The 56,118-nt window shown below is 72.1% G+C and carries 52 protein-coding genes, 1 tRNA gene, 2 rRNA genes and 1 pseudogene (2 of these 56 running past the window's edge); 49 read left to right on the top strand and 7 right to left on the bottom strand.

Annotation, left to right across the window (positions count from 1 at the left end):
• Both O7615_RS31550 and rrf read left to right on the top strand, forming a co-directional pair.
• A 23S ribosomal RNA gene (locus O7615_RS31550) occupies positions 1-3,092 on the top strand (it extends 24 nt beyond the left edge of the window).
• A gap of 102 nt (positions 3,093-3,194) precedes the next feature.
• Positions 3,195-3,312: ribosomal RNA gene (gene rrf, locus O7615_RS31545) — 5S ribosomal RNA — on the top strand.
• A 466-nt stretch (positions 3,313-3,778) separates the two neighbouring features.
• On the opposite strand, the gene O7615_RS31540 is transcribed toward rrf, so the two are convergent.
• The gene (locus O7615_RS31540; RefSeq protein ID WP_278182343.1) at positions 3,779-5,287 is read right to left on the bottom strand and encodes a hypothetical protein; all 1,509 of its coding nucleotides are present in this window, start codon (positions 5,285-5,287) and stop codon (positions 3,779-3,781) included.
• On the opposite strand from O7615_RS31540, the gene O7615_RS31535 reads away from it, so the two are divergent.
• Together O7615_RS31535 and O7615_RS31530 are read left to right on the top strand one after the other, a co-directional pair.
• Positions 5,198-6,337 carry a Replicase polyprotein 1ab gene (locus O7615_RS31535; protein ID WP_278182302.1) on the top strand — a complete coding sequence of 380 codons (1,140 nt, stop codon included), beginning with the start codon at positions 5,198-5,200 and terminating at the stop codon, positions 6,335-6,337. The two genes, O7615_RS31540 and O7615_RS31535, sit on opposite strands and share 90 nt — an antisense overlap.
• Complete coding sequence (locus O7615_RS31530; protein WP_278181439.1) at positions 6,334-7,347, top strand: HAD-IIA family hydrolase; 1,014 nt, start codon at positions 6,334-6,336, stop codon at positions 7,345-7,347. The genes O7615_RS31535 and O7615_RS31530 overlap by 4 nt, the downstream gene beginning before the upstream one ends.
• A gap of 91 nt (positions 7,348-7,438) precedes the next feature.
• Here the strand turns inward: O7615_RS31530 and O7615_RS31525 are convergent, their stop codons facing one another.
• Positions 7,439-7,777 carry an SCP2 sterol-binding domain-containing protein gene (locus O7615_RS31525; protein WP_278181438.1) on the bottom strand — a complete coding sequence of 113 codons (339 nt, stop codon included), beginning with the start codon at positions 7,775-7,777 and terminating at the stop codon, positions 7,439-7,441.
• A 113-nt stretch (positions 7,778-7,890) separates the two neighbouring features.
• On the opposite strand from O7615_RS31525, the gene O7615_RS31520 reads away from it, so the two are divergent.
• The 13 genes and pseudogenes from O7615_RS31520 to O7615_RS31460 all read left to right on the top strand — a co-directional run bounded on the left by O7615_RS31520 (position 7,891) and on the right by O7615_RS31460 (position 23,279).
• Positions 7,891-8,523, top strand: a complete 633-nt coding sequence (locus O7615_RS31520) for a histone H1-like repetitive region-containing protein (RefSeq protein WP_278181437.1) — start codon at positions 7,891-7,893, stop codon at positions 8,521-8,523.
• 88 nt (positions 8,524-8,611) lie between these two features.
• Positions 8,612-8,827: a hypothetical protein gene (locus tag O7615_RS31515; RefSeq protein ID WP_278181436.1), complete on the top strand. Its 216-nt coding sequence runs from the start codon at positions 8,612-8,614 to the stop codon at positions 8,825-8,827.
• A gap of 16 nt (positions 8,828-8,843) precedes the next feature.
• Positions 8,844-9,701 carry a TlyA family RNA methyltransferase gene (locus tag O7615_RS31510; RefSeq protein ID WP_278181435.1) on the top strand — a complete coding sequence of 286 codons (858 nt, stop codon included), beginning with the start codon at positions 8,844-8,846 and terminating at the stop codon, positions 9,699-9,701.
• Between the two features lie 132 nt (positions 9,702-9,833).
• Entirely contained in the window at positions 9,834-10,718 is an 885-nt protein-coding gene (locus O7615_RS31505) for an NAD kinase (RefSeq protein ID WP_278182301.1), read from the top strand.
• A 79-nt stretch (positions 10,719-10,797) separates the two neighbouring features.
• Positions 10,798-12,555 (top strand): DNA repair protein RecN, encoded by a 1,758-nt coding sequence (gene recN / locus O7615_RS31500; protein WP_278181434.1) that lies wholly within the window; start codon positions 10,798-10,800, stop codon positions 12,553-12,555.
• A 118-nt stretch (positions 12,556-12,673) separates the two neighbouring features.
• Entirely contained in the window at positions 12,674-13,852 is a 1,179-nt protein-coding gene (gene steA / locus O7615_RS31495) for a putative cytokinetic ring protein SteA (RefSeq protein ID WP_278181433.1), read from the top strand.
• 27 nt (positions 13,853-13,879) lie between these two features.
• Positions 13,880-14,821: a copper transporter gene (locus O7615_RS31490; RefSeq protein ID WP_278181432.1), complete on the top strand. Its 942-nt coding sequence runs from the start codon at positions 13,880-13,882 to the stop codon at positions 14,819-14,821.
• A gap of 14 nt (positions 14,822-14,835) precedes the next feature.
• Positions 14,836-15,702 carry a hypothetical protein gene (locus O7615_RS31485; protein ID WP_278182300.1) on the top strand — a complete coding sequence of 289 codons (867 nt, stop codon included), beginning with the start codon at positions 14,836-14,838 and terminating at the stop codon, positions 15,700-15,702.
• Position 15,703: 1 nt separating this feature from the next.
• Positions 15,704-17,332: a lipid II flippase MurJ gene (locus tag O7615_RS31480; protein WP_278182299.1), complete on the top strand. Its 1,629-nt coding sequence runs from the start codon at positions 15,704-15,706 to the stop codon at positions 17,330-17,332.
• 15 nt (positions 17,333-17,347) lie between these two features.
• Positions 17,348-18,523, top strand: a complete 1,176-nt coding sequence (locus O7615_RS31475) for a glycosyltransferase family 4 protein (RefSeq protein ID WP_278181431.1) — start codon at positions 17,348-17,350, stop codon at positions 18,521-18,523.
• Positions 18,523-20,622 (top strand): annotated as a pseudogene (locus O7615_RS31470) (hypothetical protein); the annotation flags it as partial. The gene O7615_RS31475 and the pseudogene O7615_RS31470, both read left to right, overlap by 1 nt.
• A gap of 203 nt (positions 20,623-20,825) precedes the next feature.
• Positions 20,826-22,559, top strand: a complete 1,734-nt coding sequence (locus tag O7615_RS31465) for a CTP synthase (protein WP_278181430.1) — start codon at positions 20,826-20,828, stop codon at positions 22,557-22,559.
• Positions 22,560-22,673: 114 nt separating this feature from the next.
• Positions 22,674-23,279, top strand: a complete 606-nt coding sequence (locus tag O7615_RS31460) for an NUDIX hydrolase (RefSeq protein ID WP_278181429.1) — start codon at positions 22,674-22,676, stop codon at positions 23,277-23,279.
• Between the two features lie 77 nt (positions 23,280-23,356).
• On the opposite strand, the gene O7615_RS31455 is transcribed toward O7615_RS31460, so the two are convergent.
• Positions 23,357-23,614 carry a TM2 domain-containing protein gene (locus O7615_RS31455; RefSeq protein WP_278181428.1) on the bottom strand — a complete coding sequence of 86 codons (258 nt, stop codon included), beginning with the start codon at positions 23,612-23,614 and terminating at the stop codon, positions 23,357-23,359.
• A gap of 292 nt (positions 23,615-23,906) precedes the next feature.
• Between O7615_RS31455 and ald the strand changes: the two genes are divergently transcribed.
• The 8 genes from ald (at position 23,907) to der (ending at position 32,286) form a co-directional block, all read left to right on the top strand.
• Complete coding sequence (ald, locus tag O7615_RS31450) at positions 23,907-25,022, top strand: alanine dehydrogenase (protein WP_278181427.1); 1,116 nt, start codon at positions 23,907-23,909, stop codon at positions 25,020-25,022.
• Positions 25,019-26,026, top strand: a complete 1,008-nt coding sequence (locus O7615_RS31445) for a tyrosine recombinase (protein ID WP_278182298.1) — start codon at positions 25,019-25,021, stop codon at positions 26,024-26,026. The genes ald and O7615_RS31445 overlap by 4 nt, the downstream gene beginning before the upstream one ends.
• 217 nt (positions 26,027-26,243) lie before the next feature.
• Entirely contained in the window at positions 26,244-27,167 is a 924-nt protein-coding gene (locus O7615_RS31440; RefSeq protein WP_204000529.1) for a ParA family protein, read from the top strand.
• Positions 27,168-27,336: 169 nt separating this feature from the next.
• Complete coding sequence (locus tag O7615_RS31435; RefSeq protein WP_278182297.1) at positions 27,337-28,323, top strand: segregation/condensation protein A; 987 nt, start codon at positions 27,337-27,339, stop codon at positions 28,321-28,323.
• On the top strand, positions 28,320-29,291 hold the full coding sequence (gene scpB / locus O7615_RS31430) for an SMC-Scp complex subunit ScpB (RefSeq protein WP_278181426.1): 972 nt from the start codon (positions 28,320-28,322) through the stop codon (positions 29,289-29,291). The genes O7615_RS31435 and scpB overlap by 4 nt, the downstream gene beginning before the upstream one ends.
• Complete coding sequence (locus O7615_RS31425; RefSeq protein ID WP_278181425.1) at positions 29,278-30,048, top strand: pseudouridine synthase; 771 nt, start codon at positions 29,278-29,280, stop codon at positions 30,046-30,048. The genes scpB and O7615_RS31425 overlap by 14 nt, the downstream gene beginning before the upstream one ends.
• Positions 30,049-30,205: 157 nt before the next feature.
• Positions 30,206-30,886: a (d)CMP kinase gene (gene cmk / locus O7615_RS31420; protein ID WP_278181424.1), complete on the top strand. Its 681-nt coding sequence runs from the start codon at positions 30,206-30,208 to the stop codon at positions 30,884-30,886.
• Positions 30,883-32,286: a ribosome biogenesis GTPase Der gene (gene der, locus O7615_RS31415; RefSeq protein ID WP_278181423.1), complete on the top strand. Its 1,404-nt coding sequence runs from the start codon at positions 30,883-30,885 to the stop codon at positions 32,284-32,286. Before cmk ends, der begins: the two co-directional genes overlap by 4 nt.
• A 37-nt stretch (positions 32,287-32,323) precedes the next feature.
• On the opposite strand, the gene O7615_RS31410 is transcribed toward der, so the two are convergent.
• Together O7615_RS31410 and O7615_RS31405 are read right to left on the bottom strand one after the other, a co-directional pair.
• Positions 32,324-32,761 carry a RidA family protein gene (locus O7615_RS31410; protein WP_278181422.1) on the bottom strand — a complete coding sequence of 146 codons (438 nt, stop codon included), beginning with the start codon at positions 32,759-32,761 and terminating at the stop codon, positions 32,324-32,326.
• Entirely contained in the window at positions 32,758-33,573 is an 816-nt protein-coding gene (locus O7615_RS31405) for an NAD(P)-dependent oxidoreductase (RefSeq protein WP_278181421.1), read from the bottom strand. The genes O7615_RS31410 and O7615_RS31405 overlap by 4 nt, the downstream gene beginning before the upstream one ends.
• 79 nt (positions 33,574-33,652) lie before the next feature.
• Here O7615_RS31405 and O7615_RS31400 point away from each other — a divergent pair, with 79 nt between their 5' ends.
• From O7615_RS31400 to O7615_RS31295, 22 genes are all read left to right on the top strand, one after another.
• Positions 33,653-34,558, top strand: coding sequence for a LysR family transcriptional regulator (locus O7615_RS31400; protein WP_278181420.1), 906 nt, complete (start codon positions 33,653-33,655; stop codon positions 34,556-34,558).
• A 113-nt stretch (positions 34,559-34,671) separates the two neighbouring features.
• Positions 34,672-34,745 (top strand) — tRNA-Pro (locus tag O7615_RS31395).
• A 228-nt stretch (positions 34,746-34,973) separates the two neighbouring features.
• Entirely contained in the window at positions 34,974-35,273 is a 300-nt protein-coding gene (locus O7615_RS31390) for a phage integrase N-terminal SAM-like domain-containing protein (RefSeq protein WP_278181419.1), read from the top strand.
• Positions 35,270-35,518 carry a tyrosine-type recombinase/integrase gene (locus tag O7615_RS31385; RefSeq protein WP_278181418.1) on the top strand — a complete coding sequence of 83 codons (249 nt, stop codon included), beginning with the start codon at positions 35,270-35,272 and terminating at the stop codon, positions 35,516-35,518. The genes O7615_RS31390 and O7615_RS31385 overlap by 4 nt, the downstream gene beginning before the upstream one ends.
• 37 nt (positions 35,519-35,555) lie before the next feature.
• A complete protein-coding gene (locus O7615_RS31380) occupies positions 35,556-35,975 on the top strand; it encodes a hypothetical protein (protein ID WP_278181417.1) in 420 nt (139 codons plus the stop codon).
• Between the two features lie 400 nt (positions 35,976-36,375).
• Complete coding sequence (locus tag O7615_RS31375; RefSeq protein ID WP_278181416.1) at positions 36,376-37,179, top strand: IclR family transcriptional regulator; 804 nt, start codon at positions 36,376-36,378, stop codon at positions 37,177-37,179.
• A 249-nt stretch (positions 37,180-37,428) separates the two neighbouring features.
• Positions 37,429-38,466, top strand: coding sequence for an ABC transporter ATP-binding protein (locus tag O7615_RS31370; protein WP_278181415.1), 1,038 nt, complete (start codon positions 37,429-37,431; stop codon positions 38,464-38,466).
• Positions 38,456-39,502 carry an oligopeptide/dipeptide ABC transporter ATP-binding protein gene (locus O7615_RS31365; protein WP_278181414.1) on the top strand — a complete coding sequence of 349 codons (1,047 nt, stop codon included), beginning with the start codon at positions 38,456-38,458 and terminating at the stop codon, positions 39,500-39,502. The genes O7615_RS31370 and O7615_RS31365 overlap by 11 nt, the downstream gene beginning before the upstream one ends.
• A gap of 37 nt (positions 39,503-39,539) precedes the next feature.
• Positions 39,540-41,111 carry an ABC transporter substrate-binding protein gene (locus O7615_RS31360; RefSeq protein ID WP_278181413.1) on the top strand — a complete coding sequence of 524 codons (1,572 nt, stop codon included), beginning with the start codon at positions 39,540-39,542 and terminating at the stop codon, positions 41,109-41,111.
• A 56-nt stretch (positions 41,112-41,167) separates the two neighbouring features.
• A complete protein-coding gene (locus O7615_RS31355; RefSeq protein WP_278181412.1) occupies positions 41,168-42,079 on the top strand; it encodes an ABC transporter permease in 912 nt (303 codons plus the stop codon).
• A 26-nt stretch (positions 42,080-42,105) separates the two neighbouring features.
• Complete coding sequence (locus O7615_RS31350) at positions 42,106-43,143, top strand: hypothetical protein (RefSeq protein WP_278181410.1); 1,038 nt, start codon at positions 42,106-42,108, stop codon at positions 43,141-43,143.
• 42 nt (positions 43,144-43,185) lie between these two features.
• Positions 43,186-43,545, top strand: coding sequence for a DUF4286 family protein (locus O7615_RS31345; RefSeq protein WP_278181409.1), 360 nt, complete (start codon positions 43,186-43,188; stop codon positions 43,543-43,545).
• Positions 43,542-44,738, top strand: coding sequence for a tartrate dehydrogenase (locus tag O7615_RS31340; protein ID WP_278181408.1), 1,197 nt, complete (start codon positions 43,542-43,544; stop codon positions 44,736-44,738). Before O7615_RS31345 ends, O7615_RS31340 begins: the two co-directional genes overlap by 4 nt.
• 1 nt (position 44,739) lies before the next feature.
• Positions 44,740-45,657, top strand: coding sequence for an ABC transporter permease (locus O7615_RS31335; RefSeq protein WP_278181407.1), 918 nt, complete (start codon positions 44,740-44,742; stop codon positions 45,655-45,657).
• A gap of 10 nt (positions 45,658-45,667) precedes the next feature.
• The gene (locus tag O7615_RS31330; protein ID WP_278181406.1) at positions 45,668-46,831 is read left to right on the top strand and encodes a mandelate racemase/muconate lactonizing enzyme family protein; all 1,164 of its coding nucleotides are present in this window, start codon (positions 45,668-45,670) and stop codon (positions 46,829-46,831) included.
• A 71-nt stretch (positions 46,832-46,902) separates the two neighbouring features.
• Positions 46,903-47,955 (top strand): Ldh family oxidoreductase, encoded by a 1,053-nt coding sequence (locus O7615_RS31325; RefSeq protein WP_278181405.1) that lies wholly within the window; start codon positions 46,903-46,905, stop codon positions 47,953-47,955.
• Positions 47,956-47,964: 9 nt separating this feature from the next.
• The gene (locus O7615_RS31320; protein ID WP_278181404.1) at positions 47,965-49,155 is read left to right on the top strand and encodes an MFS transporter; all 1,191 of its coding nucleotides are present in this window, start codon (positions 47,965-47,967) and stop codon (positions 49,153-49,155) included.
• 31 nt (positions 49,156-49,186) lie between these two features.
• Complete coding sequence (locus O7615_RS31315; RefSeq protein WP_278181403.1) at positions 49,187-49,897, top strand: alpha/beta fold hydrolase; 711 nt, start codon at positions 49,187-49,189, stop codon at positions 49,895-49,897.
• Positions 49,897-50,898, top strand: coding sequence for a fumarylacetoacetate hydrolase family protein (locus O7615_RS31310; RefSeq protein WP_278181402.1), 1,002 nt, complete (start codon positions 49,897-49,899; stop codon positions 50,896-50,898). Before O7615_RS31315 ends, O7615_RS31310 begins: the two co-directional genes overlap by 1 nt.
• Positions 50,895-51,815, top strand: coding sequence for a cyclase family protein (locus tag O7615_RS31305; RefSeq protein WP_278181401.1), 921 nt, complete (start codon positions 50,895-50,897; stop codon positions 51,813-51,815). The genes O7615_RS31310 and O7615_RS31305 overlap by 4 nt, the downstream gene beginning before the upstream one ends.
• A 9-nt stretch (positions 51,816-51,824) precedes the next feature.
• A complete protein-coding gene (locus O7615_RS31300; protein WP_278181400.1) occupies positions 51,825-52,532 on the top strand; it encodes an alpha/beta fold hydrolase in 708 nt (235 codons plus the stop codon).
• A gap of 43 nt (positions 52,533-52,575) precedes the next feature.
• On the top strand, positions 52,576-53,568 hold the full coding sequence (locus tag O7615_RS31295; protein ID WP_278181399.1) for a Gfo/Idh/MocA family oxidoreductase: 993 nt from the start codon (positions 52,576-52,578) through the stop codon (positions 53,566-53,568).
• Between the two features lie 109 nt (positions 53,569-53,677).
• On the opposite strand, the gene O7615_RS31290 is transcribed toward O7615_RS31295, so the two are convergent.
• Positions 53,678-53,800, bottom strand: coding sequence for a hypothetical protein (locus tag O7615_RS31290; protein ID WP_278181398.1), 123 nt, complete (start codon positions 53,798-53,800; stop codon positions 53,678-53,680).
• A 179-nt stretch (positions 53,801-53,979) separates the two neighbouring features.
• On the opposite strand from O7615_RS31290, the gene O7615_RS31285 reads away from it, so the two are divergent.
• Positions 53,980-54,675 (top strand): proteasome protein, encoded by a 696-nt coding sequence (locus O7615_RS31285; protein WP_278181397.1) that lies wholly within the window; start codon positions 53,980-53,982, stop codon positions 54,673-54,675.
• An 83-nt stretch (positions 54,676-54,758) separates the two neighbouring features.
• Here the strand turns inward: O7615_RS31285 and O7615_RS31280 are convergent, their stop codons facing one another.
• Complete coding sequence (locus O7615_RS31280; protein WP_278181396.1) at positions 54,759-55,586, bottom strand: helix-turn-helix transcriptional regulator; 828 nt, start codon at positions 55,584-55,586, stop codon at positions 54,759-54,761.
• 127 nt (positions 55,587-55,713) lie between these two features.
• Between O7615_RS31280 and O7615_RS31275 the strand changes: the two genes are divergently transcribed.
• Positions 55,714-56,118: the 5' portion of an Atu4866 domain-containing protein gene (locus O7615_RS31275; RefSeq protein ID WP_278181395.1), read on the top strand. It continues 324 nt past the right edge of the window; the window shows 405 of its 729 coding nt (coding positions 1-405); it begins with the start codon at positions 55,714-55,716; its stop codon lies beyond the right edge, outside the window.

The raw sequence follows: 56,118 nt of genomic DNA, 5'->3' as shown, positions 1-56,118 counted from the left end.
TGGATGCCTTGGCACCAGGAGCCGATGAAGGACGTGGGAGGCCGCGATAGGCCTGGGGGAGCTGTCAACCGAGCTGTGATCCCAGGGTGTCCGAATGGGGTAACCCGGCATCAGTCATGTGATGTCACCTGCACCTGAACTCATAGGGTGTGTGGAGGGAACGCGGGGAAGTGAAACATCTCAGTACCCGTAGGAAGAGAAAACAAATAGTGATTCCGTGAGTAGTGGCGAGCGAAAGCGGATTGAGGCTAAACCGGTTGCGTGTGATACCTGTCAGGGGTTGCGTGGTCGGGGTTGTGGGACCTCATGTGGTGGGCTGACAACCACCGAAGGAGTTATAAAGCCAGTTGTTAGCTGAATGGTCTGGAAAGGCCGACCGTAGACGGTGATAGTCCGGTAGGTGAAAGCAGCTGGTCTTCTGTGGGTGTTCCCGAGTAGCGGCGGACTCCTGAAATCTGCCGTGAATCTGCCAGGACCACCTGGTAAGCCTGAATACTTCCTGGTGACCGATAGCGGACGAGTACCGTGAGGGAATGGTGAAAAGTACCCCGGGAGGGGAGTGAAATAGTACCTGAAACCGTTCGCCTACAATCCGTCGGAGCCTTTTGGGGTGACGGCGTGCCTTTTGAAGAATGAGCCTGCGAGTTAGTGGCATGTGGCGAGGTTAACCCGTGTGGGGGAGCCGTAGCGAAAGCGAGTCTGAAGAGGGCGTTTGAGTCGCATGTTCTAGACCCGAAGCGGAGTGATCTAGCCATGGGCAGGCTGAAGCGCGGGTAAGACCGTGTGGAGGGCCGAACCCACCAACGTTGAAAAGTTGGGGGATGACCTGTGGTTAGGGGTGAAAGGCCAATCAAACTCCGTGATAGCTGGTTCTCCCCGAAATGCATTTAGGTGCAGCGTCGTGTGTTTCTTGCCGGAGGTAGAGCACTGGATGGTCTAGGGGGCCTACAAGCTTACCGAAATCAGCCAAACTCCGAATGCCGGTAAGTGAGAGCGCGGCAGTGAGACTGCGGGGGATAAGCTTCGTAGTCGAGAGGGAAACAGCCCAGATCACCAGCTAAGGCCCCTAAGCGTGTGCTAAGTGGAAAAGGATGTGGGGTCGCATAGACAACCAGGAGGTTGGCTTAGAAGCAGCCACCCTTTAAAGAGTGCGTAATAGCTCACTGGTCAAGTGGTTCCGCGCCGACAATGTAGCGGGGCTCAAGTACACCGCCGAAGCTGTGGCACTCACACGGTGCCCGGTGTCTGCCTTTTGGGGTGGGCATCCAGGTGTGTGGGTGGGTAGGGGAGCGTCGTGCCGGGGGTGAAGCAGCCGAGTGATCGAGTTGTGGACGCGGCACGAGTGAGAATGCAGGCATGAGTAGCGAAAGAAGGGTGAGAAACCCTTCCGCCGGATGACCAAGGGTTCCAGGGCCAGGTTAATCCGCCCTGGGTGAGTCGGGACCTAAGGCGAGGCCGAGAGGCGTAGTCGATGGACAACGGGTTGATATTCCCGTACCCGCGAAGGAGCGCCCGTGATGAACTTCGTTGTGCTAACCATCCGAGCTGTCTGATGCCTTCGGGTTGATGGTGGTGAGCGTGGGAACCTGGCGGGTAGTAGTCAAGCGATGGGGTGACGCAGGAAGGTAGCTGAGCCCGGCCGGTGGTTGTGCCGGGGTAAGCGTGTAGACCGCACCATAGGCAAATCCGTGGTGCATGAAGGTTGAGACGTGATGCCGAGCCGATTCAGGTGAAGTCAGTGATCCTATGCTGCCGAGAAAAGCCTCTAGCGAGTTCCGAGCGGCCCGTACCCCAAACCGACACAGGTGGTCAGGTAGAGAATACCGAGGCGATCGGGCGAACTGTGGTTAAGGAACTCGGCAAATTGCCCCCGTAACTTAGGGAGAAGGGGGGCCGGAGACGTGAAGCCCCGCGCGGGTGGAGCGTTGTATGGCCGCAGAGAGCAGGGGGAAGCGACTGTTTACTAAAAACACAGGTCCATGCGAAGAAGTAATTCGATGTATATGGACTGACGCCTGCCCGGTGCTGGAACGTTAAGGGGACCTGTTAGTCCTTTCGGGGGCGAAGCGGAGAACTTAAGCGCCAGTAAACGGCGGTGGTAACTATAACCATCCTAAGGTAGCGAAATTCCTTGTCGGGTAAGTTCCGACCTGCACGAATGGCGTAACGACTTCCCCACTGTCTCAACCACAGGCCCGGCGAAATTGCAGTACGAGTAAAGATGCTCGTTACGCGCGGCAGGACGGAAAGACCCCGGGACCTTTACTATAGCTTGACATTGGTATTTGAGTCGGCTTGTGTAGGATAGGTGGGAGCCGGTGAAGCGCATACGCCAGTATGTGTGGAGGCAATCTTGAAATACCACTCTGGTTGATTCGGGTATCTAACTTCGGACCGTTATCCGGTTCAGGGACAGTGTCTGGTGGGTAGTTTAACTGGGGCGGTTGCCTCCTAAAAGGTAACGGAGGCGCCCAAAGGTTCCCTCAGCCTGGTTGGCAATCAGGTGTTGAGTGCAAGTACACAAGGGAGCTTGACTGTGAGACTGACGGGTCGAGCAGGGACGAAAGTCGGGACTAGTGATCCGGCACTTGCGTGTGGAAGCGGTGTCGCTCAACGGATAAAAGGTACCCCGGGGATAACAGGCTGATCTTCCCCAAGAGTCCATATCGACGGGATGGTTTGGCACCTCGATGTCGGCTCGTCGCATCCTGGGGCTGTAGCAGGTCCCAAGGGTTGGGCTGTTCGCCCATTAAAGCGGTACGCGAGCTGGGTTTAGAACGTCGTGAGACAGTTCGGTCCCTATCCGCCGTGCGCGTAGGATACTTGAGAAGGGCTGTCCCTAGTACGAGAGGACCGGGACGGACGAACCTCTGGTGTGCCAGTTGTCCCGCCAGGGGCACGGCTGGTTAGCTACGTTCGGAAGGGATAACCGCTGAAAGCATCTAAGCGGGAAGCCTGCTTCAAGATGAGGTATCCCACCCTTGGAGACAAGGGGTAAGGCCCCCAGCTAGACGACTGGGTTGATAGGCCGGAAATGTAAGCCCGGTAACGGGTTCAGTTGACCGGTACTAATAGGCCGAGGACTTGACTACAAAGATCCTGCTCGCGTCCACTGTGCAACTCACAACAAACAAACACACCCCCAACAGGATTGCTGTTGTTGGTGTTGGTGTTGTTTGACATGTTGATAAGGTTACGGCGGTCATGGCGGAGGGGAAACGCCCGGCAAACATTCCGAACCCGGAAGCTAAGCCCTCCAGCGCCGATGGTACTGCACCCGGGAGGGTGTGGGAGAGTAGGACACCGCCGGACACACGTCACAGTCGAGGGCCGCCCGGGATCGGGCCGGCCCTCGACTGCGTTGCGTCGTCGATACGGCGTACTCAGGAAGGATGTACCTGTGAGTTCAGGACCTCAGGGCCCGGACCGTCCCCGGGGCTACGAGGGTCGGCCCGGCGACCGCGACGGCGACTCGCGCCGTGGCGACCGCCCGTCGTACCGCGACCGGGCAGGGGGGCGCGACTCCCGCGACGCCGGCGGATACGGTGCCGACCGGTCACGCTCTGGCGGCTTCCGCCGCGACGGCGACCGTCGTGAGGGCGGCTTCCGGGACGGCGACCGTTCGAGCGGTGGGCCTCGCGGTGAGCGCCGCGACCGGGGCGACGCCGGGCGCGAGGGCTCCCGCGACGCGGACCGTGGCGCGGCTGGCGGCTTCCGTGGCGACCGCCGCTCCGGCGATGACCGGCCGGGCGGGTTCCGGCGCGACGCCGGCGAGCGCTCAGGTGGCTTCCGCGGCGGCGACCGGGGCGCCGGTGGCTTCCGTGGCGACCGCCGTGACGGCGGCTTCCGTGATGGTGAGCGCCGTGACGGCGGCTTCCGGGGCAACGACCGCCGTGACGGCGGGCGGCGCGAGGGTGGCTTCCGCGGTGGTGACCGCGACGGTGGTTTCCGTGGTGAGCGCCGCGAGGGTGGCTTCCGTGACGGTGAGCGCCGTGAAGGCGGTTTCCGCGACCGGGACAGCTCTGCGCGGGGCTCCGGTGAGCGTCGCGACGGTGGTTTCCGGGGCAACGACCGCCGTGAGGGCGGCTTCCGTGGTGAGCGTCGCGACGGCGAGTTCCGTGGTGAGCGTCGCGACGGCGAGTTCCGTGGTGAGCGCCGTGACGGTGGCTTCCGCGGTGGTGACCGCGACGGTGGCTTCCGGGGCGAGCGCCGCGAGGGCGGTTCCCGTGACGGTGAGCGCCGCGACGGTGGCTTCCGGGGCGACCGCCGTGAGGGTGGCTTCCGGGGCGACCGCCGTGAGGGTGGCTTCCGGGGCGACCGCCGCGAGGGTGGCTTCCGTGGCGGCGAGCGCCGCGAGGGCGGTTTCCGCGGTGGTGACCGCGACGGTGGTTTCCGCGGTGAGCGTCGCGAGGGTGGTTTCCGGGGCGAGCGTCGCGAGGGTGGTTTCCGGGGCGAGCGCCGTGATGGCGAGCGTCGCGAGGGTGCCTTCCGCGACGGTGACCGCCGAGAAGGCGGGTTCCGGGATCGTCGCGAGGCGGGCGGCTTCGGTGGCGAGCGCCGAGGGGACGGCTTCCGGTCGGACCGACGTGACGGTGACCGCCGTGAGGGTGGCTTCCGCGACGGTGACCGCCGTGACGGTGGCTTCCGGGGCGAGCGGCGTGACAGCGGGTTTCGGGGTGATCGTCGTGACGGGGGCTTCCGCGGCGGTGAGCGCCGCGACGGAGGTTCGGGCAGCGGTGATCGTCGCGACGGAGGTTCCGGTAGCGGTGATCGTCGTGGCGGCGAGTTCCGGGGCGAGCGTCGCGACGGGGGCTTCGGCAGCGGTGAGCGCCGTGAGGGTGGTTTCCGCGGTGGTGATCGCCGCGACGGTGGGTTCCGGGGTGAGCGTCGCGAGGGCGGCTTCCGTGGTGAGCGTCGCGAGGGTGGCTTCCGCGACGGTGAGCGTCGTGAAGGCGGTTTCCGCGACCGGGACAGCTCTGCGCGGGGCTCCGGCGAGCGTCGCGACGGTGGGTTCCGTGGTGAGCGTCGTGACGGTGAGCGCCGGGACGGTGGCTTCCGGGGCGACCGGGATGAGCGGCGCCGGCGTGACGATCGGGACGGGTTCGGGGCTGAGGAGGGGCGCACGGAGGCTCCGGCGCTGCCCGACGAGATCGTCGCGACCGACCTGGACAAGGATGTCCGCGCCGAGCTGCTGTCGCTGGCGAAGCCGGTCGCGGACACCGTTGCCCGGCACCTCGTGGCGACCGGGCAGCTGATTGACGAGGACCCGGCGGAGGCGCTCGCCCACGCGTTGGCCGCGCGCCGGCTCGCGTCGCGGATCGCCGCGGTCCGGGAAGCGGTCGGGCTCGCCTCCTACCACGCGGGGCAGTGGCAGTCGGCGATCGCCGAACTGCGGACGTACCACCGGATGACCGGTGCGCAGAGTCACCTCGCGGTGATCGCGGACAGCGAGCGGGCACTGGGTCGGCCCGAGCGTGCCATCGACCTGTTCCGCGGCGCGGACCAGGAGAAGCTGGACCCGGCCGTCGCGATCGAACTCCTGATCGTGGCCGCCGGCGCCCGGGGCGACCTCGGCCAGCGGGACGCGGCGGTGGCGATGCTCCAGGTCCGCGAGTTGACCACCGACGCCGTCCAGCCATGGACGGCCCGGCTGCGGTACGCCTACGCCGATGCGCTGCTGGCCGTGGGACGGCGGACCGAGGCGCGGGAGTGGTTCTCCCGCGCGGCGGAGGTGGACACCGAGGCGGAGACGGACGCGGCCGAGCGGCTGCTTGACCTCGACGGCGTGGTCATCGAGGGCGACGACGAGGACGAGGTGGCCGAGGAGTTGGCCGCCGGCCCTGGCGCCCCCGGAGCCGTGCCGGCCAGGCCGGACGCCGACCTGTCGGCGGACGCGGTTGGCGAGCCGAACGGGGAAGATCCGGCCGAGGCCGGTCCCGCAGCCGTCGACCCGGCTGGCGACGAGCCGACCGTCGACGACGACCCAGCGGGCGACGAGCTGACGGTTGACTACGACCCGACCGGCGAGGAACTGGTGGGCGACGAGCTGACGGTCGGCAATGCCGCAATCGACGACGACCTGGCCGGCGACGATCGGGCCGACAACGACCCGGCCGGCGACGAGCTGGTAGGTGACGAACTGGCGGCCGGTAGCGCGACCGGCGGCGAGCTGGCGGCCGACGGCGAAGCGATCGACGGTCGAGCAGCCGAGGGCGAACCGGTCGAGGAGGCGAGGTCGGAGGTCGCGGCCAAGGCTGTCTCGGAGGTCGACTCGTCGGAGGACGGGGACCGCCGCGAGGACGACGGTCCCGAGGAGCCGGAGGCACAGCGGCAATGACCGGGGAACGGCTGGCCGACGGTTACGCCCTGGTCGTCTTCGACCTGGACGGGGTGATCTACCTGATCGACCAGCCGATCCCCGGCGCGGTCGAGACGGTCGCCCGGCTGCACAGTGCCGGCCGGGCCGTGGCGTACGCGACGAACAACGCCTCGCGCCGCGCCGCCGATGTCGCCGACCTGCTCACCGGGATGGGGGTGCGGGCGCGGCCGGAGGAGGTCCTCACCAGCGCGGCCGCCGCCGCCCAGCTGCTGGGTGAGCGGCTGCCCGCCGGCGCACCGGTGCTCGTGGTGGGCGCCGAGGCGCTCCGGTCCGAGATCAGCGAGGCGGGGCTGAAGCCGGTCTCCACCGCAGACGACTCTCCGGTCGCGGTGATCCAGGGGTACGGCCCGCAGGTGGGCTGGGCCGACCTGGCCGAGGCCGCGGTGGCCGTACGCGCTGGTGCGACCTGGGTCGCCACCAACACCGACCGGACCCTGCCCAGCGGACGCGGACCGCTGCCGGGAAACGGTGCACTGGTCGCCGCGCTGGCCACCGCGCTCGGCCGGGATCCGGACGAGATCGTCGGCAAGCCGGCGCCGGAACTGTTTGCCACCGCCGCCCGGCGGGCGGACGGCGGGCGGACGCTGGTCGTCGGTGACCGGCTGGACACCGACATCGAGGGCGCCAACCGCGCCGGCCTGGACAGCCTGCTGGTCCTCACCGGTGTCAGCGACGCCGCCGAGTTGCTCGCCGCCCCGCCGCAGCGCCGGCCGACGTACGTCTCGTGGGATCTGACCGGGCTCTTCGACCCCACCGAGGTGGTGCGGGTGCCGGCGCCGCAGGCCGACGAGGGCGGCTGGCACGTGGCGGTCGGGGCCGACGGTTGGGAGCTGGCCGGCTCGGGGCGTCCGCTGGACGCGCTCGCCGCGCTCTGCGCGGTGGCGTGGTGGCGGCATCCGGCCGGTCCGCTCCGGTCGGCGTCCCCGGAGGCGGCGAAGGCGCTGGAGGCGCTCGGCCTGGCGTCCTGACCGGGCCGGCCTTGACCGGGCTGGCCTGACCGGGCCGTACGCTCGGCGGCGGCCTGACCGGGTCGGCCGTTCACTGGGCCGGGCCGGTCGCTCAGAGCAGCTTGCGCAGCTTCATCAGGTCGAACGGGTTTGCCTTGATCGACACGCGGCGGTTGGCGACCGCGCGGGTGATGTCGAGGTCACCGCGTACCAGGGCGACCAGGTCGTCGCTGGTGGTGCTCATGGCGATCTTCGCCTTCGGGTCGTCGCCGTCGGCCAGTTCCACCAGCCTGCCGCCGGTGAGCCGACCATGGAAGGCGGTTTCCAGATCGGTGACCCGGCACGCCAGGGTGCGATCCAGGTCCACGCGATCGCGGACGGTCTCCGCGTTGCGTTCGAGCCGGGCGGCCAGATCGTGCAACGCCTGCCGACACTCGTCCACGGTGGCCACCGATGCCTCCTCGCCACACCACGTCGTCTCCCGGGCACGGTACCGCACGGGGTGGTCCCGGCGGCCCGGTAGCGTGACACCTGCAGACCTCCGTCGGGCGAAAGGACTCAGGCATGCAGGACGCGTGGCGCGCCTACCTCGAACTGGCCATGGGCCTGACGGAGGCGCCCCGGAAGAAGGCGCAGGATGCGGTGCGCCGGGCGATGGGCTCCACCGGAGCGACCGCCGCACAGCTCCAGACGCTCGCCGAGGAACTGCGGTCGACCGGCGCGGCCAACCGCGAGGCGCTGACCAAGCTCGTGCGGTTCGAGGTCGAGCGGGCGCTCGGCGCGGTGGGCCTGGCCACCGCCGAGGAGGTCGCCGATCTCGAGCAGCGGGTACGCGAGCTGGAGCGCCAGCTTCGCGCGGCTCCCGGCGGCGAGGCAGCGGGTACGCCCGGGGCCGGTACGGCCGCCGACGTGCTCTCCGTCGGTGCCCCGCCGACTGCGGCCGCCGCTCCTCCGATGGAGGCCGCTCCTCCGACGAAGGCGGTCGCCAAGAAGGCCGTGGCGAAGAAGGCGGTCGCCACGAAGACGGTCGCGAAGAAAGCCGTGGCGAAGAAAGCCGTGGCCAAGAAGACGGTCGCGAAGAAGGCCGTGGCCAAGAAGGCGCCCGGGACGGTCGCGCGTACCCCTGATGGTGACCCGGCTCCCCGACCGGCGCAGGGCACACCGGAGCACGGCGGGCGACCGGACGGTGCCGCGTGACCGCGCGACCGGCGCGGACCATGCGGCTCGGTGCGCTGGTGCCACCCGGTGTCCCGGCGTGCGGCGGTGCGATCGGGTGGTGGGGAGCATGAGCGCGCCCCGGCCCGGGCCGGGCCCGCGTCCGGGGCCGCCGCCGCAGCGGTGGACCGGCGACGGCGACGAGGCCCCTGGTCACCCGGCGGTGGAGGCCGCGGTGCAGGCGATCGCGAACGCCGCGACGCTCGCCCCGGCCGACCAGATCGCCGAGTACGAGGCCGCGTACCAGACGTTGCGGGAGACGCTGGCCACCATCGACCAGGCCTGAGGAGGCGCGTCCGTCCATGGCACGTCGTAACCGGTTGGACGCCGAACTCGTCCGCCGCGGCCTGGCGCGTTCCCGCGAGCAGGCGGCCGCGCTGGTGGAGGCGGGCCGGGTCCAACTGCGCGGGGTGCCGGCCCGCAAGGCCGCCGCGATGGTCGATCCCGCCGACCCGCTGCTGGTCAGCGGCGCCGACCCCGCCTCGGAGTACGTCTCCCGGGGCGGGCACAAGCTGGCCGGCGCGCTCGCCGCGTTCGCGCCCGCCGGGCTGGTCGTGACCGGCCGGCGCTGCCTCGACGCCGGCGCGTCCACCGGCGGCTTCACCGACGTGCTGCTGCGCGCGGGCGCGGCCGAGGTGGTCGCGGTCGATGTCGGCTACGGTCAGCTGGCCTGGCCGCTGCGTAACGACGCCCGGGTGCGGGTCTTCGAGCGGACCAACGTCCGGACGCTGACCCCCGAGGCGATCGGCGGCCCGGTCGAGGTGACCGTCGCCGATCTCTCGTTCATCTCGTTGCGGCTGGTGCTGCCGGCCCTGGCCGCCTGTACCCGGGCCGACGGCGACCTCGCGTTGATGGTCAAGCCGCAGTTCGAGGTGGGCCGGGAACGGGTCGGTGCCGGCGGGGTGGTGCGCGATCCGCAGCTGCGGGCCGAGGCGGTGCTCGATGTCGCGGCGGCGGCCGCGACGCTGCGACTGGGGCTGGTGGATCTGGCCGCCAGCCCGCTGCCCGGGCCGAGCGGCAACGTGGAGTTCTTCGTATGGTTACGCCGGGACGCACCACCGGCCGACCCGCAACGGGTGCGGGCGGTGGTGACCGCCGGGCCGCAGGGCGCGGCGACGTTCGTCGGTGGGCCGGACGAGGCGACGGAGGAGGAGCCGTGAGTGCGAGGAGTGAGCCGGTTCTGCGAGCCCCGCAGTCGCGAACCGAGGAGGAGCCGTGAGTGCGAGGAGTGAGCCGGTTCTGCGAGCCCCGCAGTCGCGAACCGAGGAGGAACCGTGAGCGGCGGTGTCGCGATGACCCGCACGGCCCTGCTGGTGACGCACACCGGCCGGCGGCGCAGCACGGAGCACGCCCGTACGGTGGCCGCCGACCTGATCGCCGCCGGCTTCGAGGTCCGAGTGGTGGCCGAGGAGGCCGAGGATCTCGACCTGCCGGGCGTGGTGCCGGTGACCGGGCCGGAGACGGCCGAGGGCGCCGAGATCGTCTTCGCGCTCGGCGGGGACGGTACGTTTCTGCGCGCTGCGGAGCTGGCCCGACCGGCGAAGGTGCCGCTGCTCGGCATCAACCTCGGCAAGGTCGGCTTTCTCGCCGAGGCGGAGATCGACGATCTCGACGTCGCGGTCCGGGACGTGGTGGACCGCAACTACAGCGTCGACGAGCGGCTCACCCTCGATGTGACCGCGGAGTTCGACGGCGGGCCGACGATCGAGTCGTGGGCGCTCAACGAGATCAGCGTCGAGAAGGGTGAGCGGGCCCAGATGCTGGAGCTGCTCGTCGACGTCGACGGGCGGCCGCTGTCGCGCTACGGCTGTGACGGGGTGGTCTGCGCCACGCCGACCGGCTCCACGGCGTACGCCTTCTCCGGGGGCGGGCCGGTGGTCTGGCCGGAGGTGGAGGCGCTGCTGCTGGTGCCGATCAGCGCGCACGCGCTGTTCAGCCGGCCGCTGGTCACGGCGCCCACCTCGACCTTCTCGATCACCGTCGACCCGTTCACCACCCTCGCGGTGCTCAGCTGCGACGGGCGCCGGGTCTACGACCTGCCGCCGGGCGCCCGGGTCACCGTCCGGCGGGGCACCCTGCCGGTGCGGATCGTGCGGCTGCGGGATCGCTCGTTCACCGCTCGGCTGGTGGCCAAGTTCGACCTTCCGGTGCACGGCTGGCGCGGCAACCGCCGCTGACCCGTGGGCGGCGGTGGCGGACGGCGCCCGGCCGCGCCGGCTGGTCAAGTGTCGGGCATCGCGTCTACTGTCGGTTGCTGTGCTGGAGGAGCTGCGCATCACCGGACTGGGCGTCATCGAGGACACGACGCTGCCGCTGGCCGGCGGCATGAACGTCATCACCGGCGAGACCGGTGCCGGCAAGACGATGGTGGTGACCGGTCTCGGCCTGCTCTTCGGCGGTCGGGCCGACGCCGGGCGGGTGCGGGCCGAGCCCGGCCGCGCCGTCGTCGAGGGCCGGCTGCGTCTCGGCGGCCGGGTGGCGGAGGCGGTGCACGCCCGGATCACCGACGCCGGGGGCGAGCCCGACGACGACGGCTCCGTGCTGCTGAGTCGTACGGTCACGGTGGAGGGTCGATCCCGGGCGCACCTGGGCGGGCGGGGCATGCCGGTGGCCATGCTCGGCGAGGTGGGTGAGCAGGTGGTGGCCGTGCACGGCCAGTCCGACCAGTTGCGCCTGCTGCGCCCGGCCGAGCAGCGGGCCGCGCTGGACCGGTTCGCCGGCCCGGAGCACGAGAAGCTGCTCGACGCGACGCGGGAGGCGTACACGCAGTGGCGGGCGGTGGTCGACGACCTGGCGGACCGGCGACGCAACGCGCGGGAACGCCACCAGGAGGCGGATCTGCTGCGGCTGGGCCTCGACGAGATCACCCGGGTCGATCCGCAGCCGGGTGAGGACGACGAGCTGAAGGCGGAGGCGCAGCGGCTGGAGCACGCGGAGGGTCTGCGTACCGCGGCGCAGCTGGCCCACCAGTGCGTGGCCGGCGGGCTGGAGGCCACGGACGACACCCCCGACGCGTCGACGCTGCTGGGCACCGCCCGGCGGACGCTGGAGGCGCAGACCGGCACCGATCCGGCCCTCGGTGAGCTGGCCGCGCGGCTGGAGGAGGCGGCCACCCTGGTCGCCGATGTCTCGGTGGAGCTGTCGACGTACCTCGCCGGTCTGGACGCCGATCCGGCCCGGCTGCAGGCCCTCTACGAGCGGCGGTCCGCGCTGCGCGCGCTGACCCGCAAGTACGCCGACGACATCGACGGCGTCATCGCCTGGGCGGACCGGGCCCGGACCCGACTGTCCGACCTGGACACCTCCGACGAGCTGCTCGACGAGCTGGATCGGGAGGCGTCCAGGCTGGCCGGCGAGGTGGCCGAGCTGGCCGGCCGGCTGTCGGCGTCCCGGCAGGAGGCGGCGGTGCGTTTCGCCGAGCAGGTCACCGTCGAGCTGGCCGGGCTGGCGATGCCGCATGCCCGGATCGAGGTGGCGGTGCTGCCCCGACCGGCTGGCCGGGCCGAGCCCACCCTCCCGGTCAACGGGGTCGAGGTCGGTGTCGGGCCGGACGGCGGCGACGAGGTCGAGCTGCGGCTGCTGGCGCACCCCGGCGCGCCGTCGCTGCCGTTGCAGCGGGGTGCCTCCGGTGGCGAGCTGTCCCGGGTGATGCTCGCCATCGAGGTGGTCTTCGCCGGTTCCGGTGGTCCGCCGACGCTGGTCTTCGACGAGGTCGACGCGGGCGTCGGTGGCCAGGCGGCGGTGGAGATCGGCCGGCGGCTGGCCCGGCTGGCCCGCAGCCACCAGGTGCTGGTGGTGACGCACCTGCCCCAGGTCGCCGCCTTCGCCGACCGGCATCTGGTGGTGGCGAAGGACACCGGCGGCGCGGTGACCACCAGCGGGGTGCGAGTGGTGGAGGACACCGAGCGGGCCCGGGAACTCGCCCGGATGCTGGCGGGTTTGCCGGATTCCGATCTGGGTATCGCTCACGCGGAGGAGTTGCTGGCCGTGGCGGCCAGGGAACGGCGGTCCTGAGACCGCGATTGTGAGCGGAGGCACACCGGCCTTCGCGCATCTGTGCTTCCCTGGGTAGGCGGCCCTGCTCAGGCATGTCGCGACAGATTCACCTGCCTCACATGCCAGGATGGTCACGATGCGTCTACCCACGTTGCGCCGGGCCCGGAACGCGGAACCGGGACGAATCTCCGGCACCGCACGCCTCGACCGCCGTACGAAACGGCTGGTCGGCCGGCTCCGCCCCGGTGACATCGCGGTGATCGACCACGTCGACCTGGACCGGGTCGCCGCCGACTCGCTGGTCGCTGTCGGTGTCGGCGCGGTGCTCAACGCCAAGCCGTCGGTCTCCGGCCGCTATCCCAACCTCGGGCCGGAGGTGCTGATAGCGGCCGGCATTCCGCTGCTGGACGACCTCGGCGAGGGCGTCTTCGAGCGGATCCGTGAGGGCGACACGGTGCGCATCGAGGGCAACACCGTCTATCTGGGTGACGATCCGGTGGCGCACGGCAGCCTGCAGGACACCGAGACCGTGGCCAAGGCGATGACCGACGCCCGGGAGGGCCTGTCGGTGCAGTTGGAGGCGTTCGCCGCCAACACCATGGACTACCTCAAGCAGGAGCGCGATCTGCTGCTCGACGGTGTCGGGGTGCCCGATATCGCCACCGTGGTGCAGGGCCGGCACTGCCTGATCGTGGTGCGCGGCTACGACTACAAGGCCGACCTGGATGTGCTGCGCCCGTACATCCGGGAGTTCAAGCCGGTGCTGATCGGCGTCGACGGGGGCGCGGACGCGCTGGTCGAGGCGGGCTACACCCCGGATATGATCATCGGTGACATGGATTCGGTCACCGACGACGTGCTGCGCTGCGGCGCCGAGGTGATCGTGCACGCGTACCCCGACGGGCGGGCGCCGGGGCTGCCCCGGGTCAGCGGCCTGGGCGTGCCGGCGCTGACCTTCCCCGCCGCCGCCACCAGCGAGGACCTCGCCATGCTGCTGGCCGACGAGAAGGGCGCGTCACTGATCGTCGCCGTGGGCACCCACGCCACGCTCGTCGAGTTCCTCGACAAGGGGCGCGGCGGCATGGCGTCGACGTTCCTCACCCGGCTCAAGGTCGGCGGCAAGCTGGTCGACGCCAAGGGCGTCAGCCGGCTCTACCGGCAGGGCATCTCCGGTTCCTCGCTGCTGCTGCTGGTGCTCTCGGCGATCGCGGCCATGGCCTCGGCGGTGGCCGTCTCCACCGTCGGCAAGGCGTACCTGGGTGTGGTCTCCGAGTGGTGGGACAATTTTGTGTTCCAGCTCGGCCAGCTCTTCTAGCTCCCGACCGATCAAGAGGCTGCAAGCGTGATCAACTTCCGGTACCACGTGGTGTCCCTGACCGCGGTCTTCCTCGCCCTGGCGATCGGTCTGGTCGTCGGCACAGCCGCCCTCAACGGCCCGGTGGCGGACTCGCTGAACAACACCGTCAACTCGCTGCGCAAGGACAACCAGCAGATGCGCCAGGCGGTCCAGAACATGCAGCGGGAGCTGGAGCTGGAGGAGGAGTTCGCGGCCGAGATGGCCCAGGTGATGCTGCCGGGCACGTTGACCGGCAAGCGGGTGCTGATGCTGACCACCCCGACCGGCCGGGACCACGCCGAGGGCGTGCTCAACATGCTGCAGCTCGCCGGGGCCGACCTCACCGGGCGCATCGACCTGCAGGACAAGTTCATCAACCCGGAGAACAACAACAACCTGTTGGAGTTGGCGGTCACCGCGGCCCGGCCGACCGGCGCGCCGACCGCCGGCCTGCCCGGCAACGGCCACGGCGTGGAGACCTCCAGCGCCCTGCTGGCCACCGTGCTGCTGGACCGGCCCGCCGGCTCCGAGCCGGTCACCGAGGCCGACCGGCGGGCCGTGCTGGCCGCGTACAGCAACGCCAACTACCTGACCAGTACGGACCGGATCACCGCCGCCGCGGAGGCGGTGCTGATCGTCAGCGGGCAGCCGTACGTGGACAAGGACTCCGCCAAGAAGGACGAGTCGGTGGTCAAGATCGCCGAGCAGTTCGACCGGACCGGCGGGCTCGTGGTGGCCGGCAACGGCTCCGCCGGCGGCAACCTGGTGTCCTTCGTCCGGGGCGACGCCGTGCTCGCGCAGTCCATCTCGACCATCGACAACGCCAACACGGTGCAGGGCCAGCTGGTCACCACCCTGGCACTGGTGGAGCGGCTCACCGAGCGCCGGGCCGGGCAGTACGGCGTCGGCGACAACGCCGCCTCGCTGGTGCCTAAACTGCCCCAGTGAACCCTTACCCACCCATGAGCGTGTTCCGGCGACTGCTGGCCGCGGGCGTCGGGGCGGCCGCCGCCCGCTACGCGCTGCGCGAGATCCGCAGCGCGCCCGCCGGGCCGGCGCTGGAGCGGACCAACTTCCGTGGGCGCACGGTCACCCTGGCCGCCGGGCCGGCGCTGGCCATCGGCGCCTCGGGTGCGGCGGCCGCCGGTGCGGCGAGCGTGCCGGCCGGGGCGGCGACCCTGGTGGCCGGGCTCGGCGCGGGTGCGGTGGGGCTCTACGACGACGTGGTCGGCGCCCGGCCGGAGCAGCAGGCCGCCAAGGGCTTCACCGGGCATCTGGCCGCGTTGCAGCAGGGACGGGTGACCGCCGGCCTCGTCAAGATCGCCGGAGTGGGTGCGGCCGGTCTGGCGGCGGCGGTGCTGCTCTCCGCCGACGCCGGGGTGGCCGGGCACCGGCGCCGACAGCGCCAGAGCGCGCTGGGCCGGGGCGTCGACGTGCTGCTCGGCGCGGGGGTGGTGGCCGGCACGGCGAACCTGGTCAACCTGCTCGACCTGCGCCCCGGCCGGGCACTGAAGTCGGGCCTGCTGCTCGGCGCGCCGCTGACCGGTGGCCGCCACGGCGGGATCGCCGCCGGCGCGGTCGGCGCGAGCACCGGGCTGCTCCCGGCCGACCTCGGCGAGGACGTGATGCTCGGCGACAGCGGCGCGAACTCGCTGGGCGCCGTGCTCGGCGTGGCGCTGGCCGCCCGCACCGGCCCGCTCGGCCGGGCCGCTCTCCTCACCGCCCTCGTCGGTCTGACCGCGGCCAGCGAGAAGGTGAGCTTCACGTCCGTCATCGCGAGCACGCCGGGGCTGCGTGAGCTCGACGCGCTGGGCCGTCGCGCCGACTGACGTGACCAGACCGGCTCCCCTCGCCGGCGCCGGCCGGGTGGCCGGAGCGGCGGCGCTCATCGCCGTACTCACCGTGGTCAGCAGGGTGGCCGGGTTCGGGCGTACGGCCGTCTTCACCTGGGTGGTGCAGGACAGCGACCTGGGCGCGATGTACGTGCTCGCGAACACCATCCCGAACATCATCTTCGAGATCGTCGCGGGTGGCGCGCTGGCCAGCCTGGTCGTACCGCTGCTCGCCGGTGCGGTCGCGGCGGGCGACCGGCGGGCGGTGGCGGCGACCACGGGCGCCCTGCTCACCTGGACGGTGACGCTGCTGGTGCCGCTGGCGGTGCTGGTGGCCCTGGGCGCCGGTCCGATCATCACCGCGCTCGGCGACAGCCGTTCGCCGGAGGAACTGGCGGCGGCCACCCGGATGCTGCGGGTGTTCGCGCCGCAGCTGCCGCTGTACGGGATCGGCATCGTGCTCACCGGCGTGCTCCAGGCGCACCGCCGGTTCGCCTGGCCGGTGATCGCGCCGCTGCTGTCCAGCCTCACTGTCGTCGTGGTCTACCTCGTCTTCGCCGGTGTGGCCGGCACGGGGGCGAGCGTGGCGCAGGCGGGCCGGGCCGGGGAGCTGATCCTGTCGGTCGGCACCACCGGTGGCGTGGTGGTGCTGTCGCTGTCGCTGCTGATCCCGCTGCGCCGGTTGCGGCTGACGCTGCGCCCCGGGTACGCGTTCCCGGCCGACGCCCGGGCCCGGGTGCGCGGGCTGGCCGTGGCCGGTGTGGTGACCGTCACCGCCCAGCAGGTGGCGCTGGCGGTGATCCTCTACCGGCTCTCCGGCGGGCCGACCGAGGCGTTCCAGGTGTTCAACCTGGCGCAGACGTTCTACCTGCTGCCCTGGGCGGTGCTGGCGGTGCCGCTGGCCACCGCCGCCTATCCGACCCTGTCCGCGGCGGCCGCAAGCGCGGACGAGCGGACCTACCGGGAACTGCTGTCGGCGACGCTGCGCGGCGTGCTGTTGTGCAGCTTCCTCGGCGCCGCGGTGCTGATCGCCGCGGCCGGACCGATCGGGCGGTTCTTCCCGCTCAACGCCGACGCCACCGCCGCCGCGATCGCCGGTTACGCGCCCGGGCTGCTCGGCTACGGGCTGTTCGCGGTGCTGTCGCGGGCGCTGTACGCCCGCGGCGCGACCCGGGTGGCCACCGTCACCATCACCGCCGGCTGGCTCGCGGTTCCGCTGGTGCTGTTCCCGCTGTCGGCCCTGCTCCCGGTGGCCAATCGGGTGCTCGCGGTGGCGCTGGCCAATTCGGCGGGGATGCTGTTGCTGGGCGCGTTGCTGCTGGTCGCCGTCGGTCGGGAGGCCGGTCGGGAGGCGCTCGCCGGCGCCGGACGGGCCGGCGGTGCCGGGCTGCTGGCCGGCACCACGGCCGCGCTCGGCGCGCTGGCGCTGCTCCGGTTGCTGGACGCGGGGGACGGCACCCCGGCGCGCTGGACGGCACTGGTGCAGGGCATGCTGTCCGGGGTTCTGGTCGCTGTCGTGTTCCTCGGCGTGGTCTGGTTGGTTGACCGGCAGGATCTGCGACCGCTGCTGGCCGGGCTGGGCCGACGCCTGCGCCGGGCCCGGATGCGCGACAGGAAGAGGGGATAGGGAGGAAGTGTCCCGGTGAGCGCGAGGAGTGAACCGACGGCCAACCCCCAGCGGCACGGCACGGTGGTGCTGCTGCTCGCGTCGAGCACCGGGGGCGTCGGGCAGCACGTGCGCGCACTGACCCGAGGGCTGACCGCCGTCGGGGAGCCGGTGCTGGTCTGCGGGCCGGCCGCGACCCAGGACCAGTTCGACTTCGTCGCCGCCGGCGCCCGGTTCCAGCCGGTGGAGATCCCCCCGAACCTGACGCCGGCCGATGCCCGGGCGGTCACGGCGCTGCGCCGGCTGCTCGCCGCCGAGCGGGTCAGCGTCGTGCACGCGCACGGGCTGCGCGCCGGGCTGGTGGCGGTGCTGGCCCGGCCCGCCGCCCCGCTCGTGGTCACCTGGCACAACGCGGTACTCGCCGGTGGCCTGCGCGGGAGCCTGTCCCGGCTGGCCGAGCGGGTCGTGGCCCGGGGCGCCCGGGTGACGCTCGGCGCCTCCGCCGACCTGGTCGCGCGGGCCGCCGCGCTGGGTGCGACGGACGCCCGGCTCGCCCCGGTCGCCGCCCCCGACCTGCCCGCGCCACGCCGTCGCCGGGCCGCCGTCCGTGCCGAGTTCGCCGTCACCGCCGACCAGCCGCTGATCCTCTCGGTGGGGCGGCTGCACCCGCAGAAACGCTATGACGTGCTGGTGGACGCCGCCGCCCGGTGGCGGGAGCGCAACCCGCCGCCGGCCGTGGTGATCGCCGGCAGCGGTCCCGCCTACCTGCCGCTGGCCGCCCGGGTCAGTGCCGCCCGGGCACCGGTCACCCTGCTGGGGCACCGTACCGACGTGGCCGACCTGCTCAGCGGCGCGGACCTGGCCGTGGTGACCAGCGACTGGGAGGCACGTCAGCTGTTCGCGCAGGAGGCGCTGCGCGCCGGCGTACCGCTGGTGGCGACCGCGGTGGGTGGCCTGCCGGACCTGGTCGGTGACGCGGCGGTGCTGGTGCCGCCGGGCGACGTCGACGCGGTCGACGCGGCGGTGCGGGAACTGCTCGACGACGACGCCGGCCGCGCCGAGCTGGCCCGGCGCGGCGCGGCGCGGGCGGCGACCTGGCCGACCGAGGCGGCGACCGTCGCCCAACTGGCCGCGCTCTACGCCGAACTGGCGGCCGGGCCCGCCGGCCCGGCCACGCCGGATGCCGACGCGCCGTCGACGGGACGCCGGTGATGCTGCGCCGGGCCGCGCCGATCCTGCTCACCCTGGTTGTGGTGGCGCTCGGTATCACCGCCCTCGCGGCCCGCCCGCAGACGCCGCCGCCCCGGCAGACCGCGGACTATGTGGTCCTCGTCGGCGTGGCCGGGCTGCGTTGGGACGATGTGGACCCGCAGCGGACGCCGACGCTGTGGCGGCTGGCCCGCGACGGCTCGATCGGGTCGCTGTCGGTGCGCTCCGCGCGGCGGCCCACCTGCCCGATGGACGGCTGGCTGACGCTCGGCGCGGGCAGCTTCGCCGCCTGGACGGGCAGTGGTGCCGAGGACGGACAGTGCCCGCCAATCGGCGTGACGGTGGAGCAGCCCGACGGCATCGGCGCGAACCTGCCGGACCAGGAGAGCGTCGTCCTGCACAACCAGGAGCGGCTGCCCTGGGGCACGGTCCCGGGCGCGCTGTCGGAGTCGGTGCGCTGCTCGGTGGCGGTCGGACCGGGAGCGGCGGTGGCCGCGGCCCGGCCGTTCGGCCGGGTCGACCGGTACGCGCCGACCCTGCCCGACAACCCGGCCGAACTGCTCGGCTCCTGCGTGCTCAGCATCGTCGATCTCGGCGCGGTCGAGGGCGAGGATCCGGCGGTACGGGCGTCGGCCGCCCACGCCGTCGACACGCAGCTGGCCCGGGTGCTCGACGGCCGGCCCCCGCGGTCGCTGGTGATCGTCGCCGGTGTCTCCGACACCGCCCTGCCGTCCCGGCTGCACGTGGCCATCGCCGACGGTCCCGGCTGGCAGGAGGGCTGGCTGACCTCGCCCAGCACCGGGCGTCGGGGCTACCTGCAACTGGTCGACCTCCCCCCGACCGCGCTGGCCGCGTTGGGCCGCCCGATGCCGGACCGGCCGTTCCTCGGCCGGCCCGCCGAGTCGGTCGACGGCCGGCCGGCCGACCTGTCCGCCGCGATCGCCGAGCCCGCGGGCGCGGACCAGGAGGCCGCCGCCCAGCAGAAGGTGGCCGGCGGCTTCTTCACGGTGCTGGCCGCCGTCCAGGTGGCACTCGCCGTGGCGGTGCTGCCACTGCTGCGCCGGGCCCGCCGGCACGCCGGGCCGTACGGGCCGAAGCCGGTCCCACCTCCGGTGGTGGCGACGGTGGAGGTGCTGCTGGTCGCCGCCGCCCTCGCCATGCCGGCGGCCCTGCTCGCCGAGGCCGCGCCGTGGTGGCGCTACGCCCACCCGGCCGCGTCGTTCGCCGGGCTGACCGCCGCGCTGCTGGCCGCCGCGACGCTGCTGGTGCGCCTCGCCCCCGGCTACCGCACGACGCTCGGCCCGCTCGGTGCGGTGGCCGGGCTGACCACGCTGGCCGTCGGCTTGGACGTCGTCACCGGCGCCAGGTTGCAGCTCAACGGCGTGATCGGTTACTCCGCGCTGGAGGGTGGCCGCTACGCCGGGCTCGGCACCGTCGGGCTCGGCGTCTTCGTCGCCGGCGCCCTGCTGAGCGGGGGCTGGCTCGCCCAGCGGGTACGCCGCGCCTGGCGGCCGATCGTCATGGTGATCGTGGGTGGCGCCGCCGTGGTGGTGGTGGGCAGCCCCTACCTGGGTGCCGACTCGATTGGCGCGATCGCGCTGACCGCCGGGGTGAGCGTCGCGGCGGCGATCAGCGCGGGTGGCTGGCTGACCCTGACCCGGCTCGCCTGGGCGGCCGTGGCCGGGCTGGCGGTGACGGTCGGGTTCGCGGTGGTGGACCTGAGCCGGTCGCCGGCCGAGCGGGGCAGCCTGGGCCGGTTCCTGGCCGCGCTCGGTGAGGGCACCGGCGGGCTGACCGTGCAGCGCTCCGGCGCCGCCAGCTTCGACACCCTGGTCAACAGCCCGCTGACGGTGCTGGCGCTGGCCGGCGCCGCGCTCGTCTGGTTCGCGCTGCTACAGCCCTGGGGTGGGCTGATGCGGCTGTTCGGCATCTACCCGGCCGTCCGGGCGGCGATGGCGGGCGTCGCGGCGGCGGCCGTGATCGGCGGCCTGCTGGGCGCCGCGGCGCTGGACGTGGCCGGCGCGGCCGCCGCGGTGGTGGTGCCGATGGCGGCGCTGTCGGCGCTGCGGGTGCTCGACCATTCGGCGGACCGGACCCGGCCGAGCCTGGACGCGCCGGCCGAGGGAGATTCGGCCGTACGGCCGTCGGCCGAGCCCGCGACCGGGTGACCCGGCGACGGGTACCCGGGTGCGGCCCCGGCCTGCCGAGGAGGAGGTGTTACCGTGGAATCCCGTGGATCGCGTGATCACTTCGCTGATCGGCTCGGCGGTCTGCATGACCGCGACGGACGACACGGGAGCAGGCCTTGGCCCCTTCAGCACGGACGACCAGGCACATATTCGTCACCGGGGGCGTCGCCTCCTCGCTGGGTAAGGGGCTGACCGCCTCCAGCCTCGGCAACCTGCTGACCGCGCGAGGGCTTCGCGTGGTGATGCAGAAGCTCGACCCCTACCTCAACGTCGACCCGGGCACGATGAACCCGTTCCAGCACGGCGAGGTCTTCGTGACCGAGGACGGCGCCGAGACGGACCTCGACGTCGGCCACTACGAGCGTTTCCTGGACCGGGCGCTCTCCGGTAAGGCGAACGTCACCACCGGCCAGATCTACTCCGACGTGATCGCCAAGGAGCGGCGCGGCGAGTATCTGGGCGACACCGTCCAGGTGATCCCGCACATCACCAACGAGATCAAGTCCCGGATCATGGCCATGGCCGACCCGGACGACGACGGCCGCACCCCGGACGTCGTGATCACCGAGGTGGGCGGCACGGTCGGTGACATCGAGTCGCTGCCGTTCCTGGAGGCGATCCGCCAGGTCCGCCACGACCTGGGCCGGGACAACTGCTTCTACCTGCACGTCTCGCTGGTGCCGTACCTCGCCCCCTCCGGGGAGCTGAAGACGAAGCCCACCCAGCACTCGGTGGCCCAGCTGCGCAGCATCGGCATCCAGCCCGACGCCATCGTCTGCCGCTCCGACCGGGACATCCCGGACAAGCTCAAGCACAAGCTGTCCCTCTACTGCGACGTCGACGCCGAGGCGGTGATCGCCGCACCGGACGCGCCCAGCATCTACGACATCCCGAAGGTGCTGCACCGGGAGGGCCTCGACGCGTACGTGGTGCGGCGGCTCGGCCTTTCCTTCCGGGACGTGGACTGGGACGGCTGGGACGACCTGCTGGAGCGGGTGCACCAGCCCCGGCACACCATCACCGTCGCGCTGGTCGGCAAGTACGTCGACCTGCCCGACGCGTACCTGTCGGTCAGTGAGGCGATCCGGGCGGCCGGCTTCGGCCACCGCGCCCGGGTGCTGCTGCGCTGGGTGCCCAGCGACGACTGCGTCACCCCGGCGGGCGCGGCGGCGGCCCTGGCGGGCGTCGACGGCATCGTGATCCCCGGCGGGTTCGGCGTGCGCGGCATCGAAGGCAAGATCGGCACCGCCCGGTACGCCCGGGAGAACGGCATCCCGCTGCTCGGGCTCTGCCTCGGGCTGCAGTGCATGACCATCGAGGTGGCGCGGCACCTGGCCGGGCTCGACGGGGCCAACTCGCTGGAGTTCGACGCCGAGGCCGTGCACCCGGTCATCGCCACCCTGGCCGACCAGCAGGACATCGTCGCCGGCAAGGGCGATCTGGGCGGCACCATGCGGCTGGGCGCGTACCCGGCGGCCCTCGCCGAGGGCTCGCTCGTCGCCGAGGCGTACGGCAGCATGCAGGTCACCGAGCGGCACCGGCACCGCTACGAGGTGAACAACGCCTACCGCGACCAGCTCACCAAGGCGGGGCTGCACATCTCGGGCACCTCGCCGGACGGTCGGCTGGTCGAGTTCGTGGAGCTGGACCGCGACCTGCACCCGTTCTTCGTGGCCACCCAGGCACACCCGGAACTCAAGAGTCGCCCGACCCGGCCGCATCCGCTGTTCGCCGCCTTCGTCCAGGCCGCGGTGACGTACTCGCAGGCCGATCAGCTTCCGGTCGAACTGGACGCCGCCACCGCCGCGCGGGCCACCCGCAACGGCGCCGCCACGAAGGCGATCTCGTGAGCGCGAGGAGTGAGCCGGTTCTGCGAGCCCCGCAGTCGCGAGCAAGGGTGGCCTCGTGAGCGCGAGGAGTGAGCCGGTTCTGCGAGCCCCGCAGTCGCGAACAAGGACGCTCCCGTGAGCGCGGTGGAGCACCGCTACGAGGTGTGCTCCCGGGAGGTGCGCTACCGCGGCCGGATCTTCGAGGTGGTCACCGAGGAGGTGACCATGCCCGGCGGTCGGACCGCGGCGCGCGACCTCGTCCGGCACGTCGGCGCGGTGGCGGTGGTGGCGCTGGACGATGCCGGCCAGGTGGTGCTGATCCGCCAGTACCGCCAGCCGGTCGGTCGGCGGTTGTGGGAGTTGCCGGCGGGGCTGACCGACGTGGCCGGGGAGGACCCGTCGGTTACGGCGACCCGTGAACTGGCCGAGGAGGTCGACCTCACCGCCGGCCGGCTCGACGTCCTGATCGACGTGCACACCTCGCCCGGGTTCACCGACGAACTGGTTCGGGTCTTCCTGGCCCGTGATCTCGGCGAGGTGCCGCCGGAGCAGCGGCACGACCGGCACGACGAGGAGGCCGACCTGCAGATCGTCCGGATCGATCTGGACGAGGCGGTCGGCATGGTGCTGGCCGGTGAGATCACCAACGCGCCGTGCGTGGCCGGGCTGCTGGCCGCCGCCCGCGCCCGCGACGCCGGCTGGTCGGTGCTGCGCCGGGCGGACACACCGCTGCCCGGCTGACCGGGGTACGCGACGCAGGGGCCGTGCGGTGCACCGCACGGCCCCTGCGTGGTCCCGTCGTCAGTCGCGGTCGGTCGTCAGTCGCGCAGCGGCCGGCCCTGCCCGTCGACGCCGCCGTTGACCAGGATCAGGATGCCGTCGATGAGGCCCCAGAGGGCGCCGATTCCCAAGGTGCAGAAACTGACGACAAGCTGCAGAACGGCGATCTTGGTGTGGCCCATGTAGAAGCGGCCGGCACCGACGCCGCCCAGCAGGATCTGCAGGACGCCCGCGACGACCTTGCTCTTGTCAGAATAGCCCGGGGGAACCGCGGGCGGAAGCGGAGGAGTGGTCATGAGGCGACAGAATAGTGATCCACTCGGCCGCTGTCGCACCTGCATGCCCGAAGTGGGACGATGATGACCGAAACACTGTCCTGACGGCTGAGGTGGCGACCACCCGCAACCCGCGCCCACACCTGACACTTCGTCAGCGCCAACGGCCACCGGGTGTCACAGTGCAGGCTCCGGTGACCTGCGGGCGCGCCTAGACTGCCGCCGGCGGGACCGGTTGACCGGGGCGGCAATGGGGCCGCCGCGGCGCCGCGCAGTCGGGGAGAACCCTTCCCCGAAGAGAGGTGTCTGCATCGTGAAGGTCGGCATCCCACGCGAGGTCAAGAACCACGAGTACCGGGTGGCGATCACGCCCGCGGGCGTCAACGAGTTCACCCGGGGCGGTCACCAGGTCTTCGTCGAGGCCGGCGCCGGGCTCGGGTCGAGCATCAGCGACGAGGAGTTCGCCGCCGCCGGCGCCAAGATCCTCGACACCGCCGACGAGGTCTGGGACGCCGCGGACCTGGTGCTCAAGGTCAAGGAGCCGGTCGCCGAGGAGTACCACCGGATGCGGCAGGGCCAGGTGCTCTTCACCTACCTGCACCTGGCCGCCTCCCAGGACTGCACCCGGGCGCTGCTCGACCGCGGGGTGACCGGGATCGCCTACGAGACCGTCGAACTGCCGGACCGGTCGCTGCCGCTGCTCGCCCCGATGTCCGAAGTGGCCGGACGGCTCGCCCCGCAGGTCGGCGCCTTCTACCTGATGCGTACCGGGGGTGGCCGGGGCGTGCTGCCCGGTGGCGTCTCCGGCGTGTACGCGGCCAAGACCGTGGTCATCGGCGCCGGTGTCTCCGGCATGAACGCCGCCGCGATCGCCCTGGGCCTGCAGTCCGAGGTGCTGCTGCTGGACAAGAACGTCGGCCGGTTGCGGCAGGCCGACGCCATTTACCGGGGTCACCTGCAGACCGTCGCCTCCAACGCGTACGAGATCGAGCGGGCGGTGCTGGACGCCGACCTGGTCATCGGCGCGGTGCTGGTGCCCGGCGCGAAGGCCCCCAAGCTGATCTCCAACGAGCTGGTCTCCCGGATGAAGCCCGGCAGCGTCCTGGTCGACATCGCCATCGACCAGGGTGGCTGCTTCGAGGACTCGCGGCCCACCACGCACGCCGATCCCGTCTACCGGGTGCACGACTCGATCTTCTACTGCGTGGCGAACATGCCCGGCGCGGTGCCGAACACCAGCACCTACGCGCTGACCAACGTCACCCTCCCGTACGCGCTGGAACTGGCCAACCACGGCTGGCGCGAGGCGTCGCGCCGCGACCCGGCGCTGGCGCTGGGCCTGAACACCCACGCGGGTCAGGTCGTCTACGGCCCGGTCGCCGAGGCGCACGGCCTGCCGACCCTGCCGCTGGCCGAGGTGCTGGCCTGACCGGCGACCGGCCGACCGCGCACGCGGACGGGGCCGGCGCGGGCGAGCCGCCCGCGCCGGCCCTGCGTCGCGCCGTGCGCGGCTACCTGGACCACCTCACCGTCGAACGTGGACTGGCCGCGAACACCCTCGCGTCGTACCGCCGGGACCTGGACCGTTATCTCGACTCGCTGGCCGCCGCCGGGGTGGCCGACCTGTCGGCCGTCTCGGCCGGCGAGATCGAACGCCACCTGGCCCGGCTCCGCGCCGGCGCCGACGGGCGCCCGCCGCTGGCGGTCTCCTCGGCCGCCCGCGCGGCCAGCGCGGTACGCGGTCTGCACCGGTTCGCGCTGCGCGAGGGCCTGGTCGGCGCGGATCCGAGCCGCGACGTGCGGCCGCCCACCCCGCCCCGGCGGCTGCCCCGCGCGCTGCCGGTCGACGACGTGATCCGGCTGCTGGAGACCGCCGGGCCGGTGGACGCGGCCGGAGACACCGCGCCGTTGACGCTGCGCGACCGGGCCCTGCTGGAGTTCCTCTACGGCACCGGGGCGCGCATCTCCGAGGCGGTCGGCGCCGCGGTGGACGATGTGGACCTCGACGACGGAGCGGCGGTGCTGCGCGGCAAGGGCGGGCGGATCCGCCTGGTGCCGATCGGCGGGTACGCGCTGCGGGCGCTCGGCGCGTACCTGGTGCGGGCCCGGCCCGGGCTGGCCGCGTCCGGTCGGGGCACCCCGACGATCTTCCTCAACGCGCGGGGCGGTCCGCTGACCCGCCAGGGAGCCTGGACGATCCTGCGCCGTGCCGCCGAACGGGCCGGCCTGACCGTCGACGGGCCACGGGCCGTGTCGCCGCACACCCTGCGCCACTCGTACGCCACGCACCTGCTCGACGGCGGCGCCGACGTCCGGGTGGTGCAGGAACTGCTCGGCCACGCCTCGGTCACCACCACGCAGGTCTACACCCTGGTCACCGTCGAGCGGCTGCGCGAGGTCTACGCCACCGCGCACCCCCGCGCCCGCGCCTGATCCGCCGGTGCTCGACCCCGCTGGGCGGACCCGATCCGCCGCTGGCCGGTGCCGGCGGCCGACACGCCGAGCGGGTACCGAACGCCCTGCTGGCCCGTGGCGTACAGTCGGCATCGGCGCGGTCCTCGCGGCGAGTGGACCGGGGTGCGCAGCGGCGCCGCGACGGACGTCGGGCGGCTCCGACGCCGGATGGTCGTCGGGAGGGGGCAACGAGGACATGGCTGGCAACGGTGACCGTGCCGAGACCTGGACGTCGGAGCTCCGCGAACAGCAGAACGCCCTCGGCTCTGACCTGGGCCCGGCCGACCCGGCCGCCTACACGATGCGCAAGCCGATCCCCGAGCCGATGCCCACCGACCGGCACGGTCCGGCCCGGATCATCGCGATGGCCAACCAGAAGGGCGGGGTCGGCAAGACCACCACGACCATCAACCTCGGTGCCGCGCTCGCCGAGTACGGCCGCAAGGTGCTGCTGGTCGACTTCGACCCGCAGGGCGCCCTCTCCGTGGGGCTGGGGGTCAACCCGCACAACCTGGATCTGTCGGTCTACAACCTGCTGATGCAGGACGACGTCACCGCCGAGGACGTGCTGATCAAGACCGACGTGGCCGGGCTGCACCTGCTGCCGGCCAACATCGATCTATCGGCGGCCGAGATCCAGTTGGTCAACGAGGTCGCCCGCGAGATGGCCCTGGCCCGGGTGCTCAAGAGCGTCCGCAAGGAGTACGACTACGTCCTGATCGACTGCCAGCCGTCGCTCGGCCTGCTGGCCATCAACGCGTTGACCGTCGCGCACGGTGTGCTCATCCCGCTGGAGTGCGAGTTCTTCAGCCTGCGCGGGGTCGCCCTGCTGCTGGACACCATCGACAAGGTCCGCGAGCGACTCAACTTCGACCTGGAACTCGAGGGCATCCTCGCCACCATGTACGACAGCCGCACCACGCACTGCCGCCAGGTGCTCCAGCGGGTGGTGGAGGCGTTCGGCGACAAGGTCTACCAGACGGTGATCACCAAGACCGTGAAGTTCCCCGAGTCCACCGTGGCCGGCTCACCGATCACCACGCTCGACCCGGCCTCCTCCGGCGCCCGCAACTACCGTCAGCTGGCCCGCGAGGTGATTGCCGCGCAGGCGGAGCGGTAGGAGGCGCTGGACGCGGGTGTCTGGGTCGTGGACTACCGTCGTCGGCGTGAGCGCCCCGCCCCTCGACCCGGCCGCCACGGCGGAAGCACCGCCCGTGGCGGCTGACGCACGCGTGCCGACCCCTCCGGATGGTGCCGAGCCGGTGGTCGGTGCGACGCCGGCCGATGGTGTGGAGCCGGCGGTCGGTGCGGCGCCGGCGGATACTGGTCGGTTCACCGTGCGGCTGGCCAACTTCACCGGGCCGTTCGATCTGCTGCTGCAACTGATCGGCAAGCACAAGCTCGACGTCACCGAGGTCGCCCTGCACCGGGTGACCGACGAGTTCATCGCCTACATCCGGGCGATGGGTGACAGCTGGGACCTGGACGAGGCGAGCGAGTTCCTGCTGGTCGCCGCCACCCTGCTCGACCTGAAGGCGGCCCGACTGCTGCCCGCCGCCGAGGTGGAGGACCCGGAGGACCTCGCCCTGCTGGAGGCGCGGGACCTGCTCTTCGCCCGGCTGTTGCAGTACAAGGCGTACAAGGAGGCGGCGGCGCACATCGGCGCGCTGGAGGAGGTCGGCGGGCGCCGCTACCCTCGGGCGGTCACCCTGGAACCTCGCTACGCCGAGGCGCTGCCCGATCTGGTGCTCGGCATCGGCCCGCAGCGGCTGCTCCAGCTGGCGGTCCGGGCGATGACCCCGAAGCCGGTGCCCGAGGTTTCGATCGCCCACGTGCACATGGTCCGGGTCAGCGTCCGGGAACACGCCGAGATCATCGCCGAGCGGCTCCGCCGGGCCGGCACCGCCAGCTTCTCGCTGCTCTGCGCCGAGTGCGAGGCCACCCTGGAGGTCGTCGCCCGGTTCCTCGCCCTGCTGGAGCTGTACCGGCAGGGCGTGGTCGCCTTCGTCCAGGAACAGGCGTTGGAGGAACTCACCGTACGCTGGACAGGGCCCGCCGACGTCGGCCCGACCCTGACCATCGACGAGTACGCCGGCACCCCCACCGACCCCGCGGCAGCGCCGGACCCGACGGCAGTCCCAGACCCCACGGCGATGCCGGACCCCACGGCGGTGCCGGAGTCGACGGCGGTGCCGGAGTCGACGGCGGTGCCGGAGTCGACGGCGGTGCCGGACCTCACGGCCGGTACGGCAACGACGGAGGAGCGAGCCGGATGAGCAACGAGGACCGCCGGGAGTCCCTGGCCGACCAGGCCGCCACCTGGATCCCTCCATGGCAACGCCCCGAACCCAGGGATCTTGGTACGAATGTGCCCTCAGAGGGGCAGTCCCGTACCAAGATCCCGGAGCCGGGGCAGCCGGCGGACGATGCGGTCGAGGGTGGGGAGGCCGAGCTAGGGGAGCGGGGTGGGCAACCGGACGATGCGGTGGCCGCACCGGGCGGGTCCTCGGAGGGCCAGGAGGGCGACGCCGCCGACGAGGCTGTCGCCGACGGGCCGGCCTCCGACGGGCTGGCGACCGACGAGGCTGTCCCTGGCGAGCCAGCCACCGACGGGGCGGGGGAGAGTGCCGCTGGAGTCGGAGGACGGAAGCGGTCGGCGGGACGGGCGCGGGGGGTGCCGGAGCCGGCGCCCGTGCTCGACGACGCGGAGTTGCGCGGCGCGCTGGAGGCGATCCTGCTGGTGGTCGACGAACCGGTCAGCGAGTTGATCCTGGCCCAGGTGATCGAGCAGCCGGCCGAGCGGGTCGGCCCGATGCTGGACGAGATCGCCGCCGGCTATGCCGCGGCCGGGCACGGGTTCGAGCTGCGCCGGGCGGCGGGCGGCTGGCGTCTGTACACCCGCCCGGAATACGCCACCTACGTCGAGCGGTTCGTCCTGGACGGGCAGTCGGTACGGCTGACCCAGGCCGCGCTGGAGACCCTGGCCGTGGTGGCGTACAAGCAGCCGGTGACCCGGTCGCGGATCTCCGCCATCCGGGGCGTCAACTGCGACGGCGTGATCCGTACCCTGGTCTCCCGGGGCCTGGTCGAGGAGTGCGGCACCGAGACCGAGAGCGGGGCGTACCTGTACCGGACGACCACCATGTTTCTGGAGAAGCTCGGCCTCAACAGCCTCGACGACCTGCCGCCGCTGGCCCCGTTCCTCCCCGACGACGTAGAAGAGCTTGCCGATGCCACGCGATAACCGCACCCCGTCCCCGGACGCGCCCGTCTACACCGGCCCCGAGCGCCTGCAGAAGGTGCTCGCCGCCGCCGGTGTCGGCTCCCGGCGTGCCTGCGAAGACCTGATCTTCCGCCGGCGGGTGACGGTCGACGGGCGGGTGGCGCAGCTGGGCGACAAGGTCGACCCGACCGGCGCGGTCATCCACGTCGACGGTGAGCGGCTGGTGGCCGACACCCGGCTGGTGTACCTGGCGATGAACAAGCCGCGCGGGGTGGTCTCCACGATGGCCGACGAGAAGGGCCGGACCGCGCTGGCCGACTTCCTCGGCAACCGGGTCGAGCAGCGGGTCTACCACGTCGGGCGGCTCGACGCGGACAGCGAGGGCCTGCTGCTGCTCACCAACGACGGCACCCTGGCGCACCGGCTGATGCACCCCTCCTACGGGGTGCCGAAGACCTACCTCTGCGAGGTGTCCGGGCCGATCCCGCGTAACCTCGGCAGACGGCTGGCGGCCGGGGTGGAGTTGGAGGACGGCCCGGTGACGGTCGACGCCTTCCGGGTGGTGGACAGTCTGGGGCGTACCGCCCAGGTGGAGCTGACCCTGCACGAGGGGCGCAAACACATCGTACGGCGGCTGCTCGGCGAGGTCGGCCACCCGGTGAGCCGGCTGGTGCGTACCTCCATCGGGCCGATCCGGCTGGGCGACCTGCGTGCCGGGCGCACCCGGAGGCTGACCAACGCGGAGGTCGCCGCCCTGTTCAAGGCCGTGGGCGACTGAGGCCGCGCCGTCGCGGGTACGGCTGGGGGTAGGCTCCCTGGCGGCCCGGTGGTGCCGGCCGTGTGCGGCGGTACCGGGCATGATGGGACATGTGTGGTCAACCGCTCGCGTCCGCCGCCGAGTGCGGATCGTGAGGTACGGGCTGAGGAGGACAACGGTGGAGGAAAACGTGCCGGCCGGGCGATGCGTGGTCGCTGTGGATGGGCCGTCCGGTTCGGGTAAGTCCACCGTCTCCCGGCGGCTCGCCGCCGGCCTGGGCGCCCGCTACCTGGACACGGGCGCGATGTACCGGGCGATCACCTGGGCGGTGCTGCGCTCCGGCGTCGACCTGACCGACGCGCAGGCGGTGGCCAAGGTCGCCGGCGAGGTCGACCTGCGCATCGGCACCGACCCCGTCGGGTACGCGGTGACCGCGGACGGGGTGAACGTCGAGGCCGACATCCGTGGGCCCGAGGTGACCGCCGCCGTCTCCGCCGTGGCCGCCGTGCCGGCGGTCCGTGCGTTGCTGGTGGCCCGTCAGCGCGACATGATCAACAAGGCGGGTCGGATCGTGGTCGAGGGCCGGGACATCGGTTCCGTGGTGGCCCCGGACGCCGATCTGAAGGTCTACCTCACCGCCTCGGCGGCGGCCCGTGCCGCGCGCCGCAGCGCCGAGAACGCCTCCGACGTGGCGGCCACCGCCGCCGACCTGGCCCGGCGCGACCAGCTGGACTCGAGTCGCAAGGCCGACCCGCTCGCCCAGGCACCCGACGCGGTCGTGCTGGACACCACCGAGCTGGGCATCGACGAGGTCGTGGGGCGCCTGCGTGCGCTGCTCTCCGAGCGGTCAGTGGCGTGACCGAAGACAACGGTTGGGTGGAACTGCGGGAACCGGACCTCGACACCGAGGAGCCGACCGGACCGCAGCCGGTGGTGGCGGTGGTGGGCCGCCCCAACGTCGGCAAGTCCACCCTGGTCAACCGGATCATCGGCCGTCGCCAGGCGGTCGTGGAGGATGTGCCCGGGGTGACCCGGGACCGGGTTCCGTACGACGCGCAGTGGTCAGGGCGGGCGTTCACCGTGGTGGACACCGGCGGCTGGGAGCCGGACGCGAAGGACCGGGCGGCGGCGATCGCCGCGCAGGCCGAGGCCGCCGTGGCCACGGCGGACGTGGTGCTGTTCGTGGTCGACGCGACGGTCGGCTCCACCGACGTCGACGAGGCGGCGGTGAAGATGCTGCGCCGCAGCGCGAAGCCGGTGATCCTGGTTGCCAACAAGGCCGACAACACGAACATCGAGTTCGAGGCCACCTCGCTCTGGTCGCTCGGCCTCGGCGAGCCGCACCCGGTGTCGGCGCTGCACGGGCGGGGCTCCGGCGATCTGCTCGACGCCATCCTGGCGGCGCTGCCCGAGGCGCCGAAGGTGGTCGAGTACCGTCCGCGCGGCCCGCGCCGGGTGGCCCTGGTGGGCCGGCCGAACGTCGGCAAGTCCAGCCTGCTGAACCGCTTCTCCGGCGAGGAGCGGGCGGTGGTCGACCCGGTCGCCGGCACCACCGTCGACCCGGTGGACAGCCTGGTCGAGATCGGCGGCGACACCTGGCATCTGGTGGACACCGCCGGCCTGCGCAAGCGGGTCGGTCGGGCCAGCGGCACCGAGTACTACGCCAGCCTGCGTACCGCCTCGGCGATCGAGGCGGCCGAGGTGGCGGTGGTGCTGCTCGACTCCAGTGAGCCGATCAGCGAGCAGGACCAGCGGATCCTGTCCATGGTCACCGAGGCGGGCCGGGCGCTGGTGATCGCCTTCAACAAGTGGGACCTGGTCGACGCCGACCGCCGGTACTACCTGGACAAGGAGATCGACCGGGAGCTGCGCCGCATCCCGTGGGCGATCCGGCTGAACCTGTCGGCGAAGACCGGCCGGGCGGTCGACAAGCTCGCCGCCTCCCTGCACCGGGCCCTGGCCAGCTGGGAGACCCGTATCCCCACCGCGCAGCTCAACGCGTGGCTCACCGCTCTGGTCCAGGCCACCCCGCACCCGGTGCGTGGCGGTCGGGCACCGCGGATCCTGTTCGCCACCCAGGCGGGGGTCGCTCCGCCGCGCTTCGTGCTCTTCACCACCGGTCCGCTGGACGCCGGCTACCAGCGCTTCGTCGAGCGCAAGCTGCGCGAGGAGTTCGGCTTCGAGGGCAGCCCGATCGAGATCTCGGTACGCCCCCGCAAGAAGCTCGGCCCCGGCGGCCGGGGCAAGGCCCACGGCTGACCCTGCCCCCTGCCCCGTGACGCGGTGACCCATCCTCCTAGGAAGCTTTAGGGGTGGTGCGCCTGCTCACTGCCGCGGTGACCTCCACCTCCAGGACCGCTCCGGGCAGGAAGAGCCGACTGACCTCGACGGTCGTGCTCGCCGGCGGGTTGCCGGCCGGGGCGGCGGGGAACAGCGCGCGGCGGACCGCGCCGTAGGCGGGCAGGTCGCCCAGGTCGGTCATGAAAGTGCGGATGTGCAGGATGTCGGCGAAGGTTGCGCCGTGCGCGTCGAGCACCTGGCGGATGATCTCGAAAATCCGGGTCGCCTGCCCGGCGGCGTCGCCCGGTGCGACGATCTCGCCGTCGTCGTCGACGGCGACCTGCCCGGCGAGCATGAGCAACGCACCGCCGTCGAGGTCCAGGCGGGCCACGTGGGCGAAGCGGTCGCCGAACGGCGCGGCGACGGTCGGCGGGTTGTCCAGCGTTACCTTCATCGGTTCTCCACCTCGATCAGGGAGGCCACGTCCGCGTTCTGGTCGGTGGCCCTGGTGAGCAGTCGCAGCGCGGCGGAGGCCACCGGGGCTGCCGGTGTCTCACGTAGCGCCAGCCGGGCGTCCTTGGCGGCGTGGGCGATCGCGAACGACGCGCCGGTCGCGGTCACCCGCCGTACCGCGCCGCCCAACGGCCCGGCGGCGAGTGCATCGAGCGCCACCGCCCGGTCGACGCCGACCCCGTCGGCGACCGCGAGCGTGTCGTGCAGCGCACCGAGCGCGGTGATCAACGCGGTGTTGACCACGAGCTTCAGGGCGGCTCCGGCGCCGACGGGACCGCAGCGGCGGATCGTCCCCAACTCCCGCAGTACGGGCTCGGCGAGATCCACGACGGCATCCGGCCCACCGGCGAAGATCGCCAGCCGGCCCGCCTCGGCGGCGTCGACGCTGCCGCCGACCGGGGCGTCCAGCAACGGCACCGAGGCGGGCAGGCGGCCGGCGATGCCGCGCACCTCGTCCGGGCCGATCGTGGACATCTGCACCACGACGGTGTCCGGCCGGAGGGCGGCCACGGTGTGGCGGGAACCGAAGAGTGCGGCCTCGACTGCCGCGGCGTCCGTCAGCAACGTGATCACCACCCCGGCCGTGGCGACCGCGTCCGTTGGCGTCGCGGCGACGTCGGCCCCGGCCGCGGTCAGGGCGTACGCCCTGGCCGGGCTGCGGTTCCACACGGTGACCCGGTGCCCGCCAGCCAGCAGGCGGCGGGTGACCGCGGCACCCATCCACCCGGTGCCCAAGATCGCGATGTCCGTCATGGCGGCAACGCTAGAGCGCGCCATCCCAGGCGGCCAGCGAATGTCCAGCATCCCTGCCATGTGTGGCTAACATGGCAGCGTGGAGACCCACCTCCTGGAGGTGTTCCGGACCGTCGCGCGATACGGCTCGATCACCGCCGCCGCCCGCCAGCTGCGCTTCACCCAGTCGGCCGTGTCGAGGCAGATCGCGGCGCTGGAGGCAGAGATCGGAGCGCGGGTCTTCGACCGGCTGCCGCGGGGCGTGGCGCTCACCGAGGAGGGGCGCACCCTGCTACCACACGCGGAGGCGCTCCTCGACCGGCTCGCGACCGCCCGACGAGACCTCGACGATCTACACGGCCTCGGCAGCGGCCGACTGCGCGTCGGCGCGTTCCCGACCGCCGTCGCGGCACTCGTACCACGGGCACTCGCCTCGTTTCGCACCGCGCACCCCGACGTGGCGCTGTCGCTGGTGGAGGGACGCACGCCGGCGCTGCTGGAACGGCTGGTCGCCGGCGATGCCGACGTCGCCGTGGTGAGCGAGTCACCGGCCGTACCGATCGACCCGTCCCGCTTCGACCTGCACCATCTCATCGACGAACGGCTGCTCGTGGCGGTACCGTCCGACCACCGGCTCGCCCGCCGGCGCACGGTGCGGTTGGCGGACCTGGCGGACGACCCGTTCATCGTGGGCTCGGCCACCGCCGAGGAGACCCTGCTGCGCGCCAGCCTGCCCGCCGGTTTCGCACCGAAAATCGACATCGTCGCCGCCGAGTGGACCGGCAAACTCGGCTGCGTCGCCGCCGGCCTCGGCGTCGCCCTCGTCCCCGCCCTGGCCGTACGGGGAACACCGGCGGACATCACCCTGCTCCGCCTGCACCCCGACGACGAATCCATCCGGCGGGTCTTCGCCGCCACCGTCGCCGGGCGAACACGCCCCCCGGCGGCCGGCCGGTTCCTCGCCCACCTCGACCAGACCGCGCGGGCATTCACCCGGGACGGATGATCACCACCAGGGCCGGGTCAAGGACTCTCCTCGCCGAGGAGGGGTCGGTGCGACGGAAGGAGATGCTGCGCTAAGCTGTACCGGCTGTCGCGGGGGGTACCGCGCGAGGGCATCGGGACGTGGCGCAGCTTGGTAGCGCACTTGACTGGGGGTCAAGGGGTCGTCGGTTCGAATCCGGCCGTCCCGACAGCGAGAGGGTTTCCGCAGGTCAGAGACTTGCGGGAACCCTCTTTTCATTGCTCGGCATGGATGCCTGGTCTAGCACGCCGCTGTTGGACTCCTTGACTCGGGCAGGTTGTCATGCCACTACTGGATCTTCAGAAACTCACTCCTCGCCGCCGCGCAGCTTGGCCGCTATCTGGGCGAGCAGTCGCCGGATCCGGACGCCGGGGACGCGGCGGAGGATCTGTGTGCGGTGACGCGGGCGCATGTGGAGGCGTTCCAGGGTTGGATGATCGAGACCAGGTCCGCGTCGACGGCGGTGAACAAGCACAAGGGACTGCAGCAGTTCTTCAAGTGGCTGCTCTTCGACGAGGAGGCCATCGACCGATCGCCGATGGAGCGGGTGCGGCAGCCGAAGACACCCCGCAAGCTGATCCCGGTCATGCGCGACGAGGACACCAGCAAGCTTCTCGACGCCTGCGGGCCCGGAACAAGCACAGGGGCGCTGCGCTGCCGCACCTGTGGCTGGCGAAGCGTGGCGCCGCCCCGTTGACTGCGAACGGGATCAAGATCCTGCTCAAACGGTTGGGTGCCGCGGCCGGGGTGACGGACGTGCACGCGCACCGGTGGCGGCACAGCTTCGCCCACGAGTGGAAACGCGCCGGCGGCGACACCGGTGACCTGATGCTCCTGCTCGGATGGACCTCAGAGGACGCGCCCCGCCATTACGGCGCCAGCGCCGCAGCCGAGCGAGCACAGGAAACGCAGGCGCGACTGGGTATCGGCGAGCGCGTATAGGCGGGGTCGGCTGGCGCGGCTCGCCTACCAGCGGATCGTGCATATCGCGGCGGGCGCGGTTGCGGGTATCAGCGGCGCGCTGTGGATCCACACCCACCGAGGGGTCATACCCGGCGATGTCGGGCTCGGCACCGCCGTGGTGGTCGTACTCGCCGTCGCCATCGGCGGCGCCCGCTTCCTGCCCGCCGCCGGCCTCGGTGTGGCCCTCGTGCTTGTCGTGGGCGCCGTGGTCGCCGCCACGGCGCCCGGCCACGCACCGCTGCTGCTCGCCCTGATCCTCGGGGCCGCCGTGTGGGCGCTGCCCGATGGCGTGGCCGGCCTGCCCGCCCGCCTACGCCGCCGCCGACAACCTCCCGCCCGAGCAGACGAGACAGCAGCCGGCCCGGACGCGGCTGCTGCTGCCAGCGCCCGCCGGTTCGGTCGACAGTCCGCCAGCAGCGACCGGCCACGACCGTGACCGCCGCGGATAGCCACCGGGATCCGGTCGGGCGCGTGGTCGACACCTTGACTTCGGTGGGAGACCGCCCGCGCGCGGCATGTACCGCCGCGCGGACGGATCGACCGCCGTACGGTCGGGTACGCCAGAGCATGTCGGCGGCCCGTGGAAACAGTTTCATCCAATCTACAGTGGAAGCAGGCGGCGTTGCGCATAGCATCCCGGCTGTTGCGTAGTAGGTAACAGGAACGTTTGCCGTGCCCCGAGGTTCCATCGATGTTTGTGCAGGTGTGAGGGTGGGTCGATTTCTGGGGCGACCGGTATTCGATACGTAGGTGGTCTTGACTTCGCCGCGAAACAGCGTGTTAACTTTCCCTCATGTTCCTTGAATGAAACACCTGTTGCATAGAAGGGAACAGCAATGAGGGCACGAGATCCCCTTGGTCGCGCCATCCACGTTCTGCGGTGGATGGCCGAGCAGCCGGCACCGTTCGTCGGTGTCCGGGAGATCGCGACCGCCCTCGGCATGCAGCCGAGCACCGTCTCACGGCTGCTTGCCTCGCTGGCCGAGGAACGGCTCGTGCGGCGTGACCCGCGCACCAGCGGCTTCGCGCCCGGGCTGGAGCTGATGCGGCTCGGAGTCCTCGCCTCGCAGAAGCTCGACGTGCGCGCCGCGGCCCGCGTGCACATGCGCACGCTGGCGGACCAGTGCAACGAGAGCGTCTTCCTCGGCCTCTTCGACCCGAGCCGGCAGGAGCTGTTCCGGGTGGAGACCGTCTCGTCGAACCGGCCGCTGCGCTATGTCGTCGAGATGGACCAGTGGACCAAGATCTATCTTGGCGCGAGCGGGCTCGGCGTCCTGGCCTTCCTGCCCGACGCCCAGCGCGAGCTGGGCATCCGCCTCGCGGACGCGGCGGCCGGTCCGGACCGTCCCTGGCTGCGCCGGGCCGAGTTCGAGCCGATGCTCGACCGGATACGGGCGCAGGGCTACGCCATCACGTTCGGGATGCGCATTCCCGACGCGGTCGGGGTGAGCGCGCCGGTCTTCGCCGAGGGCGGCCGGGTGCTCGGCTCGGTCATCCTGACCGTGCCGAAGGTGCGCATCGGCGAACACGACCAGCCGCAGCTCGCCCGGCTGATCACCGAGACCGCGGCCGCCATCACCCACGACATAGGAGGGAGTCGTCCGGACTATCTGCACCAGCCGTATCAGCTACAGCAGTAACGCCCAGTAAGAGTCCGATACGAGCGCTCTGGTCGCCGGGTCGTGTCCCGGTGTCGCCGTACGAGCATATTTTCGCCCCTCTCGTGGCTGCTGACCATTCGCGTCACGAGCCGGCCGACGCCATAACCGCGTGAACGGGGACTGCGGATTAGCGCACTCCACGACAGGCCGCCTCCGGCGGCCCGATGAAACCTGCTCTATTCGCAGTAATGCCATTACACAATTTCGCCTACCTGCGGCGGTGAATTCATGCAAGCCACCACCACCCGTCCCGGAGCGACCGACTCGACGACGAACCTGCTGAGCGTTCGCGGTCTGGCCACGCACTACGTCACGCGGTCCCGCACGGTCCGGGCCGTGGACGGTGTGAGCCTCGACCTGGCCCGTGGGGAGACGCTCGGTCTCGTCGGGGAGTCCGGCTGCGGGAAGAGCAACGTCGCTCTCTCCGTCGCACGCCTGGTGGGCAGGCCGGGACGGATCGTCGGCGGCGAGGTGCTCTTCGAGGGCCGGGACCTGCTCCGGCTTCCGATCCGGGAGATGCGCCGTTTCCAGGGCAAGGAGATCGGGTTCGTCTTCCAGGATCCGATGACCAGCCTGAACCCGCTGCACACCGTCGGCGCCCAGATCATGGAGAGCATCGTCCGCAACGACGGTGCCTCCCGGGCGCAGGCGCGGGAGCGCACGGCCGAGTTGCTGCACAAGGTCGGCATCCCGCGCCCGCGTGAACGGATGGACGACTACCCGCACCAGTTCTCCGGGGGCATGCGCCAGCGCGTGGTGATCGCCATCGCGCTCGCCTGCAACCCCAAGCTGCTGCTCGCCGACGAGCCGACCACCGCGCTCGACGTCACCATCCAGGCGCAGATCCTCGAACTGATCCGCGCCCTGTCGAGCGAGCTGGGCACGGCCGTCCTGCTGATCACTCACGATCTCGGGATCGCCGCCGGGATGTGCGACCGGGTCTCGGTCATGTACGCCGGCCGGATCGTCGAGACCGGTCACGTCGACGACATCTTCACCAGCCCGCGGATGCCGTACACCGCGGGACTGCTGAACTCGCTGCCCCGGCTCACCGACGCGCGGGGGGAGCGGCTGCGCACCATCGAGGGGATACCGCCCACCGGCAGCGGGGTCGGCGACCGGTGCCAGTTCGCCCCCCGCTGTCCGCACCGCCGCGACGCGTGCCTGGACGCCGAGCCCGCGCTCACCCCGCGCCCCGGCGTCGGCGCCGCGCACGTGGCCCGCTGCTGGGGCACCGAGCCCGGGGGGTGGGTCGATGCGGCCTGACCTCAGTCCCGAGCCGCTGGTCGAGGTCGACCGGCTTCAGGTCCACCTGCCGGTGACCCGACCGTCGGGACGCGGCGCGTTGCTGCGCGCCGTCGACGACGTCAGCCTGACCGTACGCGCCGGCGAGACGCTCGGGCTGGTCGGCGAGTCCGGTGGCGGCAAGAGCACCCTGGGTCGCGCCCTGGTCGGCCTGCGCCCGCCCTCCGGCGGGTCGGTGCGGTACCGGGGCCGGGACCTGGCCGGCGCGGGCCGGCGTGGGCTGCGGGAACTGCGCCGGCAGGTCCAGATCGTCTTCCAGGACCCGTACAGCTCGCTGAACCCGCGGATGCGGGTCGGCGACATCGTCGCCGAGCCGCTGATCGTGCACAAGTTGGTCGCCCGCGCCGAGCGCCCGCACCGGGTGGCGGAACTGCTCGGGCTGGTCGGCCTCGACCCGGTACTCGCCGACCGCTACCCGGACGAGTTCTCCGGCGGCCAGCGCCAGCGCATCGGGATCGCCCGGGCGCTGGCGGTGGACCCGGAGTTCATCGTGCTCGACGAGCCGATCAGCGCGCTCGACGTCAGCATCCAGGCGCAGATCCTCAATCTCCTCGTGGACCTGCGGGAACGTCTGCACCTCACCTATCTGTTCATCGCGCACGACCTCTCGGCCGTGCGCCACCTGTCGACCCGGGTCGGGGTGATGTACCTCGGCCGGATCGTCGAGATCGGGACCGCCGAGAAGATCTACGGCGGCCCGCGCCACCCGTACACCCAGGCCCTGCTCTCCGCGCTCCCGGTGCCCGATCCGCACCTCGAACGCAGGCGGGAGCGGATCGTCCTGCGGGGCGATCTGCCGTCGCCGATCCATCCACCCCCCGGCTGCCACTTCCATCCGCGCTGCTGGCTCTACGAGAGCCTGGGGCGCCCCTCCCGCTGCCGGGAGGAACCGGTCGAGCTGGGTTCCGTTGCCGACGACCACGACAGTGCGTGCCACTTTCCGGCGGAGGCCGCCGAGCAGGCGGCGGAGCGTCTCCGGCTGGAACGCACTGGCTGAATCCGCTATCCGTTCTCTTCAGGCTTGGAGCAAGCATATGAGAACCACGAACAGACGATCGAACGGACGGGCACGACGAGCGATCGCCTCCGGCGTCGCCGTGATGCTGGCGCTCTCCACCGTCGCGTGCGTCGGGGACAGCGACACCTCCGCCAGCACCGACGAGATCACCCTCGCCCTGCCCACCGAACCGGACTCGCTCGCCAGCGAGCAGGCCAAGACCACCGCCGGGTACGCCGTCCTGCGCAACATCGAGGAGAGCCTGCTCAACCGGAATCCGGAGACCAACGAACTGGTCGGTGAGCTGGCCACCTCCTGGTCGCAGCCCGACCCCAACCGGTGGCGCTTCGAGCTGCGGCAGGGCGTGACGTTCCACGACGGCTCGCCGTTCAACGCCGAGGCCGCCGCGTTCAGCCTCGCGCGGGTCTGGGACCGCAACAACCCGACCATCCTGACCTCCTACCTCGGCCCGGACATGACGTTTACCCCGGTGGACGAGTACACCCTCGACATCAGCTCGGCCGACCCGGATCCGATCCTGCCGCTGCGCATCTTCGTGTCGCCGATCTCCTCGATGAAGGCGTACCAGGAGGATCCGTCCTCGGACCCGCTGCGGCCGGTCGGCACCGGCCCGTACCGCTTCGTGGAGTGGGTGAAGGGCCAGCGCATCGTCCTGGAGGCCAACCCGGACTGGTGGGGTGGCGACGCCGACGACGCGGGTGGGGAGGTGACGATCCAGCGGGCCACCTTCGTCTTCCGGGCCGAGCAGGCGGTCCGGGCGGGCATGGTGACCAGCGGCGAGGCCGGCTTCGGCCGGTGGCTCACCAAGGAGCAGTGCGAGGACGCGCCGCAGTGCGTCTCGTCCCCCGGCGTGGAGACCATCTTTGCCCGGCCGGACACCATGCACCCCACCCTCGCCGACCGGCGGGTCCGGGAGGCGGTCGCGCTGGCGATCAACAAGGACCAGATCCTCAACCAGATCCTCGGCGGCGGCACGCCGAGCGGGCAGATGGTGGGCCCCTCGGCGATCGGCTTCGACGAGTCACTCTCGGCCTACCCGTACGACCTGACCCGCGCCCAGGCGCTGATCGACGAGGCACGCGCCGACGGGGTGGCCGTGGACGCGCCGCTGCACATCGTGGCCCGCCGCGCGTTCATCCAGCGGATCGACGAGATCGTCCAGGTGATCGCGGGTGACCTGGAGAAGATCGGGTTGACGGTCGACACGCAGCTCCAGGAGCAGGTGGCCTTCGAGGAGATGCTCCGCGCGCCGAAGCCGATCGACCCGCAGCGGGGCTACGTCGTGATCCACTCGCACGGCAACGAGCTGATGGACTACAGCCTGACCGTCAACTCGTACTACCGCTGCAACAGCGTGGTCGGCACCTACTGTGACCGGGCGCTGGACCGCCAGCACGACGAGGCGAGCCAGCTCACCGGCGACGCCCGCGACCAGGCGCTGATCGCGATCGCGAAGAACGTCCACGAGAACGTCGCCGCCGTCCCGGTCGGCCAGACCACGTTCTACTTCGGGCTCGCGGACAACGTGCGGTGGAAGCCGCGGTTGGACGGATTCATCCTGCTCAAGGAGATGGCCATCACCAGTTGAGGACGTCGGGTGCCCGGCACCGTCCGGGCACCCGCCCCGCCTGTGGAAGGAGAACGATGGCCACCCTCGATGCCCCCCGGCCCGGTCCGGTGGCCGCGGCGGCCGACCTGTCGGCTGCCGTACGGGTGCCCCCGTGGCGTCGGCTGGCCGGTCAGAAGCTGGCCGCGGCGGCGGCGCTGTTCCTGCTCCTGCTCTCGATCGGGGCCGTGTTCGGCCCGCTGGTCAGCCCGCACGACCCGCACCTGATCGACCTGTCGATGCGGAACCTGCCGCCGGGCACCGCCGCCGCCGACGGTGGCCTGCCGCACCTGCTCGGCACCGACGCCCTCGGGCGGGACGTGCTGAGCCGGATCATCCTCGGCGCCCGGGTGACCCTGGCGGTCGGGTTGGCCAGCGTCCTGCTCTCCGGCGTGGTCGGCGTCGCGGTCGGCCTGGTCGCCGGGCACTACCGGGGCCGGACCGACGAGGTGGTGATGCGCTTCGTCGACCTGCAGATGAGCATCCCGTCGCTGCTCATCGCCCTGCTGGTGCTCTACGTCCTGGGCGGCAGCTTCCTCAACGTCATCCTGGTCCTGGCGGTGATCCGGTGGATGGTCTACACCCGACTCACCCGGGGACTCATGCTGACGCTGCGCGAGCAGCTCTATGTCGAGGCGGCGCACGCGATCGGTGCCCGGGACCTGCGGGTGATCTTCCGGCACATGCTGCCGAACCTGCTCTCGCCGATCCTGGTCCTCGCCACCCTCGAAGTCGCCACCGTGCTGCTCACCGAGTCGTCGCTGAGCTTCCTCGGCCTCGGCATCCAACCACCGGACACGTCCTGGGGGCAGATGCTCTCCGAGGGACGCGAGTACCTGCGTAACGCCTGGTGGCTGATCATGTTCCCCGGCCTCGCCATCCTCTTCACCGCGCTGAGCCTGAACATCCTCGCCAACTGGATGCGGGAGCGGTCCGGCCCACAGAAATGACCCCTTCGCACCACCAAGGAGACATCGTGATCACTGGCACGCTGAAGTACCTGCGCCGGCCGTTCACCGCCAACGTGAAGGCGGGCGACCAGGTGCTCGTGCTGACCGACACCGCCCAGGACCCCCGGGTCTGGCAGGCGTCGCTGACCATCGTCGCCGACATCGGCGCCGAGCCGACGCTGGCGATGTTCGACCCGCGTCCGGCCGACTACTACGACCCGCCGGCCGCCGTCGCCGCCGCCATGCTGAAGGCCGACGTCAACGTCCTGCTCGCCTCCACCGCCATGCTGCACTCGCCGGCCTCCATGGCCTCGATGGCGGCGGGTGTGCCCACCATCTGCATGGACGGCAAGGTCACCCTGGAGATGTTCCAGTACGGCGCCGCCACCGAGGACTACCACGAGATCTCGCGGATGAAGCACTACACCGCGCTCAACGTCTTCGGCGAGGACGCCAAGGAGGTCCGGGTGACCTCCGAGTTCGGCACCGACATGACGTACGGGGTGGCCGGGCGGATCTTCGTGCCGCCGCTGCGCCCGGCCGACTGGGACCCGTTCAAGGCGTACCGGCGCACCGAGGAGGGGCGCGAGGGCAGCCCGATGTACGCCTGCCTCTTCCCGACCGGCGAGTTCAACGTGCCGCCGCTGGAGGGCACCGGCGAGGGCACCTTCGTCATCGACCTGACCATGCACCACCTCGGCCGGATCGACCATCCGATCACGCTCAAGGTCCGCGAGGGCCGGATCGTCGACGTCACCGGCGGCTCGGACGCCAAGCGGCTCCGCGACCACCTGGAGAACTACGGCGACGACAACGCGTACCAGTTCCCCACCGAGGCTTCGGTCGGGTTGAACCGGCGGGCCCGGATCGTCGGCAGCCAGCGGGAGGACAAGAACATCCTCGGGGCGATGCACTTCGGCCTCGGCACCAACTCCGACGTCGGCGGCACGGTGCACAGCAACCTGCACATGGACGGCGTCGTGCTGCAACCGACGCTCTACGTCGACGGGGAGAAGCGGATCGACAACGGCCGCTTCCTGGTCCCCCTCGACCGGGAACTCTGACCGACCAGTCGACCGCCACCGGCAGCAAGGGAGAGCAGAAGGATGAGTCAGTACGGCAGCGGCCTGCTTCTGGTGATGATGGAACCGGAGCCGGCCTTCGAGGAGAAGCTGAACCGCTGGTACACCGAGGAGCACTTCGCCGAGCGGCTGAGCGTGCCGGGCTTCCTGGGCGGGCGCCGTTTCGTCGCGGTGACCGGCCAGCCCAAGTACCTGGCCCTGTACGACCTCGCCAGCCCCGAGGTACTCCAGAGCGAGCCCTACCTGGCGCTCTCCGAGCCACCCTCGCCGTGGACCGCCGAGGTGCGCAAGCACGTCGCGATCACCCGCAACGTCTACCGCGACATCACCCCGCACCTGCCCCCCGGGTTCGTCCCGCGGCGCCGACCGGCGGGCGAGCTGTGACGGCCCGCACCCCGTACGTGCGGGTCCCGGCCCCGAACGGGTCGTCGGGCACCACCCGCCACCGCATCGCGGTCATCCCGGGCGACGGCATCGGCGGGGAGGTGGTGGCGGCGGCCGTCACCGTACTCGACGCGGCCGGTGCCGACGCCGGGGTCGAGTTCGAGTGGACCGAGTTCGACTGGAACTGCGCCCGCTACGCGCGCACCGGTGCGATGATGCCGGCCGACGGGCTGGACCGGCTGGCCGGGTTCGACGCCATCTTCCTCGGCGCCGTGGGCTGGCCCACCGTGCCGGACCACGTCTCGCTCTGGGGCCTGCTCATCCCGATCCGGCGGCACTTCCGGCAGTACGTCAACCTGCGTCCCGTCCAGCTCCTGCCCGGGATCGTCTCGCCGCTGGCCGGCGTGGGCCCCGCCGACGTCGACTTCGTCATCGTCCGGGAGAACAACGAGGGCGAGTATTCCCAGGTCGGCGGGAGGCTGCACGGTGGCACCGACGAGGAACTGGCGGTGCAGGAGTCGATCTTCACCGCCCGTGGCGTGGACCGGGTGCTGCGCTACGCCTTCGAGTTGGCCCGGGAGCACGGGTCGCGGCACGTGACCTCCGCGACCAAGTCGAACGGGATCGTGCACACGATGCCGTTCTGGGACGAGCGGTTCGCCCGGATGGCCGAACGCTACCCGGACGTACGCACCGACGAGTACCACATCGACGCGCTCTCGGCGTACCTGGTGCAGCGGCCCGCGTACTTCGACGTCATCGTCGGGAGCAACCTCTTCGGCGACATCCTCTCCGACCTCGGCGCGGCGGTCGCCGGCAGCATCGGCATCGCCCCGGCGGCGAACATCAACCCCGAGCGGGAGTACCCGTCGATGTTCGAGCCGGTGCACGGCTCGGCGCCGGACATCGCGGGCCAGGGCGTCGCCAACCCGATCGGCCAGATCTGGACCGGGGCGATGATGCTCGACCACCTCGGGCACCCCGACCCGGCGGCGGCGGTGCGCGCCGCGCTCGGCCGGGTGCTGACCGACCCCGACCCGGCGACGCGTACCCCCGACCTCGGCGGCGTGGCCACCACCAGCGAGGTGACCCAGGCGGTGGTGGCCGCTCTCGCCACGCCCGCCGCCGCACCGACGGCGCTGGCCGGTCCGCCGCCGCCGGCCGGCGCGACCGGCCCGGACCGGGGGGATTGACGTGCTGCGTTACGTGCTCAAGCGGCTGGTCTTCTCGCTGTTCGTGCTGTTCGGTGTGCTGGTCGCGGTCTTCGGCATCTCCAGCGCCATCGGCAACCCGGCCCGGCTGATGCTGCCGGTGGAGGCGTCGGAGGCCGACGTCGCCGCGCTCAGCGCCCGGCTGGGGCTCGACGACCCGATCCACGTCCGCTTCGCCCGCACCGCCGCGGACTGGCTGCGCGGGGACTTCGGCGACTCGCTGTGGCAGTCCGCCCCGGCGCTGGAGATCAGTCTCCAGCGGGTGCCCGCCACCCTGCTGCTCACCGCCGTGACGCTGGCCGTGGCGCTGCCGCTGGCCGTCGCGCTCGGGGTGTTCTCCGCCCGCCGGCCCGGCTCCACGCTCGACCGGGGGATCACCACCGTGTCGCTGGCCGGGGTCTCCATCGCCGACTTCTGGCTCGGCCTGATGCTGATCCTGGGCTTCGCGATCCACCTGCGCTGGTTTCCCACCTCCGGCTACGGCGGCGCCGCCTACCTGGTGCTGCCGGCGTTGACGCTGATGATGCGTCCGATGGGCCGGGTGGCCCAGGTCGCCCGCTCGGCGCTCATCGACGAGATGGGCAAGCAGTACCCGGTGACCGCGCGGGCCAAGGGCCTTCCGGAGACCGCGATCGTCTACCGGCACGGCCTGCGCAACTCCGCGATCGCGGTCGTCACGGTGGCCGGCGCGGAAGCCGTGTCGCTGCTCAACGGCGCGGTCGTGGTGGAGACCGTCTTCGGCTGGCCCGGCATCGGCAGCCTGTTCATCGGCGCGATCCAGCAGCGGGACCTGCCGCTGATCCAGTCCACGGTGGTGGTCGTGGCGGTGCTCGTCATCGTGGTCAACCTGCTGGTCGACCTCTCGTACGCCGCCATCGACCCCCGGGTGCGCCGCCAGTGAGGAGACCGTCATGAGAATCGTGGAGGTCCGCGAGGCGACCGTGCCGATCCGGTCCGGCATCGCCAACGCCTACATCTCGTTCGCCGCGATGACCGCCTCGGTCGTCGCCGTCGTCTGCGACGTCGAGCGCGACGGGGCGCCGCTGGTCGGCTACGGCTTCAACTCCAACGGCCGGTACGGCGTCGGCGGACTGCTGCGGGAACGTTTCGTCCCGCGCCTGCTCGGCGCCGAGCCCGGCGAGTTGCTCGACGACGCGGGGCGGCTCGACCCGGTGCGCGCCTGGCCGGTGCTGATGCGCGACGAGAAGCCCGGCGGGCACGGCGAGCGGGCGGTCGCGGTCGGCGTGCTGGACATGGCGCTGTGGGACCTCGCGGCGAAGCTCGCGGACCGCCCGCTCTGGTCGCTGCTGGCCGACCGGTTCCGCGACGGTACGGCGGACGAGTCGGTCTTCGTCTACGCGGCCGGCGGCTACTACCAGCCCGGGGCCGGGCTGGGCGGGCTGCGCGACGAGATGCGCCGCTATCTGGACCTCGGCTACTCCATGGTGAAGATGAAGATCGGCGGGGCGAGCCTGACCGAGGACCTGCGCCGGATCGAGGCGGTGCTGGCGGTGGTCGGCTCCGGCGACCGGCTCGCCGTCGACGCCAACGGCCGGTTCGACCTGGAGACCGCGCTCGCCTACGGCGACGCTCTGGCCCCGTACGGGCTGGCCTGGTACGAGGAGGCCGGCGACCCGCTGGACTATGAACTCAACGCCCGGCTGGCCGAGCGCTATCCGGGGGCGCTGGCGACCGGCGAGAACCTCTTCTCCCTGGCCGACGCGCGCAACCTGCTGCGGTACGGCGGGCTGCGGCCGGCCACCGACGTGTTGCAGTTCGACTGCGCGCTCAGCTACGGGCTGGTCGAGTACCGGCGGATCCTGGCCGAGGCGGGCGAGCGGGGCTGGTCGCGGCGGCGGTTCCTGCCGCACGGCGGGCACCAGATGTCGCTGAACATCGCGGCCGGGCTCGGCCTGGGCGGCAACGAGAGCTACCCGGACCTGTTCCCGCCCTTCAACGGCTTCGCCGATGGCATCGAGGTGGTCGACGGGTACGTCCGGCTGCCCGACGCCCCGGGGATCGGCCTGGAGACAAAGGCCGACCTGCACGCCCTGCTGCGCGAACGGCTGCGTTGAGCCCGCGCCGCACGCCTCGCCCGACCGGCCGCCGGCCGGACCGGCGCACCCGTCGACAGGAGGAGACACCCGTGCCGCGGATCACCCACCCGGACCTGACCCGCTTCGCCGCCGCGCTGCTGCGCGCGGCCGGCCTCGCCGAGCAGGACGCGCGGGCCACCGCCGAGGGCCTGGCCGACGCCACCGCCCGTGGTGTGACCAGCCACGGCATCACGCGACTGCCGCAGTACGTCCGCAGCATCTCCGCCGGGGAGATCAACCGCACCCCCGACGTCCGGCTGATCGGCGGGCGGGGGGCGACCGCGCTGGTGGACGCCGACGGCGGATACGGGTTCCGACCGTCGGTCCTGGCGGTCGAGGAGGCGGTCCGGCTCGCCACCCGGTACGGCGTCGGTGTCGTCGGGGTACGCGCCAGTCACCACTTCGGCGCCGCCGCGCTCTACACCGAGCGGATCGCCCGGTCCGGCATGATCGGGATCGGCACGTCGACGGCGAAGGCCCGGATCGCGCCGCCCGGCGGCACCCGGGCCGTGCTCGGCAACAACCCGCTCTCCCTGGCGGTGCCCCGGCCGGCCCCCGATCCACCGATCGCGCTCGACATCGCGCTCGGCCAGGTCGCCATCGGCCGGCTCCGGCTGGCCGCCGAGGCGGGCGAGCCGGTCCCGGCCGGCTGGGGATTCGACCGGCACGGGCGGCCCAGCACGGACCCCCGGGAGATCATCGACGGTGGCCTGCTCGCACCGGTCGGCGGGCACAAGGGGTATGGCCTCGCGCTGGTGCTGGAGATCCTGGCCGGTGCGCTGACCGGGTCGCCGTTCGGGCTGGCCGCCGACCCGCACCGGCACCTCGCGGGCGGGGTGGGCCACCTGTTCCTCGCCCTCGACGTCTCCGCCCTGGGCGGTCCGGACGGCTTCGACGCCCACGTGTCGGACCTGGTCGCGCAGGTCCGGGCGGTCCCGCCCGGCGAGGGCCAGCCGCCGCCCCGGCTGCCTGGCGAGGGTTCGGCCGCCCGCGCCGCCGCGAGCCTGACCGAGGGGGTCGCGGTCAGGCCACGGCTGGCGGAGGACCTTGACGAACTGGCCGGGCGGCTGGCTGTCGCCGGGCCCCCGTGGATCCGGGAGTAGGCGTGCTGGATGCTGCTGCGCATTCTCCTCATCACCTTCCTGGAGCAGGTGAGCACGACCGCGCTGCGGCCGATGGTGTCGTACCGGGCGCTGGAGTTCGGTGCGGACCCGCTGGGCCTGGGGCTGGTGGCCGCCGCGTTCGGCCTGCTGTCGATGGTCGCCAGCCTGCTGGGTGGCTCCTGGGTGGACCGCTGGGCGGAACGGCGGGTCAGCGTCGCCGGTGCCCTGGTCATGGCGGCCGGCTGCGGCATGGTCCTGGCCGCCGACTCGGTGGTGCTGCTCGCGCTGAGCCAGGCGGCGGTCGGGCTCGGCCAGTCGATGGTGATCATCGCCAGCCAGTCGCTGCTGGCCCGCCGCAACCGGGGCGCCGACGGCGGGTACGGCGTCTACGCGGCGGTGGCCTCGGCCGGTCAGTTCATCGGGCCGTTGGCGGCGACGGTGCTGGCCACCCGCCTGGCGCCCGGCCTGGGTCTCGCCGGTGCGGGCAGCGGGCCGACCACCGGCAGTCAGCTCGTCTTCGCCGGATCGGTGCTCGCCGCGCTGCTGGTCGGCGTGGTGTCGGCGACGATGCCGGCGCCGGCACCCGCCGCGCCCGGTGCCCGTCCGGGACACCCGCCCCGCCGGGCCGTCTTCGCCTCGGTGCTGCGGCTGCCGCTGATGCGGCACGCCATCGTGTGCAGCGCACTGCTGAACTCCAGCGCGGACATCCTGATCACCTATCTGCCGGCCTACGGCAACGCGCGCGGCTGGTCGGTCCAGTTCGTCGGGATGCTGCTCTCGGCGCGGGCGCTGGGCTCCTTCGCCGCCCGGATCTTCACCGGGCCGCTGCTGGTCCGGCTCGGACGACAGCGGGTGCTGCTGCTGAGCCTCGGCCTGCCGGCGGCGGCGCTGCTGGTGTTCGTCCTCGTCCCGACCGGTGCCGTACCGGCGGTGACCCTGATGGCCGTGATCGGCTTCTGGCTCGGCCTCGGCGTGCCGGTGACGATGCACTGGATCGCCCAGATCGCCCCGGGCGGGCTGCTCGCCAACGCGATCGGGCTGCGGCTCGCCGGCAACCGGTTCACCCAGTTCTTCCTCCCGGCCGCGGCCGGGGCCCTGGCCGGGGTGGCCGGGCTGGCCGCCATCTTCGTGGCGATGGCGGGACTGCTCACCACGAGTTCCGTCGCCCTCGCCGTGGCCCGGCAGCGCGACAGCGGCTGACCGCATCCGATCCCTCCGAAGGAGAGCGCTCGTGACCCTCGTACTCCTGCACCCGGTCGGCCTCGACGCCCACTGCTGGCAGTTCATGGACCTGCCGGAGCCGACCGCGCTGGACCTGCTCGGCCACGGCGGCCGGACCGACCGGCCGGGCACCAGCCTCGCCGAGATGGCCGACGACGTCGCGGCGCGGGTGGCCGGCCCGATCGACGCGGTCGGGCTCTCCATGGGCGGTGCCGTCGGGATGCACCTGGCGCTGCGCCACCCGGACCGGGTCCGCTCGCTGGTGCTGGCCTGCACCTCCGCCGCCACCCGCGCGGAGGTGATGGCGGAGCGCGCGGCGGCGGTGCTGGCCGACGGCATGGTCGGGGTGACCGAGTCCATCCTCGCCCGCTGGTTCACCCCGGCGGCCGTGGCGGCGCCGGACCACCCCGGCGTCGGGTACGCCCGGCGCCGCCTGCTGGCCGACCGCGCGGAGGACTTCGCCGCCGGCTGGCGGGCTCTCGGTGGTCACGACGTGCGGGCCGAGCTGCCGTCGATCGGCTGCCCGGTCACCGTCGTGGCCGGCACCGAGGACCAGTCGTCGTCCCTGGACGGCCTGCGCGGCATCGCCGAGCGGCTGCCGGTGTCCCGGTTCGTCGCGCTGCGCGGTCCGCACATGCTGCAACTGGAGGAGCCGGCGGCCCTCTCCGCACTGGTCCGGGAGCACCTGACCTGGACCGACGCGACCAGGGCGGCCGGCTGATGCGACTGGTCTCCTACTACGACCGTGGGGTGCGCGTCGGTGCCCTCGATCCGGCCGGCATCTGGGACCTCCGGGCCGTGCTGGCGCTGCATCTCGCCCGCGTCGCCGGTGAGCCGGCGGCGGCCCACCGGGCGCGGCAGGCGGTACCGGCCGACATGGCCGAGTTCATCCACCGGCAGCACGGCCGGATGGGGCGGTTCCGGGAGCTGGTCGCCGCCTGCGCGGACGACCCCGGGGCCCGGGACCGGTACGTGGCGCAGGGCATGCTCCGGTCGCCCGGGGCGGTGATCGCGCTACCGCCGGTGCTCCGGCCGACGAAAATCCTCTGCGCGGCGCGGTCCTACCGGGACACCCCGGCCGGGTCAACGCCGGCCGGGGGAGCGACGGTCACCGCCGCCGCCCCTCCCCGCGAGGTGCGGATGGGCTTTCTCAAGGCGCCCTCCGCGCTGGTGGCCCACGGCGCGGACGTGACCGGCCCGGCCGACTCCCGGCGGTGGGACTTCGAGGCCGAACTCGCGGTGGTGATCGGTACCGAGTGCGCCGGGCTCCGCGACGCGGCCGAGGCCCGCCGGGCGATCTTCGGCTACACCGTCCTGAACGACGTCTGCCTGCGGGACGTGCCGCCGGAGCGGGGCACGCTCAGCTCGCCGGCCGGGAAGTCCCGCGACACCCACGCGCCGCTCGGCCCGGCTGTCCTGCTCGCCGACACACCCGGCCTCGACCCGGACGACCTCACCGTCCGGAGCTGGCGCAACGGTCGGCTGCGGCAGGACGCCAACACCGCCGAGCTGCTCGCGCCCGTGGCAGAGATCGTCGCCACCGCCTCGCGGCTGATGCGGCTGCTGCCGGGCGACATCGTCTCGACCGGCTCGCCAGCCGGCACCTCGCTGGAGACCGGCGAGTACCTCGAACCCGGAGACGTCATGCGCGTCGAGGTGGCGCGGGTCGGCGTCCTCGAGAACCGAATCATCGCAGCACCGACCAGGAAGGACCCGAGATGACCGCACCACAGCCGCTGCCCACCCGCGAGGAGATCGTCGAGTACGTCCGCGCCAACCGAAACTGGGGCCGGTGGGGCGAGGACGACGAGCTGGGCGCGCTCAACCTGATCACCGACGCCAAGCGCGTGGCGGCGACCCGGCTGGTCCGGACCGGCCGCTCGCTGTCGCTGGCCCGGCCCTATCCGCGCCACCCCGCGCCGAACAACCCCACTCCGGCGGTGATGTACATGGAGCGCTTCGACCGCGCGCCCGACGCGGGCGGCTCCAAAGATTACCAGGCGATCAACTACCACGGCTGCACCGCCACCCACATCGACGCGCTCTGCCACACCTGGGACGTGGACGGCATGTGGAACGGCCGCGACCCGGACCAGGAGATCACCATCGACTCCGCGCGGTGGGGCTCGATCGACAGGTGGAAGGACGGCATCCTGACCCGGGGCGTGCTGCTCGACATCCCCCGGTTCCGGGGCGGGCGGTACGTCACCCAGGACACCCCGGTGCACGGCTGGGAACTGGAGGCGGTGGCGCGGTCGCAGGGCGTGACGATCGAGCCGGGAGACGCGATCGCGGTCTACTGCGGGCGGGAGGCGTCGGACCGTGAGGGTCCGTTGTGGACGGCGGATCCGAACAACCGGCCCGGTCTCGACGCGACCTGCCTGAAGTTCTTCCGGGAGGCGGACTGCTCCACGGTGCTGTGGGACATGTGGGACATCCGGCCCACGCCCTACAACCTGCCGTTCCCGGTGCACGCGGTGATCTTCGCCTTCGGGGTGGCGGTGGTCGACGCGGCCCTGCTGGAACCCCTCGCCGCGGTCTGCCAGGGGGAGGGGCGCTACGACTTCATGCTGACGGTCAACCCGATCAACGTGGTCGGTGGCACCGGTTGCCTGGTCAACCCCGTAGCGACGTTCTGAGGTGCGGCCGTGACGTTCGTCCTCGTCCACCCGATCGGAATGGACCCCGGGTGCTGGCGCTTCTGCGACCTGCCCGGGGCGGTGCCGGTGGTGCTGGCCGGGCACGGCGACCGGGGGTATCCCGGTCGCCCGCTCAGCCTCGACGACCTCGCCGACGACCTGGTCGGGCAACTCCCGCCCGGCCGGGTCGACCTGGTCGGCCTGGCCTTCGGCGGATGCGTGGCGCAGCACGTCGCGCTGCGCCACCCCGACCGGCTGCGCTCGCTGGTGCTGGCGCACACCACCGGCTCCACCGTGCCCGAGGTGATGCGCGGCCGGGCCGCCGCCGCCCGCGAACGCGGCCTGGCCCAGGTGCTGCCGGAGACCTTCGCCCGGTGGTTCACCCCGCAGGCGCTGGCCCGGCCCGACCACCCGGGCGTCGGCTACGCCCGGACGCGCTTCCTCGCCAACGACGTGCGCAGCTACGCCGACTGCTGGGACGCGATGGCCGGGCACGACGTGCTGCCCCGCCTCGGTGAGCTGGCCGTGCCGGTGACCCTGCTCGCCGGTACCCGCGACCTGTCCGCCACCGTCGAGAAGGTACGCGCCATCCACCAGCGGGTCCCGACGGCCCGGTTCGAACTGCTCGACGGCCCCCACATGATCCACCTCGAAGCGCCGGCGGTCTTCTCCGCCGCGGTCCACCGCCACCTGGCCGCCGTCGCCGCGGCGTCGTGAGCCGGCGGCGGCACCACGATCGTACGAAGGAAGGAGCTTTTCGATGAGCGTACGTCTGCGGACGGCGATCCTGGGTGTCGGGCACTGGCATGCCAAGTTCGTCTTCGAGACCCTGCGGCGGCACAGCCACGTGGTGGCGGTCAGCGAGCCGGACCCGGCGTTGCTGGCGACGGCGGCCGGCGCGCTGGACTGCCGGGCCTACGCCGACCCGGTCGACCTGCTCGACCGCGAGCAGGTCGACGCCGTGTTCGTCTACGGCCGGCACTGCGACATGGCGGCGCTCGCGGACGAGGTGATCGGGCGGGCGATCCCCTTCGTGCTGGAGAAGCCCGGCGGGATGAACGCCGACCAGGTCGCCGGCCTGCGCGACCGGGCGCGTGCCGCCGGCCTGTTCGCCGCAGTGCCGTTCACCCACCGGTTGACCCCGTGGGTGCGCGAGATCGTCAACGCCGGTCCGCCCGGGGTGCGGCATGCCCAGTTCCGGCTGCTCTCCGGCCCCGCCTCCCGCTACCGCGCGCACGGCGTGCCCTGGGCGGTCAACCGGGCCGAGGCCGGCGGCGGCTGCACCATCAACCTCTCGGTGCTCTTCGTCGACCTGTTCCGGCACCTGACCGGGCAGCGGGCGCGGCTCGACTCGGCCCGGATGCTGACGCTCACCCCCGGCATCGACGTGGAGGACTACTCGACGCTCGTGGTGTCCTCCGCCGACGGGGCGTCCGTCGCCACGATCGAGACCGGCTACACGTTTCCGACGGGCAGCGGGTCGGACCTGAGCGCGTCGGTCCGCACCGCCGAGGCGTACCACTTGGTCAGTGGGGACTTCCGGACGGTGACCAGGGCGACCGGCGAGCCCGACTCCGCCGCGATGGCGACGCACCACCGGAACTACTACGGGCAGTTCGCCCACGACACGCTCCGGGCGATCGGCTCCGGCGGGCCGCCGCTGGCCTCGCTGGACGACCTCCACGAGGCGATGGTCGTCGTGGACGCCGCGTACGGCGCGGCCCAACCACCCGCGATCGTGGACCGACGTTAGCTACCGGGCTATCGATCCACTCGAAGTGGCGAGCCAGTTCCTGGCGGGTTGCCCAGGGCTGGTGGTCGAGCAGCGTGCTGCTGGTCCCGTCTGTGAGCGTGACGGCCCGCTACGCGCGACGGGCGAGCACGAACCCGGTTGTTGCCGCGGCGAGGACGAAGGCGGCGAGTACGGCCAGCGTCTGGCTCAGGGTCGGCGGTGATGTCGATCCAGTCGTACGAGCCGCGGACATGGCGAAGGTGCTGCAGGTGTGTCGGGGCAAAGGCTTCGTCAGCCTGCGCGACGAGGCGCTGGTCCGGTTGTACGCACTCTCGGACGGGGCCGCGAACGGGCCGACACCTGTCGGGGTGTAGGCAGACGGGATGCCGGGTACCTCGCGCCCGACCCCTTACCCCTGCCCAGGAGGACCCCATGACCGTCGTACTCGCCGTGGTCTGCAGCGACGGGGTGGTGATCGGTGCGGACTCCCAGATCACCGAGAGCGACCGCGGTCTGAGCTTCCCCGCCCAGAAGCTGCACCCGCTGGGCTCCTGCGCGGCCTGGGGCGGCAGCGGCGCGCGGGGCGTACTCAACGATTTGCGACCCCTGCTTCAGGACTCGGCCACCGCCATCCTCGAAGCACCCGACATCGGCGGCGAGTTGCAGGAGCGCGTCCTGCCCGTCTTCAGGAAGCACTACGAGAACTACATCCCGGACGTGCCCGGCGAGGACGGCGGTGGCGGGGTGTCGGCGTACCTGCTCGCGGTCGGTTACAGCCAGGGCGGCCCGTGGATCGTGGAGATCAATCCTAACGGGCTCATCGGCCGCTACGAGGACGTGGGCTTCCACGCCATCGGCTCCGGCGCGCCCATGGCCCAGCAGGCCGGCGCGCTGCTGTCCCACTTCCGGATGACCACGCGCGCTGTCGAGTACGGCGTGGTGGGCGTGGTACGGGTGCTGGAGGCGCTGGAACGGACCTCGCCGTCGGTCGGCGGGCCGTTCAGCGTCGTGTGTATCCGCGAGGAGGGCGCCCACCACCTCGACGAGAAGGAGATCGCCAAGGCGCTGAAGGACTGCGAGCGCTGGCGCGACCTCGAACAGGAAGCGCTCGACCGGCTGTTCGACTGACACCGGCGGGTCCTCGGCCTGGAGCGTCCTGGTCACCTCCGCCGGTTCGAGGGTGACGCGACGGCCACCGACGGCATCCCGGGTCAGCGCAGCCAGCGGCTGACGGCCAGGGTACCCAGCAGCCGCAGTGCCTCGGCGCTCCGGCTGTGCGGCTCCGCGCGGTACACGATCAACTGTTGGCCGGGCGCGTCCCGTACGTCGAACGCGTGGTACGACAGCGTCAGCTCGCCCACGGCGCCGTGCCGGAACGCCTTCGCCTCGTGCGTCTTGCCCTGCACGTCGTGCCGCCCCCACAGCCTGCGGAACTCCGGGCTCTCCGTACCCATCTCCTCGACCAGTTCCCGCGCCCGCAGGTCGTGTGGATCGTGGCCGAGGGCCAGGCGCAGGTTCGCCACGCACGCCTCGGCGACGCGACGCCAGTCGGCGAAGAACGTCGTGCCGGCCGGGTCGAGGAAGGTCATCCGGACGAGGTTGTCCGCCTCGGCGAAGTCCGCGTAGAACGCGTCGGCCAGCGCGTTGCCGGCCAGCAGGTCTAGTCGCCGGTCGATGACCATGGCAGGGGTGTCCGGCCAGGCGTCGAGCAGTTCGCGCAGACGCTGCCCGACCTGGGGTCGGGCGGGGGTCGGCGCGCTGCCGGGTGAGAGTCCGGCCAGCCGGAGAAGATGGTCGTGGGCGTCCGGCCCGAGGTCGAGCGCTCTGGCCACGGCGGCCAGTACGGACGACGACGGGTTGCGCTCGCGGCCCTGTTCGAGCCGGGTGTAGTAGTCGACGCTCACCCCGGCCAGCACCGCGACCTCTTCGCGCCGTAGGCCGGCGACGCGCCGGTTGCCGCTGGAGACGAGGCCGACGTCGCCCGGGTTTAACCGGGCGCGTCGGGCGGTGAGGAACGCCCCGAGCGCGGTCGTCGGCATGCGACCAACGGTAACCGTGCCGGCCCCGGCCAGGCAGGGTGCGGCACACCCTGGTTCGGTCCGGCCTGGCTGCCGACTCCGCCGCTGGTCACGGTGGAAACAAGAACCCAACCCCGGGAGGTACGCCATGAGCAGCCCGATGCTCGATGAGGCGGTACTGGCGGAGATCGCCGGGAACACCGACGACCGGCACCGACCGCTGATGTTCGTCAACGCCGCCATCCACACGCTCGACCCGGTGATCGGTGACTTCGCCGCCGCCGACCTGTTGATCGGTACAGACGAGATCGTCGCGGTCGGCACCGGCCTGCACACGGCGGCCGAGGACGACGGCGCGATCATGGTCGACTGCACCGGTCTGGCCATCGTTCCTGCCGTCGTCGACGGTGTCGCCGTCGCCGGTCTGCGCGTTCGTCCGGCCGACCGGGTCGGCGCGCTCACCCCCGGGAACCCGGCGACCTTCGCGCTGGTCGCCGGCCCGACCTCCGGCAGGTCCGGGCTGGAGATGATCGTCTGGCGTCCGGAGCAGGCC

The sequence above is a fragment of the Micromonospora sp. WMMD1082 genome, from assembly GCF_029626175.1.
Classification (GTDB): domain Bacteria; phylum Actinomycetota; class Actinomycetes; order Mycobacteriales; family Micromonosporaceae; genus Micromonospora.
This window is presented reverse-complemented; position numbering and strand designations above follow the sequence as displayed.

Coding starts and splice junctions, on each gene's coding strand:
- O7615_RS31530 (WP_278181439.1), top strand. CDS start 6,334: ATGACCGGGGAACGGCTGGCCGACGGTTACGCCCTGGTCGTCTTCGAC.
- O7615_RS31520 (WP_278181437.1), top strand. CDS start 7,891: ATGCAGGACGCGTGGCGCGCCTACCTCGAACTGGCCATGGGCCTGACG.
- O7615_RS31515 (WP_278181436.1), top strand. CDS start 8,612: ATGAGCGCGCCCCGGCCCGGGCCGGGCCCGCGTCCGGGGCCGCCGCCG.
- O7615_RS31510 (WP_278181435.1), top strand. CDS start 8,844: ATGGCACGTCGTAACCGGTTGGACGCCGAACTCGTCCGCCGCGGCCTG.
- O7615_RS31505 (WP_278182301.1), top strand. CDS start 9,834: ATGACCCGCACGGCCCTGCTGGTGACGCACACCGGCCGGCGGCGCAGC.
- steA (WP_278181433.1), top strand. CDS start 12,674: ATGCGTCTACCCACGTTGCGCCGGGCCCGGAACGCGGAACCGGGACGA.
- O7615_RS31485 (WP_278182300.1), top strand. CDS start 14,836: ATGAGCGTGTTCCGGCGACTGCTGGCCGCGGGCGTCGGGGCGGCCGCC.
- O7615_RS31455 (WP_278181428.1), bottom strand. CDS start 23,614: ATGACCACTCCTCCGCTTCCGCCCGCGGTTCCCCCGGGCTATTCTGAC.
- O7615_RS31440 (WP_204000529.1), top strand. CDS start 26,244: ATGGCTGGCAACGGTGACCGTGCCGAGACCTGGACGTCGGAGCTCCGC.
- scpB (WP_278181426.1), top strand. CDS start 28,320: ATGAGCAACGAGGACCGCCGGGAGTCCCTGGCCGACCAGGCCGCCACC.
- O7615_RS31425 (WP_278181425.1), top strand. CDS start 29,278: ATGCCACGCGATAACCGCACCCCGTCCCCGGACGCGCCCGTCTACACC.
- O7615_RS31410 (WP_278181422.1), bottom strand. CDS start 32,761: ATGAAGGTAACGCTGGACAACCCGCCGACCGTCGCCGCGCCGTTCGGC.
- O7615_RS31405 (WP_278181421.1), bottom strand. CDS start 33,573: ATGACGGACATCGCGATCTTGGGCACCGGGTGGATGGGTGCCGCGGTC.
- O7615_RS31375 (WP_278181416.1), top strand. CDS start 36,376: ATGAGGGCACGAGATCCCCTTGGTCGCGCCATCCACGTTCTGCGGTGG.
- O7615_RS31370 (WP_278181415.1), top strand. CDS start 37,429: ATGCAAGCCACCACCACCCGTCCCGGAGCGACCGACTCGACGACGAAC.
- O7615_RS31365 (WP_278181414.1), top strand. CDS start 38,456: ATGCGGCCTGACCTCAGTCCCGAGCCGCTGGTCGAGGTCGACCGGCTT.
- O7615_RS31360 (WP_278181413.1), top strand. CDS start 39,540: ATGAGAACCACGAACAGACGATCGAACGGACGGGCACGACGAGCGATC.
- O7615_RS31355 (WP_278181412.1), top strand. CDS start 41,168: ATGGCCACCCTCGATGCCCCCCGGCCCGGTCCGGTGGCCGCGGCGGCC.
- O7615_RS31345 (WP_278181409.1), top strand. CDS start 43,186: ATGAGTCAGTACGGCAGCGGCCTGCTTCTGGTGATGATGGAACCGGAG.
- O7615_RS31330 (WP_278181406.1), top strand. CDS start 45,668: ATGAGAATCGTGGAGGTCCGCGAGGCGACCGTGCCGATCCGGTCCGGC.
- O7615_RS31320 (WP_278181404.1), top strand. CDS start 47,965: ATGCTGCTGCGCATTCTCCTCATCACCTTCCTGGAGCAGGTGAGCACG.
- O7615_RS31310 (WP_278181402.1), top strand. CDS start 49,897: ATGCGACTGGTCTCCTACTACGACCGTGGGGTGCGCGTCGGTGCCCTC.
- O7615_RS31305 (WP_278181401.1), top strand. CDS start 50,895: ATGACCGCACCACAGCCGCTGCCCACCCGCGAGGAGATCGTCGAGTAC.
- O7615_RS31295 (WP_278181399.1), top strand. CDS start 52,576: ATGAGCGTACGTCTGCGGACGGCGATCCTGGGTGTCGGGCACTGGCAT.
- O7615_RS31290 (WP_278181398.1), bottom strand. CDS start 53,800: ATGTCCGCGGCTCGTACGACTGGATCGACATCACCGCCGACCCTGAGC.
- O7615_RS31285 (WP_278181397.1), top strand. CDS start 53,980: ATGACCGTCGTACTCGCCGTGGTCTGCAGCGACGGGGTGGTGATCGGT.
- O7615_RS31280 (WP_278181396.1), bottom strand. CDS start 55,586: ATGCCGACGACCGCGCTCGGGGCGTTCCTCACCGCCCGACGCGCCCGG.